The sequence below is a fragment of the Pengzhenrongella frigida genome (assembly GCF_004168625.1).
In the GTDB taxonomy this organism is placed as follows: Bacteria; Actinomycetota; Actinomycetes; order Actinomycetales; family Cellulomonadaceae; genus Pengzhenrongella; species Pengzhenrongella frigida.
On sequence record NZ_SDWW01000005.1, the window covers coordinates 57,095 to 113,520 of the forward strand.

54 protein-coding genes (2 of these 54 running past the window's edge) are annotated in these 56,426 nt (G+C 72.6%); 40 read left to right on the top strand and 14 right to left on the bottom strand.

Annotation, left to right across the window (positions count from 1 at the left end):
* Positions 1-190, bottom strand: partial view of a type III secretion system chaperone family protein gene (locus EUA98_RS03045; RefSeq protein WP_130101193.1) — the beginning only. The gene continues 416 nt to the left of window position 1, outside the view; only the first 190 of its 606 coding nucleotides appear in the window; it begins with the start codon at positions 188-190; its stop codon lies off the left edge, out of view.
* Positions 191-256: 66 nt separating this feature from the next.
* On the opposite strand from EUA98_RS03045, the gene EUA98_RS03050 reads away from it, so the two are divergent.
* The 4 genes from EUA98_RS03050 to EUA98_RS03065 are packed head-to-tail and all read left to right on the top strand — an operon-like array spanning position 257 to position 3,238.
* Positions 257-1,006: a class III extradiol ring-cleavage dioxygenase family protein gene (locus tag EUA98_RS03050; protein ID WP_130101194.1), complete on the top strand. Its 750-nt coding sequence runs from the start codon at positions 257-259 to the stop codon at positions 1,004-1,006.
* Complete coding sequence (gene miaA, locus EUA98_RS03055; protein ID WP_130101195.1) at positions 1,003-1,971, top strand: tRNA (adenosine(37)-N6)-dimethylallyltransferase MiaA; 969 nt, start codon at positions 1,003-1,005, stop codon at positions 1,969-1,971. Before EUA98_RS03050 ends, miaA begins: the two co-directional genes overlap by 4 nt.
* On the top strand, positions 1,968-2,933 hold the full coding sequence (gene dapF, locus EUA98_RS03060; protein WP_130101196.1) for a diaminopimelate epimerase: 966 nt from the start codon (positions 1,968-1,970) through the stop codon (positions 2,931-2,933). Before miaA ends, dapF begins: the two co-directional genes overlap by 4 nt.
* Positions 2,924-3,238 (top strand): TlpA family protein disulfide reductase, encoded by a 315-nt coding sequence (locus tag EUA98_RS03065; protein WP_130101197.1) that lies wholly within the window; start codon positions 2,924-2,926, stop codon positions 3,236-3,238. Before dapF ends, EUA98_RS03065 begins: the two co-directional genes overlap by 10 nt.
* A 1-nt stretch (position 3,239) precedes the next feature.
* Here EUA98_RS03065 and EUA98_RS03070 read toward each other — a convergent pair whose 3' ends face one another.
* Positions 3,240-3,863, bottom strand: coding sequence for a class I SAM-dependent methyltransferase (locus EUA98_RS03070; RefSeq protein ID WP_130101198.1), 624 nt, complete (start codon positions 3,861-3,863; stop codon positions 3,240-3,242).
* Between the two features lie 98 nt (positions 3,864-3,961).
* On the opposite strand from EUA98_RS03070, the gene hflX reads away from it, so the two are divergent.
* From hflX to EUA98_RS03085, 3 genes are all read left to right on the top strand, one after another.
* A complete protein-coding gene (gene hflX, locus EUA98_RS03075; RefSeq protein ID WP_130101199.1) occupies positions 3,962-5,482 on the top strand; it encodes a GTPase HflX in 1,521 nt (506 codons plus the stop codon).
* A 78-nt stretch (positions 5,483-5,560) separates the two neighbouring features.
* Positions 5,561-7,711 carry an ATP-dependent DNA helicase gene (locus tag EUA98_RS03080; protein ID WP_242511237.1) on the top strand — a complete coding sequence of 717 codons (2,151 nt, stop codon included), beginning with the start codon at positions 5,561-5,563 and terminating at the stop codon, positions 7,709-7,711.
* 24 nt (positions 7,712-7,735) lie between these two features.
* Positions 7,736-8,740, top strand: coding sequence for an L-lactate dehydrogenase (locus EUA98_RS03085; RefSeq protein WP_130101200.1), 1,005 nt, complete (start codon positions 7,736-7,738; stop codon positions 8,738-8,740).
* A 30-nt stretch (positions 8,741-8,770) separates the two neighbouring features.
* Here the strand turns inward: EUA98_RS03085 and EUA98_RS03090 are convergent, their stop codons facing one another.
* Entirely contained in the window at positions 8,771-8,974 is a 204-nt protein-coding gene (locus tag EUA98_RS03090) for a Rho termination factor N-terminal domain-containing protein (RefSeq protein WP_242511238.1), read from the bottom strand.
* A gap of 11 nt (positions 8,975-8,985) precedes the next feature.
* A complete protein-coding gene (lexA, locus tag EUA98_RS03095) occupies positions 8,986-9,699 on the bottom strand; it encodes a transcriptional repressor LexA (RefSeq protein WP_242511249.1) in 714 nt (237 codons plus the stop codon).
* A 311-nt stretch (positions 9,700-10,010) separates the two neighbouring features.
* Here lexA and EUA98_RS03100 point away from each other — a divergent pair, with 311 nt between their 5' ends.
* Together EUA98_RS03100 and nrdR are read left to right on the top strand one after the other, a co-directional pair.
* On the top strand, positions 10,011-10,343 hold the full coding sequence (locus EUA98_RS03100; protein WP_130101203.1) for a LysM peptidoglycan-binding domain-containing protein: 333 nt from the start codon (positions 10,011-10,013) through the stop codon (positions 10,341-10,343).
* 217 nt (positions 10,344-10,560) lie between these two features.
* A complete protein-coding gene (gene nrdR / locus EUA98_RS03105) occupies positions 10,561-11,091 on the top strand; it encodes a transcriptional regulator NrdR (protein WP_130101204.1) in 531 nt (176 codons plus the stop codon).
* 98 nt (positions 11,092-11,189) lie between these two features.
* On the opposite strand, the gene EUA98_RS03110 is transcribed toward nrdR, so the two are convergent.
* The 3 genes from EUA98_RS03110 to mgrA all read right to left on the bottom strand — a co-directional run bounded on the left by EUA98_RS03110 (position 11,190) and on the right by mgrA (position 14,350).
* A complete protein-coding gene (locus EUA98_RS03110; protein WP_130101205.1) occupies positions 11,190-11,426 on the bottom strand; it encodes a hypothetical protein in 237 nt (78 codons plus the stop codon).
* Between the two features lie 70 nt (positions 11,427-11,496).
* The gene (locus EUA98_RS03115; protein WP_130101206.1) at positions 11,497-13,215 is read right to left on the bottom strand and encodes an AMP-binding protein; all 1,719 of its coding nucleotides are present in this window, start codon (positions 13,213-13,215) and stop codon (positions 11,497-11,499) included.
* Between the two features lie 85 nt (positions 13,216-13,300).
* Positions 13,301-14,350 (bottom strand): L-glyceraldehyde 3-phosphate reductase, encoded by a 1,050-nt coding sequence (gene mgrA / locus EUA98_RS03120; protein ID WP_130101207.1) that lies wholly within the window; start codon positions 14,348-14,350, stop codon positions 13,301-13,303.
* A 62-nt stretch (positions 14,351-14,412) separates the two neighbouring features.
* On the opposite strand from mgrA, the gene EUA98_RS03125 reads away from it, so the two are divergent.
* Both EUA98_RS03125 and EUA98_RS03130 read left to right on the top strand, forming a co-directional pair.
* On the top strand, positions 14,413-15,171 hold the full coding sequence (locus EUA98_RS03125; RefSeq protein ID WP_165372697.1) for an HAD-IA family hydrolase: 759 nt from the start codon (positions 14,413-14,415) through the stop codon (positions 15,169-15,171).
* A 74-nt stretch (positions 15,172-15,245) separates the two neighbouring features.
* Positions 15,246-15,449, top strand: a complete 204-nt coding sequence (locus EUA98_RS03130) for a DUF5302 domain-containing protein (protein ID WP_130101209.1) — start codon at positions 15,246-15,248, stop codon at positions 15,447-15,449.
* 98 nt (positions 15,450-15,547) lie between these two features.
* Here EUA98_RS03130 and serA read toward each other — a convergent pair whose 3' ends face one another.
* A complete protein-coding gene (gene serA / locus EUA98_RS03135; RefSeq protein WP_130101210.1) occupies positions 15,548-16,747 on the bottom strand; it encodes a phosphoglycerate dehydrogenase in 1,200 nt (399 codons plus the stop codon).
* An 84-nt stretch (positions 16,748-16,831) separates the two neighbouring features.
* On the bottom strand, positions 16,832-19,111 hold the full coding sequence (locus tag EUA98_RS03140) for an AAA family ATPase (protein WP_130101211.1): 2,280 nt from the start codon (positions 19,109-19,111) through the stop codon (positions 16,832-16,834).
* Positions 19,112-19,361: 250 nt separating this feature from the next.
* Here EUA98_RS03140 and EUA98_RS03145 point away from each other — a divergent pair, with 250 nt between their 5' ends.
* From EUA98_RS03145 to EUA98_RS03155, 3 genes are all read left to right on the top strand, one after another.
* Positions 19,362-20,303: a proteasome assembly chaperone family protein gene (locus tag EUA98_RS03145; RefSeq protein WP_130101212.1), complete on the top strand. Its 942-nt coding sequence runs from the start codon at positions 19,362-19,364 to the stop codon at positions 20,301-20,303.
* A 67-nt stretch (positions 20,304-20,370) separates the two neighbouring features.
* Complete coding sequence (locus EUA98_RS03150) at positions 20,371-21,729, top strand: MFS transporter (RefSeq protein WP_130101213.1); 1,359 nt, start codon at positions 20,371-20,373, stop codon at positions 21,727-21,729.
* 114 nt (positions 21,730-21,843) lie between these two features.
* Positions 21,844-22,047 (top strand): cold-shock protein, encoded by a 204-nt coding sequence (locus EUA98_RS03155; protein WP_130101214.1) that lies wholly within the window; start codon positions 21,844-21,846, stop codon positions 22,045-22,047.
* 67 nt (positions 22,048-22,114) lie between these two features.
* Here the strand turns inward: EUA98_RS03155 and EUA98_RS03160 are convergent, their stop codons facing one another.
* Positions 22,115-22,888 (bottom strand): spermidine synthase, encoded by a 774-nt coding sequence (locus EUA98_RS03160; RefSeq protein ID WP_242511239.1) that lies wholly within the window; start codon positions 22,886-22,888, stop codon positions 22,115-22,117.
* 201 nt (positions 22,889-23,089) lie between these two features.
* Here EUA98_RS03160 and EUA98_RS03165 point away from each other — a divergent pair, with 201 nt between their 5' ends.
* From EUA98_RS03165 to EUA98_RS03175, 3 genes are read left to right on the top strand one after another with little or no spacing between them, the layout of a single operon-like run.
* Positions 23,090-23,536 carry an SAV_6107 family HEPN domain-containing protein gene (locus EUA98_RS03165; protein ID WP_130101215.1) on the top strand — a complete coding sequence of 149 codons (447 nt, stop codon included), beginning with the start codon at positions 23,090-23,092 and terminating at the stop codon, positions 23,534-23,536.
* 28 nt (positions 23,537-23,564) lie between these two features.
* Positions 23,565-24,878, top strand: a complete 1,314-nt coding sequence (locus tag EUA98_RS03170) for a DNA polymerase IV (RefSeq protein WP_130101216.1) — start codon at positions 23,565-23,567, stop codon at positions 24,876-24,878.
* 12 nt (positions 24,879-24,890) lie between these two features.
* Positions 24,891-25,283, top strand: a complete 393-nt coding sequence (locus EUA98_RS03175; RefSeq protein ID WP_130101217.1) for an SCO2097 family morphological protein — start codon at positions 24,891-24,893, stop codon at positions 25,281-25,283.
* Between the two features lie 206 nt (positions 25,284-25,489).
* Here the strand turns inward: EUA98_RS03175 and EUA98_RS03180 are convergent, their stop codons facing one another.
* Genes EUA98_RS03180 through EUA98_RS03190 form a run of 3 tightly spaced genes read right to left on the bottom strand, consistent with a single transcriptional unit; the run spans position 25,490 to position 30,005 of the window.
* Positions 25,490-27,679 (bottom strand): transglutaminase TgpA family protein, encoded by a 2,190-nt coding sequence (locus EUA98_RS03180; protein ID WP_130101218.1) that lies wholly within the window; start codon positions 27,677-27,679, stop codon positions 25,490-25,492.
* Positions 27,676-28,974: a DUF58 domain-containing protein gene (locus tag EUA98_RS03185; RefSeq protein ID WP_242511240.1), complete on the bottom strand. Its 1,299-nt coding sequence runs from the start codon at positions 28,972-28,974 to the stop codon at positions 27,676-27,678. The genes EUA98_RS03180 and EUA98_RS03185 overlap by 4 nt, the downstream gene beginning before the upstream one ends.
* Positions 28,975-29,003: 29 nt before the next feature.
* Positions 29,004-30,005 (bottom strand): AAA family ATPase, encoded by a 1,002-nt coding sequence (locus EUA98_RS03190; protein ID WP_130101219.1) that lies wholly within the window; start codon positions 30,003-30,005, stop codon positions 29,004-29,006.
* A 418-nt stretch (positions 30,006-30,423) separates the two neighbouring features.
* On the opposite strand from EUA98_RS03190, the gene mraZ reads away from it, so the two are divergent.
* The 22 genes from mraZ (at position 30,424) to EUA98_RS03305 (ending at position 55,253) form a co-directional block, all read left to right on the top strand.
* Positions 30,424-30,888 carry a division/cell wall cluster transcriptional repressor MraZ gene (mraZ, locus tag EUA98_RS03195; RefSeq protein ID WP_130101220.1) on the top strand — a complete coding sequence of 155 codons (465 nt, stop codon included), beginning with the start codon at positions 30,424-30,426 and terminating at the stop codon, positions 30,886-30,888.
* 211 nt (positions 30,889-31,099) lie between these two features.
* Entirely contained in the window at positions 31,100-32,095 is a 996-nt protein-coding gene (gene rsmH / locus EUA98_RS03200; RefSeq protein ID WP_130101221.1) for a 16S rRNA (cytosine(1402)-N(4))-methyltransferase RsmH, read from the top strand.
* The gene (gene ftsL / locus EUA98_RS03205) at positions 32,092-32,517 is read left to right on the top strand and encodes a cell division protein FtsL (RefSeq protein ID WP_130101222.1); all 426 of its coding nucleotides are present in this window, start codon (positions 32,092-32,094) and stop codon (positions 32,515-32,517) included. Before rsmH ends, ftsL begins: the two co-directional genes overlap by 4 nt.
* Positions 32,514-34,463 (top strand): peptidoglycan D,D-transpeptidase FtsI family protein, encoded by a 1,950-nt coding sequence (locus EUA98_RS03210; protein WP_130101223.1) that lies wholly within the window; start codon positions 32,514-32,516, stop codon positions 34,461-34,463. Before ftsL ends, EUA98_RS03210 begins: the two co-directional genes overlap by 4 nt.
* Positions 34,464-34,507: 44 nt before the next feature.
* The gene (locus EUA98_RS03215) at positions 34,508-36,106 is read left to right on the top strand and encodes a UDP-N-acetylmuramoyl-L-alanyl-D-glutamate--2,6-diaminopimelate ligase (RefSeq protein ID WP_130101224.1); all 1,599 of its coding nucleotides are present in this window, start codon (positions 34,508-34,510) and stop codon (positions 36,104-36,106) included.
* On the top strand, positions 36,103-37,566 hold the full coding sequence (locus EUA98_RS03220) for a UDP-N-acetylmuramoyl-tripeptide--D-alanyl-D-alanine ligase (protein ID WP_130101225.1): 1,464 nt from the start codon (positions 36,103-36,105) through the stop codon (positions 37,564-37,566). The genes EUA98_RS03215 and EUA98_RS03220 overlap by 4 nt, the downstream gene beginning before the upstream one ends.
* The gene (gene mraY, locus EUA98_RS03225; RefSeq protein ID WP_130101226.1) at positions 37,563-38,645 is read left to right on the top strand and encodes a phospho-N-acetylmuramoyl-pentapeptide-transferase; all 1,083 of its coding nucleotides are present in this window, start codon (positions 37,563-37,565) and stop codon (positions 38,643-38,645) included. Before EUA98_RS03220 ends, mraY begins: the two co-directional genes overlap by 4 nt.
* Positions 38,645-40,114 carry a UDP-N-acetylmuramoyl-L-alanine--D-glutamate ligase gene (murD, locus tag EUA98_RS03230; RefSeq protein ID WP_130101227.1) on the top strand — a complete coding sequence of 490 codons (1,470 nt, stop codon included), beginning with the start codon at positions 38,645-38,647 and terminating at the stop codon, positions 40,112-40,114. Before mraY ends, murD begins: the two co-directional genes overlap by 1 nt.
* 13 nt (positions 40,115-40,127) lie before the next feature.
* Positions 40,128-41,465: a putative lipid II flippase FtsW gene (gene ftsW / locus EUA98_RS03235; RefSeq protein WP_130101228.1), complete on the top strand. Its 1,338-nt coding sequence runs from the start codon at positions 40,128-40,130 to the stop codon at positions 41,463-41,465.
* Complete coding sequence (gene murG / locus EUA98_RS03240) at positions 41,462-42,610, top strand: undecaprenyldiphospho-muramoylpentapeptide beta-N-acetylglucosaminyltransferase (RefSeq protein WP_130101229.1); 1,149 nt, start codon at positions 41,462-41,464, stop codon at positions 42,608-42,610. Before ftsW ends, murG begins: the two co-directional genes overlap by 4 nt.
* On the top strand, positions 42,607-44,115 hold the full coding sequence (gene murC / locus EUA98_RS03245) for a UDP-N-acetylmuramate--L-alanine ligase (RefSeq protein ID WP_130101230.1): 1,509 nt from the start codon (positions 42,607-42,609) through the stop codon (positions 44,113-44,115). The genes murG and murC overlap by 4 nt, the downstream gene beginning before the upstream one ends.
* A 251-nt stretch (positions 44,116-44,366) precedes the next feature.
* On the top strand, positions 44,367-45,194 hold the full coding sequence (locus EUA98_RS03255) for a cell division protein FtsQ/DivIB (protein ID WP_130101232.1): 828 nt from the start codon (positions 44,367-44,369) through the stop codon (positions 45,192-45,194).
* A 191-nt stretch (positions 45,195-45,385) separates the two neighbouring features.
* Complete coding sequence (ftsZ, locus tag EUA98_RS03260) at positions 45,386-46,633, top strand: cell division protein FtsZ (RefSeq protein WP_130101233.1); 1,248 nt, start codon at positions 45,386-45,388, stop codon at positions 46,631-46,633.
* 14 nt (positions 46,634-46,647) lie between these two features.
* Positions 46,648-47,457 carry a purine nucleoside phosphorylase YfiH/LACC1 family protein gene (locus EUA98_RS03265; RefSeq protein WP_242511241.1) on the top strand — a complete coding sequence of 270 codons (810 nt, stop codon included), beginning with the start codon at positions 46,648-46,650 and terminating at the stop codon, positions 47,455-47,457.
* Between the two features lie 56 nt (positions 47,458-47,513).
* A complete protein-coding gene (locus EUA98_RS03270) occupies positions 47,514-47,987 on the top strand; it encodes a cell division protein SepF (RefSeq protein WP_130101234.1) in 474 nt (157 codons plus the stop codon).
* A gap of 3 nt (positions 47,988-47,990) precedes the next feature.
* On the top strand, positions 47,991-48,275 hold the full coding sequence (locus EUA98_RS03275; RefSeq protein ID WP_130101235.1) for a YggT family protein: 285 nt from the start codon (positions 47,991-47,993) through the stop codon (positions 48,273-48,275).
* A 104-nt stretch (positions 48,276-48,379) separates the two neighbouring features.
* A complete protein-coding gene (locus tag EUA98_RS03280) occupies positions 48,380-49,042 on the top strand; it encodes a DivIVA domain-containing protein (protein WP_130101236.1) in 663 nt (220 codons plus the stop codon).
* Between the two features lie 118 nt (positions 49,043-49,160).
* Complete coding sequence (locus tag EUA98_RS03285) at positions 49,161-49,619, top strand: TraR/DksA family transcriptional regulator (protein WP_130101237.1); 459 nt, start codon at positions 49,161-49,163, stop codon at positions 49,617-49,619.
* 34 nt (positions 49,620-49,653) lie between these two features.
* Positions 49,654-50,286: a signal peptidase II gene (locus EUA98_RS03290; RefSeq protein ID WP_130101238.1), complete on the top strand. Its 633-nt coding sequence runs from the start codon at positions 49,654-49,656 to the stop codon at positions 50,284-50,286.
* Positions 50,279-51,247 carry an RluA family pseudouridine synthase gene (locus EUA98_RS03295; protein ID WP_130101239.1) on the top strand — a complete coding sequence of 323 codons (969 nt, stop codon included), beginning with the start codon at positions 50,279-50,281 and terminating at the stop codon, positions 51,245-51,247. The genes EUA98_RS03290 and EUA98_RS03295 overlap by 8 nt, the downstream gene beginning before the upstream one ends.
* A gap of 71 nt (positions 51,248-51,318) precedes the next feature.
* Entirely contained in the window at positions 51,319-54,858 is a 3,540-nt protein-coding gene (gene dnaE / locus EUA98_RS03300; protein WP_130101240.1) for a DNA polymerase III subunit alpha, read from the top strand.
* Complete coding sequence (locus tag EUA98_RS03305; RefSeq protein WP_130101241.1) at positions 54,855-55,253, top strand: pyridoxamine 5'-phosphate oxidase family protein; 399 nt, start codon at positions 54,855-54,857, stop codon at positions 55,251-55,253. The genes dnaE and EUA98_RS03305 overlap by 4 nt, the downstream gene beginning before the upstream one ends.
* Positions 55,254-55,287: 34 nt before the next feature.
* Here EUA98_RS03305 and EUA98_RS03310 read toward each other — a convergent pair whose 3' ends face one another.
* Entirely contained in the window at positions 55,288-55,521 is a 234-nt protein-coding gene (locus EUA98_RS03310; protein ID WP_130101242.1) for an RNA-binding S4 domain-containing protein, read from the bottom strand.
* 88 nt (positions 55,522-55,609) lie between these two features.
* On the opposite strand from EUA98_RS03310, the gene hisD reads away from it, so the two are divergent.
* A protein-coding gene (gene hisD, locus EUA98_RS03315) for a histidinol dehydrogenase (protein WP_130101243.1) crosses the window boundary here: on the top strand, positions 55,610-56,426 show its 5' portion. It continues 506 nt past the right edge of the window; 817 of the gene's 1,323 nt are visible here — the first part of the coding sequence; the start codon lies at positions 55,610-55,612; its stop codon lies beyond the right edge, outside the window.

Below are 56,426 nucleotides of genomic sequence, written 5' to 3' on the forward strand. Positions count from 1 at the left end.
ACAGCGGGGTGGGGACGTCGTCCAGGAGGGGGGTGCCACCGAGCTCGCGCAGGATCAGGTCCTCGACCTGGGCGTGCAGGTCGGTGTCCGACAGCTCCGGCCGGGCCGGGTCGATCGGCTCGTCGGCGGGCTCGGGCTTGCGCCCGGGCCAGTGCCGACCGCTCCCGCGACCACCTCGGAACAAGCCCATGACGGCACCCTACCTGCGCCGGTCCGGAGGTGGCCGGTCGTGTTGGTGACCGGTTACGGTCGGGGCGTGCTCGCCATCGCTGCTCTTGTCCCCGACACCGCCCTGCTCGTCCCGGGGGCCGCCGGGCGCGCGTCCGTGCTCCCCGAGGTCCGCCGCGCCGCCGTCGACGCGGCGGGGGAGCTGGTCAGGGCTCGCCCGGACCGCGTGGTGGTGGTGTCGCCGGGTCCCGCGGACCGTCGCCTCGCTGCCCCCCTTCGCCCGAGCCTGGCCGCCGCCGGGATCGACGACGCGACCCTCGGCTGGTCGATACCCGACGCGGGCGCGGGTGCGGGCGAGATCGTCGTGCCGGCCATCGGCGCCGGGGTCGCGCTGCTGCTGCTGGCGCACGCCGGGTGGACCGGGCCGGTGACCGTGGCGGAGGTCGCGTCGTCGAGCACCGACCCGACGCGGGCCGCGGCCCTGCGCGCGCTCGGCGCGGAGCTCGTCGCCGGCCCGGACCGCACCGCACTGCTGGTGGCCGGCTCACTGGGCGCCCGACATGGGCCGCACGCCCCCGCCGCCGAGGACGATCGTGCCGCGCCGTTCGACACCGCGACGCTCGCGGACCTCGCGCTCGGGGACCCGCTCGCGCGCCAGCGGCTGGCGCAGATCCCGGCCGAGCTCGCGGCCGAGCTCCTGGTGTCGGGGTGGGCGCCCCTGCAGGTGCTGGTCGGCGCCGCCGGGGACGCGGCGCCGTACGCGGCCGAGGTGCGCCACGCCTCCGCCCCGCTGGGGGTCACCTACGCCGTGGCCGTGTGGCGGGGGGTGCAGCCGTGACCGCCGTCGCGGGCACGCTCGCGGTCGCCGTCGTCGGCCCGACGGCGACCGGGAAGTCCGACCTCGGTCTGGCGCTGGCCGAGCGCCTCGGCGGCGAGATCGTCAACGCCGACGCGATGCAGCTGTACCGCGGGATGGACATCGGCACCGCGAAGCTCACCGAGGCCGAGCGCCGCGGCGTGGCCCATCACCAGCTCGACGTGCTCGACGTCGGCGAAGACGCCTCGGTCGCGCGCTACCAGCTCGAGGCCCGGCGCGACCTGGCCGAGATCGCTGCCCGGGGGGCCCGGGGCGTCGTCGTCGGCGGATCGGGGCTGTACGTCCGCGCGCTGCTGGACAAGCTCGAGTTCCCGGGGACCGACGCCGCGATCCGGGCCCGGTTGGAGGAGCGGGCCGAGCAGCACGGCCCGCGTCTGCTGCACGACGAGCTCGCGCGCCTGGACCCGGCCGCCGCGATCGCCATCGGGCCGGCGAACACGCGCCGGATCGTGCGCGCGCTCGAGGTCATCGAGATCACCGGGCAGCCCTACACCGCCAACCTCCCCGAGCAGGTCTATGTCGTCCCGGCCGTGCAGATCGGTCTCGACTGCGATCGGGCGGTGCTGGACGAACGGGTCGAGCGCCGGGTGGAGCGCATGTGGGAGAAGGGGCTGGTCGAGGAGGTGCTCGGCCTGCTGCTGCACGGGATGGGGCGGACCGCGGCCCGCGCCGTGGGGTACGCCGAGGTGATCGCGATGATCCGCGGGGAGGGGGACGAGGCAGCCGCTCGCGCGGCCGTCGTGGCCAACACGCGGCGGCTCGCGCGCAAGCAGATGACCTGGTTCGGCCGGGACCCGCGCGTGCACTGGCTCGACTCGCGCGACCCGGACCTGGTCGAGCGCGCCCTCGAGGTCGTCGCGGCTGCCGACCAGGGGTCGAGCGGGGACGAAGCTGCCGGTGGAGCGCGCCGTACGCTGGGCGCATGACCAGCCCCGCGACCCTGACGAACGGGCTCCGTTTCACCAAGGGGCACGGCACCGAGAACGACTTCGTGCTGCTCGACGACCGGGCCGGGCTGCTCGACCTGACCCCCGCGCTCGTGCGTGCGCTCGCGGACCGGCGGGCCGGCGTCGGCGGTGACGGCGTCATCCGCGTCGCCCCGACCGCGTCCCTGCCGGAAGGGGCCGCGATCCTCGCGGTCGACCCGAGCGCGGTCTGGTTCATGGACTACCGCAACGCCGACGGTTCGGTCGCCGAGATGTGCGGCAACGGGGTGCGCGTGTTCGCGGCCTACCTCGAGCGGCTCGGGCTCGCCGTCGTCCCCGAGGGGCAGCTCGGCTCCGGCGCCACCCTCGCGGTCGGCACCCGCGCCGGCGTGCGCCGTGTGCGGCGCGAGCCGAACGGCTGGTACGCCGTCGACATGGGGCCCTGGCACCTGTCCGGCGGCGCGGAGGCGGCGCTGGCCGGCACCGATGTCGCGGTCGCGGTCGCGGGCCTCGACTCGGTGCGCCCCGCGCTGCGGGTCGACGTGGGCAACCCGCACGTCGTGCTCGCCCTGGCCGATGCCGGTGAGCTGGAGGGGGCCGATCTCACCCGGGCGCCCGAGGTCCGCCCGGTGCCCGACGGCGGAACCAACGTCGAGCTGGTCGTGCCGCTCGGCGAGGAGCTGGCCGACGACGGCGCGGTGGTCGGCCGGGTGCGGATGCGCGTCCACGAGCGGGGGGTGGGGGAGACCCGGTCGTGCGGCACTGGGGCCTGCGCGGCCGCGCTCGCGGTCCGGACCTGGGCCGGCGACGGCGCGCCCGACGTCTGGCTGGTCGAGGTCCCGGGCGGAACTGTCCGGGTGCGCCTGCTGGCCTCCGGTCACGTCGAGCTGGCGGGTCCGGCCGCTCTGGTCGCCGACGGCGAGATCGACCTCGACGCCCTCACAGTCGGCGCGTGCTCCTGACGCCGGCCGACCTCGACGTGCCGCTCGGGGCGCGAGCGACAGTGATCCAGTTCGCGAGCACGTTCTGTGCGCCGTGCCGTGCCACCCGACGGATCCTCGACCGGGTGGTCCAGACCACGACGGGGGTCGTCCACGTGGAGCTCGACATCGCGGACCACCATGCGCTCGGCGAGCGGCTCGGGATCGTGCACACCCCGACGGTGCTGATCTTGGACGCGGACGGGGTGGAACGTGCCCGCGCGACCGGCGCCCCGACGCTCGCGCAGGCGCGGGCGGCGATCGACGCGGTGGCCCGGCGGACCTAGGTCAGGCGCTGCTCGCCTCGACCCGCAGCACGCGGAATCCCTTGACGCTGGCCGACCTGGTCACGGTCGCCGCCGCACCGAGCTGGTCGGCGAGCCACGCCTGCAGCGAGTCGGCACCGAGGTTGCGCTGCACGACGAGGTGCGCGCTCATGCCCGGGACCAGCCGCGGGAGCCAGTGCAGGAGCATCGCGTGCAGCGCCTCCTTGCCCACCCGGATGGGCGGGTTGGACCAGATCGCGGCCAGCATGACGTCGTCGGGCACCTCGTCGGGCGTGACCGCGGTGATGTTGTCGAGCCCGAGGCGCTCGGCGTTGCGACGGACCAGGTCGAGGGCGCGTTCGTTGACGTCGACGGCCCACACGCGAGCGTGCGGTGAGCGCAGCGCGAGGGTCAGTGCGATCGGACCCCAGCCGCACCCGAGGTCGAGCAGGTCGCCGCTCGGGGGCGGCGCCGGCACGGAGGCCAGGAGAGCACGGGTGCCCTGGTCGAGCCGGAACGAGGAGAACACGCCGCCCGCGGTCTCGACGGTGACCTCGCGCTCGGCGAGCCACACGGTGATCTCGCGCCGTTCGGCCGGGGACGCCGGCTGGGCGGTGAAGTAGTGGTCCCCGGCAGCCTCGTCCATGGGCGGAACCCTACGCGGGTCACGCCCGTAGAGAATCGGCTCGTCGATCCGCGCCTCGGCATGACACGCTGGGCGGCAGGCTAAGAAAGAGGTAGCACGTGACCCACCCCGAGACCGGTCCCACGCCCGACGCTGCGCTTCCCCCGACCCGTGCCCCGCAGGACGTCGCGGGCGACGTGGTCGCCCGGGTCCTCGCCCGGGCCGGCACGGCGCTCGACGCCGGGGGCACGGTGCACTCGTCCTACGACGGCCAGCAGTTCGACCTCGAGGCGCGCACGTCGCTGCGTCGGGTCGGTGGCCTGTCGACCGAGCTCGAGGACGTCACCGAGGTCGAGTACCGCCAGCTGCGGCTCGAGAAGGTCGTGCTGGTCGGCATCTGGGGCCAGGGCACCGTGCGTGACGCGGAGGTCTCCCTCGCCGAGCTCGCGGCGCTCGCCGAGACCGCCGGCTCGGAGGTGCTCGACGGGATGCTGCAGCGTCGGGCCAACCCTGACCCGGGGACCTACCTCGGCAAGGGCAAGGCCGACGAGCTCGCGGGCATCGTGGCCGCGACCGGCGCCGACACCGTGATCGTCGACGGCGAGCTCGCACCCTCCCAGCGCCGCTCGCTCGAGGACATCGTCAAGGTCAAGGTCGTCGACCGCACCGCCCTGATCCTGGACATCTTCGCCCAGCACGCCAAGTCGCGGGAGGGCAAGGCGCAGGTCGAGCTCGCCCAGCTCGAGTACCTCCTGCCGCGCCTGCGTGGCTGGGGTGAGTCGATGTCCCGGCAGGCGGGTGGTCGGGTCGCCGCCGGTGCCGGGATCGGCTCGCGCGGACCCGGTGAGACGAAGATGGAGATCGACCGGCGCCGCATCCGCACCCGGATGGCCAAGCTGCGACGCGAGATCGCCGCGATGGAGCCCGGCCGAGCGACGAAGCGGTCGTCCCGGAAGCGCAACGCCATCCCCTCCGTGGCCATCATCGGGTACACCAACGCGGGCAAGTCCTCGCTGCTCAACCGCCTCACCGGCGCCGGGGTCCTGGTGGAGAACGCGCTGTTCGCCACGCTCGACCCGACCGTACGCCGCGCGGAGACCGCCGACGGGCGGGTGTACACGCTGACCGACACCGTCGGCTTCGTCCGCTCGCTGCCGCACCAGCTGGTCGAGGCGTTCCGGTCCACGCTCGAGGAGGTGGCGGACGCCGACCTCGTGCTGCACATCGTCGACGCCTCGCACCCCGACCCGGAGGGTCAGATCTCGGCGGTCCGGCACGTCCTGGCCGACATCCCGGGGGCGTTCGACGTCCCCGAGGTCATCATCCTCAACAAGGCCGACATCGCCGAGGCCGACGTCATCGCCCGCCTGCGCTCGCAGGAGGTGCACTCGATCGTCGTGTCCGCGCACACGGGGCAGGGCATCGACGAGCTGCTGGCGCTGATCGCCGACCAGCTGCCGCGCCCCGGGGTGGAGGTCGACCTCGTCATCCCGTACGACCGCGGCGATCTGGTGAGCCGGGTGCACCGTGAGGGCAACATCCAGGCCGAGGAGCACACGGGGGCGGGCACGGCGCTGCGGGCCCGGGTCGACGAGGCGCTCGCGCGCGAGCTCACCGAGGCTGCCGTCCCGACGGTCTGAGGCCGCGGGGACGCGCCTGTCCACACCCCGGGTCCGGCAGCGGCGGGACCCGCCGGTCGCCCGCACTAGGCTGACGCGGTGCCAGAACCGATCCCGCCAGCTGCGACCGGGGCACCGATCGACGAGCTGCTCGACCTGGCCGTGGCCGGCCTGGGGGGCAAGCGCCGCGAGGGCCAGCACGCGATGGCCCGGGCCGTCGCCGTGGCGATCGACGCCGGGGAGCACCTGCTCGTCCAGGCCGGCACGGGCACCGGCAAGTCGCTCGGCTACCTCGTCCCGGCCGTGCACCACGCCGTCAGCGAGGACGAGCGGGTGATCGTGTCCACCGCGACGCTCGCGCTCCAGCGCCAGATCATCACGCACGACCTGCCGCTGGTGGTGACCGCGGTCGGACCGCGGCTGCCGCGGCTCCCGCGGGTGGCGGTCCTCAAGGGCTGGCACAACTACCTGTGCCTGCAGAAGGTCGCCGGCGGGTTCCCGGCGGACGAGCCCGGCACCCTGTTCGACCTGCCGGGAGACCACGCCGGGGCCGCCGAGCATCCCGCCCCGGACGACGACCCGGCTGCGGCGCCCGGCCGGTCCGGAGCCGCCGGGCGCGCGGCGAACCTCGGCGCGCAGGTCGTACGGGCACGTGAGTGGGCGCAGGAGACCGAGTCGGGCGACCGGGACGACCTCGTCCCCGGCGTCAGCGACCGGGCCTGGCGGCTGGTGTCGGTGACGTCGATGGAGTGCCTCGGGCCCAAGTGCCCGAAGATCACCGAGTGCTTCCCGAACCGCGCGCGCACGCTGGCCAAGGAGTCCGACATCGTGGTGACGAACCACGCGATGCTCGGGATCGCCGCGTCCGGGTCACCCGGGGTGCTGCCCGAGCACGAGGTGCTCGTGGTGGACGAGGCCCACGAGCTGACCGATCGGGTCACCGCCCAGGCGACCGCCGACCTGTCCGTCGCGACGATCGAGCATGCCGCCCGGTTGGCCCGCCGACACGGCGGTGTCGCCACGACCGACCTCGACGCCGCCAGCATCGCGTTCGGCTCGGTGATCGCCGAGCTCCCCGAGGGGCGCTTCCGGGACGGCCTGCCCTCGGCCGCCGAAACGGCCGTGGCGGCCGTACGGGACGCGTCCCGCGGGCTCCTCAGCGCCCTCAAGCCGGTCGGCGCCCCGCCGCAGGCCGCGGCCGACGGCGGGCTGAAGATGGCGGCGTCGGCCATGACGACCCTGTTCGAGACGGCCGAGCGGATGGCGGCGGGGCCGCGGGCGGGCAGCGACGTGCTGTGGTGCTCGCGGGACGACGACGGCGGCTCCGGCCGGCGGGGGAGCGGAATGTCCCGCCTGCATGCGGCCCCGCTCGCCGTCAACGGGCTGATCCGGACCCACCTGCTCGCGGGGCGCTCCGGCGTGCTGACCTCGGCGACGCTGGCGCTCGGCGGCTCGTTCGTCCCGCTCGCCCGGTCGCTCGGGCTCGATCCCGCCGCCGAGCGGACCGGTGACGGGGTCGTTCCGCCGTCCACCACGATTCAGTCCACCAAGGTGCCGGCCGGCGGCGAGGACGCCCCGACCCCGTGGCGCTCCCTGGACGTCGGCAGCCCGTTCGACTACCCGCGCCAGGCGATCCTCTACATCGCCAAGCGGTTGCCGGCACCGGGGCGCGAGGCCGCCACCGATGCGCAGCTCGACGAGATCGCCACCCTGATCACGGCCGCGGGCGGCCGCACGCTCGGGCTGTTCTCGTCCCGGCGAGCGGCGACCGCCGTCGCCGAGGCGATGCGCGAGCGGCTCGACTTCCCGGTGCTCGCGCAGGGGGACGACCAGCTCCCCACGCTCGTGCGGGCGTTCGCCGACGACCCCGCGACCTGCCTGTTCGGCACGCTGTCGTTGTGGCAGGGCGTCGACGTCCCCGGTCCGTCGTGCCAGCTCGTGCTCATCGACCGGATCCCGTTCCCGCGCCCCGACGACCCGGTGCGGTCCGCCCGGTCGGACGCCGTCGAGGCGGCCGGTGGCAACGGCTTCATGCAGGTCTCCGCGACCCACGCAGCCCTCCTGCTCGCCCAGGGCGCCGGTCGCCTCATCCGAGGCACGGCCGACCGGGGGGTGGTGGCGGTGCTGGACCCCCGGCTGGCCACGGCCCGCTACGGCGAGTTCCTGGCGCGCTCCCTGCCCGACTTCTGGCGGACGACCGACCGAGCGGTCGCGGTCGCGGCGCTCGAACGGCTCGCCGCACTAGCCTGAACCCCTACGCATCTGGAGGACCTTGTGAGTGAGACCTACGACAGTGACGACGTCGGCCGGGGCACCGGACCCACTCCTGATCGGCGGACCACGAAGCTCGCCGTGGTCGGCGCGGGGGCGGTCGGCGCGACGGTGGCGTATGCGGCGCTGATGCGGGGAGCTGCCCGGACGGTCGCGCTGTACGACATCGACAAGGCGAAGGTCGAGGCCGAGGCCGCCGACCTGGGCCACGGGATCCAGTTCATGCCGATGGCCGAGGTGGTCGGCTCGAACGACATCGCGGTCTGCGCGGACGCGGACGTCGTCGTGGTCACGGCCGGGGCCAAGCAGAAGCCGGGACAGACTCGGCTCGACCTGGCCGAGGCCACCATCGCGCTCACGCGCATGATCCTTCCGCCGCTGGTCGAGCAGGCCCCCAACGCCATCTTCGTGATGATCACCAACCCGGTCGACATCGTCACCTATGCGGCCCTGAAGATCTCCGGGCTGCCGCGGGCGCAGCTGTTCGGGTCCGGCACGGTGCTCGACTCGTCCCGGCTGCGCTACCTGATCTCGCAGCACACGGGCGTCGCCGTGCAGAACGTGCACGCCTACATGGTGGGTGAGCACGGGGACAGCGAGTTCCCGCTGTGGGCCTCGGCCTCCATCGGCGGGGTCCCGCTGCCGGACTGGCGCGGGACCCGCAGCTCGGGGCCGCTCACGCCGGAGATCCGCGAGGGCATCGCGCGGGAGGTCATCGAGTCGGCGTACAAGATCATCGCCGGCAAGGGGGCGACGAACTACGCCGTCGCCCTGGCTGCCTCCCGCATCATCGAGGCGATCCTCAAGGACGAGCGCCGGGTCCTGCCCGTCTCGAGCCTGCTCGACGACTACTACGGCATCAGCGACATCTGCCTGTCGGTGCCGACCGTGCTGGGGCGCACCGGAGCCGAGCGCGAGCTCGAGGTCCCGATGTCCTCGGACGAGATGGCCAAGCTGCACCGCTCGGCCGAGGCCCTCAAGGCGGTTGCCCGCCGGTTCGGGTTCTAGCGCCTGGCTTCGACGGGCTGACCCCGCTGACTAGCCCTGCGCTCTGAGGGCCCGGATCAGCTCGTCCTTGCGCATCCGGGACCGGCCTTCGATGCCGGTCTCGGATGCGCGCTCGCGCAGGCTCGCCATCGTCCAGTCCTCGAGTGGCCCCGCGTCCGCCCGGTCGGCCTGCGGTGCGGCCCGCAGCGCTGCGGCGAGGCGCTCGCCGTGCGCTGCGGGGCCGGGGTCGCGCATCCGTCCTGGCATCAGAGCTTGCGCAGCACGCTCACGACGCGACCGAGGATCTGCGCCTCGTCACCGTCGATCGGGGAATACGCGGGGTTGTGCGGCAGCAGCCAGACGTGGCCGTCCGTGCGCTTGAAGGTCTTCACCGTCGCCTCGTCGTCGATCATCGCCGCGACGATCTCGCCGTTCTCCGCCACCGGCTGGCGGCGTACGACCACCCAGTCGCCGTCGCAGATCGCGGCCTCGATCATCGAGTCGCCGGCCACCCGGAGCAGGAACAGGTCGCCGTCGCCGACCAGCTGGCGCGGCAGCGGGAACACGTCTTCGACGATCTGCTCGGCGAGGATCGGGCCACCGGCCGCGATCCGTCCGACCACCGGCACGTACGAGGGCGTGGGTGAACCGTCCTGGGCGGCGAGGTGCTCCTCGCCGAACGCCTCCGCGGGCCTGGCTGCGGGCGACTGCCACGCCTGGATCGGGCGGGAGTCGTCCGGGTGCATGACCTCGATCGCCCGGGGGCGGTTCGGGTCGCGCCGCAGGTAGCCCTTGCGCTCGAGCGCGGTCAGCTGGTGCTTGACGCTCGACGGGCTGGTCAGCCCGACCGCCTCGCCGATCTCGCGCATGGTCGGTGGGTAGCCGCGCTTGGCCACCGACGACCGGATCGTCTCGAGGACGAGTCGCTGCCGCGCGGTCAGGCCGTCGCCGTCCGGCGCACCGTCGGGCAGGGCGTGCACCGACGCGAGCGTGGCGTCGCTCGCGGGCGATGCGGGTGGCACCTGCCCGCCGCCGGGGGTCTTCGCGTCTCTGGCCACGGTTCTCCTCCTTCTGGTCGAGTCCACCTCTGACCGGGCGTGTGGGTGGCTCGTGGTGCGCTTGCTTCCGTAGCCACAGCCTAGAAGAACCAGGCCGTGCTTTCAAACATTTGTTCGAGCGTGTCTCGACAAGTGTCGGTGCTACGTGCTAAACATCGTACAGACGTTCGACGCACAGGTGTTCGATCCGGGCCCGGGGAGGCGCGGGTCTGGGGTTTTGAGAGGAGCAGGACATGAGCACAGCACTGAGCTACCCGACGGGGTTCGCCGCGGGGGACTCCCTCACACTGACGACCCGGGGGCGCCGCGTGCTCGGTGCTGTCGCGATCGTGCTCGCGTCCGCCGTCGTCCTGATCGGCGGCCGGGCCGTCGCCAGCGCCCCGACCGAGGCCGTTGCGGTCGACACCTACACGGTTGCGGCCGGGGAGAGCCTGTGGGCGATCGCCGCCGACTTCACCGCCCCTCACGAGGACGTCCGCGACACCGTCGGGGACCTCGTCGCCCTCAACGGTCTCGCCGGCGCGGGCCTGCGCGCGGGGCAGCAGATCCTGGTCCCCGCCTCCTGACCCGCGCGAAGCACGCTCGCTCGTGCGAAGCCCTGCTCGCCCTTCCCGGCCCGCTCCGAGGGACCGCTCCTCGTCGCCACCTTGCGTCCCGGCGCGACGACCTCTAGGTTTTGGCGCAGATGTGGCCGAGAGTCACTCGTGGCCGAGCGTCGCCGAGCCCCCAGGCAGTACCCGGGACGGGCGTCTTGGCCAGGTAACCGAAACCGGGAGGCGTGCCGTGCACTGTCCGTTCTGCCACCACTCCGACTCGCGCGTGGTGGACTCGCGGACGTCGGACGACGGCACCTCCATCCGTCGTCGTCGGCAGTGCCCGCAGTGCAACCGCCGTTTCACCACCGTCGAGACCGCGAGCCTGTCCGTCGTCAAGCGTTCCGGGGCCACCGAGCCGTTCAGCCGCGAGAAGATCGTCAACGGCGTGCGCAAGGCCTGCCAGGGGCGGCCGGTGAGCGAGGACGACCTCGCCCTGCTGGCCCAGCGCGTGGAGGAGAACATCCGCAGCGCGGGCAGTGCCGAGCTCGACGCGTACGAGATCGGCCTGACGATCCTCGGCCCGCTCCGGGACCTGGACGAGGTCGCCTACCTGCGGTTCGCGAGCGTCTACCAGGGGTTCGATTCGCTGGAGGACTTCGAAGCCGCGATCACGCTGCTGCGGGCCGAGCACGAGGAAGCCGCACGTGCGGCTGAGGGTGCCCCGGCCGAGTCGGAGCTCGACGTGCTCGACGGAGAGTCGACGCCGGCCGCCCCGTAGCTTCGGACGAGGTCAGCGCCGATCTCGGATCAGGGTGGATCTCGAGTCAGCACTGACCGCGGGGCCGCGACGACGCGCGGCCCACGATCAAGCCGTGTTCAGAGCCGTTCGAGCTTGGCGCTGTCGAGGGCGACGCGGCGGCGGTCACCCGCGCCGAAGTCGACGATGACGGCACGATCTCCGTCAAGGGCGACGACTCGACCGAGGCCGTGTCGCTCGTGCGAGACGCGGGCCCCGACGGGGATCGGCTTGATTGCCGCAGCTGCCGCCTCTCGGGCGGCATTGAACGGACTGTTGGGCAGGTGCCGGCGGCGACCGGTGGGCTGGGAGGACATTACTACCATCATCCTCCTGTTCGGGCGCCCGCGGAACCAGCGACGCGACGAGGGATCAGTTTGGCCCGATTCACGCGTTCACCTGCCCGCGGTTGGCGAGAACGCCCTCGCGGACGACCCGGCGCAAGACCTTGCCGATCGGCGATCGGGGGAGCTCGTCGAGGATGACGAGCTCGCGCGGGATGGCGTACCGGGCCAGGTGCTGCTCGCACCAGGCTCGGACCGCTGCGAGGTCGACGCCCGCGGCGGCATCCGTGGCCGACAGGACGACGGCGGCGACCACGCGCTCGCCCTGCTCGCCCGCAGGCACCCCGACGATGGCGACGTCCTCGACCCCGGGCATGCCGCGCAGAAGCTCCTCGACCTGCGACGGGTAGACCTTGAAGCCGCCGGTGATGATCATCTCCTTGGTGCGGTCGACGAGGGTGAGCGAGCAGGCCTCGTCGGCCACGACGACGTCGCCGGTGCGAAGCCACCCGTCAGCAAGCAGGACCGCAGCGGTCTCGTCAGGGCGGCCCCAGTAGCCGGCGAACACCTGCGGCCCGCGCAGGAGCAGCTCACCGCGTTCGCCGGGTCCGACGTCGTGGGTCGGGTCGTCGACGTCGACGATCCGGATCTCGGTGCTGGGGAACGGCAGGCCGAGCGTGCCCGGGGCGCGGTCCACGCTGCAGGGGTTGCCGACGGCCAGCGGGGAGGTCTCGGTCATGCCGTACCCCTCGATCAGGAGGCCACCGGTCTGCTCCTCCCAGCGCGCCGCGGTCTCGGCTGAGATCGGCATCGCGCCGGCGAACGCGATCCGGACCGTGCTCAGGTCGGCGCCGCGCTCGGTGGCCATGGCGGCGATGCGGTCGAACATCGGAGCGACGCCCGCCATGAAGGTCGCGGGGAGCCGCTTCTGCGCCGTCAGGACCGCCGACGGGGCGAACTTGGGGAACGCCACCATCGTCGCGCCGATCCGCACGCTGAAGGTCAGGCACAGGGTGAGTCCGAACGCGTGGAAGAACGGCAGGATCCCGTAGACCGTCTCGGCTCCGGGGCGCAGGTTGGTCCACGCGTCCGCCTGGACGGCGTTGGCCACGAGGTTGCGGTGGGTGAGGATCGCGCCCTTGGGGGTGCCGGTGGTGCCACCGGTGTACTGCAGGAGGGCGATGTCGCTGGACGCCGGCTGCGGGTGGTCGGCGGCGACCGGCTTCGCGCGGCGCATGAGCGTGTGCCAGTCGAGCGTGCCGGCCGGGACCGGCCCCTGGAGCTGGGTGCGGAGCGTCTTGGCCTTCTGCACGGGCAGGCGCAGCAGGAACTGCTTGGCGAACGGCATGTCGGCGGCGAGGTCGACGACGGCGATCGCCCGCACGGCGGTGCGCTCCTGCACCGAGACGACCGACGGTGCGGTCTTCTGCCAGCAGATGACGACGACCGCACCCGAGTCGATCAGCTGGTGGGTGAGCTCGTCCGCGCTGTACACCGGGTTGTGCTCGACGACGATGGCGCCCAGGCGCAGCACCGCGTAGAACGCGACCACGTGGGACGTGCAGTTGGGCAGGGCGATCGCGACGCGGTCCCCGGGGACCACCCCCAGGTCGCGCAGCGCGCCGGCCGCGCGGTCGACGTCCCGGGCCAGCGCCCGGTAGGTGAGTCCACGGCCGAGGAAGTCGATCGCGATCCGGTCACCGAACCGCTCTGCGGCGCGGGTCAGGGCCGCGCCGAGGGCCTCGTCGGGCACCTCCACGTCCGCCGGTACGTCGGGGGTGTAGGAGGCCAGCCACGGGCGGTCCGCAAGAGGAAAGTTCACCGCACCAGCCTAACCTACGGACCCGTAAGTTACTAGGACGTAACTTACGATTCTCGGCCGTGATTCTGCGGCCCGTGAACCGGTCCTACAGGTCGCTCGACCGCGCGGCCCAGAGGTTCACCCCGGCATCGACGGCGTGCTCGTCGATCCGGGCCAGCTCGTCGGAGTCGAAGTCGAGCCGTTCGAGGGCGACGAGGTTCTCGTCGAGCTGCGCGACGCTGCTCGCGCCGAGCAGTGCGGACGTGATCCGCGGGTCCCGCAGCGCCCAGGAGATCGCCAGCTGCGCGAGCGACTGCCCGCGGCTGGCGGCGATCTCGGCGAGGGCCTCGATGTGGCCGAGATTCTCGGCGGTGAGGAAGCCCTGGCTGAGCGACCCGCCCCGGGCCGCGCGCGAGTCGGCGGGCACCCCGCCCAGGTACTTCGACGTCAGCATGCCCTGGGCGAGGGGGGAGAACACGATCGTGCCGAGGCCCGCCTCGCCGAGCACGTCGAGGAGCGAGCGGCCGCCCGCCTCGGCGTCCGGGTGCTCCACCCAGCGGTTGAGCATCGAGTAGGACGGCTGGTGGATGGTGAGGGTCAGGCCGATCTCCCGGGCCACCTCGAGCGCCTCGAGCGTGCGGTGCGCGTTGTACGACGAGATCCCGGCGTAGAGCGCTCGTCCGGAGTCGACGGCGGTCTTGAGGGCACCCAGCGTCTCGGCCAGCGGGGTGGTGGGGTCGAACCGGTGGCTGTAGAAGATGTCGACGTAGTCGAGCCCCATGCGCTTGAGCGACTGGTCCAGCGAGGCGAGCAGGTACTTGCGCGAGCCGCCCACGCCGTACGGACCCGGCCACATGTCGTAGCCGGCCTTGGTCGAGATCACGAGCTCGTCGCGGTACGGCGACAGGTCGCTGCGCAGGATCCGGCCGAAGTTGTCCTCGGTGGATCCGGGCGGCGGGCCGTAGTTGTTGGCGAGGTCGAGGTGGGTGATCCCGCGGTCGAACGCGTGCAGGATGATCTCGCGCTGGCGGTCGAGCCCGTTCGCGGCACCGAAGTTCTGCCACAGCCCGAGCGAGATCGACGGGAGGTCCAGCCCGCTGCTACCGGTACGGCGGTAGGGGAGCGAGGCATATCGGTCGGCGTCGGCGAAGTACATGCCGCCGACCGTACGCCAGGTGGGCGCGGGAGCCGCTCCCGGGCGCCATTACGCTGGTCGACGTGCCGAAGCCAGTGATCGTCGACGTCGCGCCGCTCGCCGCCGCTCGCCCCGTTCTCTCGGGCGACCTCGCCGGAGCGGCTCAGGCCGCCGCAGCGATCGGTCCCTTCGACACCGTCCTGTTCGATCTCGACGGAACGTTGACCGACCCCGAGGTCGGGATCACCAGCTCCTACCGCTACGCGCTCGCGGCCGTGGGACACCCGACGCATCCGGACACCGACATCTCCTGGGTGATCGGACCGCCCCTGGCCGAGAACCTCACGCTGCTGGGCGTGCCCGACGCGGATCTGACCGTGGCCATGGACGCCTACCGTCGCCGCCATCTGGACGTCGGCCTGTACGAGGCCGAGCTCGTCCCCGGCATCATCGAGCTGCTCCGCGCGCTCGACTCCGCCGGCGTGCGACTCGGGCTCGCGACGGCCAAGCCCGTCCTGGAGGGCACGCTGACCCTCGAGCACTTCGGGCTCGCCGACTACTTCACGGTCATCGGCGGCAACACCGACGACGGCACCCGGAGCAAGGCCGACGTCGTGGCCGAGGCCCTGCGTCTGCTCGGCGGTCCGGAGCCGGCGCGCGTGGCGATGGTGGGGGACCGGCGCCACGACATCGAGGGTGCCGCTCAGAACGGGGTGACGTCCGTCGGCGTAGCGTGGGGCTTCGCGGTCGACGGCGAGCTGCTCGCCGCGGGCGCGGACCACGTCGTCGAGTCGGTCGCCGAGCTCGCGTCGCTGCTCTGGGGCACCACCGCACGTCACTGACCACCGGCACCGACCAGGTGCAGGGAAATGGCCGCACCACCGCGGTCGGCACGACTCAAGAAGGAGGCACCGGGATGTCGCAGCAAGAACACGAGGACGCCGCAACGGACGGTGGCGTGAGCGAGGACGCCAAGGCGAAGTTCCGCGAGGCGCTCGACCGGAAGAAGGCCGGGCAGCACAAGACGGCCGACGGCCAGAGCAACACGGGCAACGTGCACGGTTCGGAGACCTCCGGGCCGGCGCAGCGCACCTTCCGCCGTCGGGCCGGATCGGCCTGATCGGCTCGTGATCGTCGTCGCTCCGGTGCCTCGCAGGACGCGCCGGAGCGGCGACGATCAGTTGTGCGGCGACGCTCAGCTCGGCGGCACCGTGGCCGTCAGGACAGCAGGCGCAGACGGACCGTCTGGGACATCTGCGTGAGCTCCTCGACGGCGTCGGAGGTGATCTCCGCACTGACGTCGGTGACCACGTACCCGAGCTCCCCGCGGGTGGCGAGCATCTGACCTTCGATGTTGACCCCGTGGCTCGCGAGCACCGCGTTCACCGCGGCGAGCACACCGGGTGTGTTGCGGTGCAGGTGGGCGAGCCGGTGGATGCCCGTGGTCTGCTCGAGCGCGAGGTTGGGGACGTTGACGCTGAGGGTCGTCGTCCCGGTCGCGACGTAGTCACGCAGCTTGTTCGACGTGAACTGACCGATGGCCGCCTGCGCCTCTTCGGTCGATCCGCCGGTGTGCGGCGTGAGGATGACGTTCGGCAGGCCACGGAGCTCGGACTCGAACGCGTCGCCTCGGCGCTTGGGCTCCACCGGGAAGACGTCGACGGCGGCGCCGGACACGTGCCCGGACTGGATCGACTCCGCCAGGGCGGCATAGTCGACGACGAAGCCGCGCGAGAGGTTGAGGAACACGGCGCCGGGCCGCATCTGGGCGAACTGCTTGGCGCCGAACAGGCCCGCGTTGCCGTCCCGGCCGTCGACGTGCAAAGTCACGATGTCCGCCGCGGCGAGCAGCTCGTCGAGCGTCTCCATCCGCTGGGCGTTGCCCAGGGCGAGCTTCTCGGCGGTGTCGAAGAACACGACCGACATGCCGAGGTTCTCGGCGAGCACGGACAGCTGGGTGCCGATGTTCCCGTAGCCGATGATCCCGAGCGTGCGCCCGCGGATCTCGTGCGCTCCCTCGGAGGTCTTGTCCCAGACGCCGGCGTGCATCGACTTGTCGAGCACCGTCAGGCGGCGGGTCAGCGCGATCATGTCGGCGAGCGCCACCTCGACGACCGACCGGGTGTTGGAGAACGGCGCGTTGAACGCGGCCACACCCCGCTTGGCGGCCGCCGCGAGGTTGATCTGGTTCGTGCCGATGCAGTAGGCGCCGACGGCGATCAGATCGGGCGAGCAGGCGAGGACCTTCTCCGTCACATGGGTCTTCGATCGGATCCCCAGGAGCTGCACGCCCTGGAGGGCGTCGATGAGCTCGGACTCGTCGAGCGCACCGGTGCGCGTGATCACCTCGATGCCCTGTGCGGCCAGGATCGACTTGGCGAACGGGTGGAGGTTTTCGAGGAGCAGGGCGCGTAGCACGACCCCATGGTGCCCCCGCGGGCGCGCTCCGCCAAGTGAGTCCCGGCCCTCGGACCGTTCGGGGACGTCCCGGCGGTCCGTGAGTCAGAACAACCGGTCGCCGGTGGAGGGGGTGTGAAAGCCGTCCGGCAGCTCGGCGTGGTGCACGACCCGCAGCTGCCGGGTCGGGCGCGTCATCGCGACATAGAGGTCGCCCGCGCTCGCGGCACCCACCTCGGAGGGCTCCACCAGCACGACGACGTCGAACTCGAGCCCCTTGGCCTCGCGCGGCGTGAGCAGGATGAGCGGAGCGTCGAGCACCGTCGCGCCGGAGCCCAGGTGCTCGTCCAGGCCGGCGGTGCGCAGCGCGTCGCGGACCGTCGAGATGCGCGCGCCGGGCGCGATGATCGCCACCCGGCCGCCCTCCGCGCCGGTGGCGAGTGTGGCGAGCGCCACATCGGCGCTCGCGGCCACGCGACCGGCGAGCCCGGCGTCGTCGGGCACCGCCTCGACCACCAGGGCGTCGTCGACCTCGCGGGCCGACGTCAGGGAGCTCACCGGCAGGTGGGCCGCGCGGGCCACGCGTTGCGCTGCCTCGGCGACCGCGGCCGGGGTGCGGTAGTTGACCGTGAGCTCGGTCAGTCGCCAGGCACCGCGCAGCAGCGGTTCGAGCATGCCGGCCCAGGAGCGCGCGCCGGTCTGGGTCGAGGTCTGGGCGACGTCGCCGACGATGGTCATGGACCGGGTCGGGACCCGGCGCAGCAGCATCCGCCACGCCATGGCCGACAGCTCCTGGGCCTCGTCGACCACCACGTGCGCGTAGGTCCAGCTCCGGTCGGCCGCCGCGCGTTCCGCGGTGGTCAGGCGCGGACCGGTGTTGGCGAACCGATCGGCGAGCAGCTCGGCGGAGACCAGGCCCTCGTTGCCCGAGGAGGCCAGGACCCGACGGGCGTAGTCGAGCTCGGCCGTGCGGTTCGTCGCATCGAGCCGCGCCTGGACCCGGGCGGCCTGGTCGTCCTCGCCGAGCAGCTCGGCGGCCTCGTCGAGCAGCGGCACGTCGGCCGGGGTCCACGGGGAACCCGCCGGGCGGGCGAGCAGCGCCCGCTCGGCGGCGCTCAGGCCGGGGGCCGCCGCGGCGAGCCGGGCCGGTTTGGCGAAGAGGTCCTCGATCAGCTTCTGCGGGGTCAGCGGCATCCAGGCCAGGTTCAGGGCGATCCGGATCCCGCGGTCGGAGCGGAGCTCCTCCAGCACGTCGCCCCGCTCGTCGGCGGCCAGCGGGTACCCGAGCTGGGTGACGTACTGCTCGGCGAGCCGCGAGAGCATGTCACGCACGAAGGTGACCCGCGCGAGGTTGTGCGGGCGGTGGTTGCGACGGGCCCGGACGATCGCCTCGGTGACGTCGTGCGGGGTGATCACGACGGTGTTCCCGTCGACCTTGAACTCCTCGGGCCCGGCCGGGACCCGCTGGCGCTGGCGGACCGCGCGGGCGACCACCTGCGCGAACCCGGCCCGCCCCTTGATCTCGGCGACGGTCTCGGACTCGACCCCGGTCGCCTCCAGGCGCGGGTACAGCTCGGCGATCGTCGTGGTGACCACGCCGGTCTCGCCGAGCGAGGGCAGCACCTGGTCGATGTACCGCAGGAAGACGCGGCTCGGTCCGATCAGCAGCACGCCGGAACGCTCGAGCAGGCGGCGGTGCGAGTAGAGCAGGTAGGCGGCCCGGTGCAGCGCCACGGCCGTCTTGCCCGTGCCGGGCCCCCCCTGCACGACCAGGGCGCCGGCCAGATCGGCGCGGATGATCGCATCCTGCTCGGCCTGGATCGTGGCGACGATGTCGCCCATCCGGCCCGTCCGCCCGGCAGCCAGCGCCGCGAGCAACGCACCCTCGCCGGTGAGCCCGGACAGGTGGTCACCGGTCTCGTCGGAGCCGGGTGCACCGATCGCGTCCAGGTCAAGGACCTCGTCCTCGATCCCGGTGACCGCACGTCCGCGGGTGATCAGGTGGCGGCGCCGGACGATGCCGTCGGCGTGGGCCGCCGTCGCCCGGTAGAAGGCCTGGGCTGCGGGCGCACGCCAGTCGGTCAGCAGCGAGGAGTGGTCGGCGTCGGTGAGCCCGATCCGCCCGATGTAGCGCTGCTCGCCGTCGGTCAGGTCGAGCCGCCCGAACGCGAGGCGGTCCTCGACCGCCTCGAGCTGGGCGATCCGGTCCTCGTAGAGGGTCGCGAAGGCGTCCCGCTCGCTCCGGTTCTGCGGGGAGCCCGACGGGCCCTCGCGCCGCACCTCGCGCAGCCTCTCCCGGGTCTGGGCGCGCAGTGCGTCGAGTCGGTCGTACAGCCGGTCGACGGTGTCCTGCTCGCCGCGCAGCTCGGACTCTCGTCCCGCCATTGCTACTGCTCCTGCCCACCTGCGTTCGCGGCCGCTTTCGACCGTCCGCCCACCTGGGCGGCGTCCATTATCCGCTCTCGACGGGGCCGCGCGCACGCCAACCGATCCGTCGACCGTAGGATCTGGTTCGCAGCGCAGGTGCGGGAAGGATCCGATCCCGGGTGGCGTTACCCCAAGGTCCGCCGGTTGTGCGCACGCCCTCGGGCGTCGCGGTCGGCTGTTGGTGGCCGTCGGAACGGAAAGAGGGACCATGCTGGATCCGAGCGAGATCTACGACGTCGAACCCGACGCCGCCGAACTGCTGAGCGCCGCCGCGACCGGGCTGACGCATGCCGGCCCGATCCTGGTGCACGCGGTGCGCGGTTTCGTGGACGCGGGCAGTGCGGGGCAGCTGGCGGCCTCGCACCTCGCGTCCGAGCTGTCCACCACGAGGCTGGCGACGTTCGACGTCGACCAGCTCCTCGACTACCGCTCGCGTCGTCCGACGATGACCTTCGACTCCACGACGTGGAGCGCCTACGCCGAGCCCGAGCTGGTCCTCGACCTGGTCCGGGATGCTGCCGGGGTCCCGTTCCTGCTGCTGCACGGCCTGGAGCCCGACATCCAGTGGGAGCGGTACGCGGCATCCGTCCGTCAGCTGATCGAGCGCTTCGACGTGCCCCTCACCGTCGGGATCCATGGCATCCCGATGGGGGTGCCGCACACGCGACCGCTCTCGGTGACCGCGCACGGGACCCGGGCCGAGCTCATCGTGGACCACACCTCGTGGTTCGGGTCCGTGCAGGTCCCGGCGAGCGCGAGCGCACTGCTCGAGTTCCGGCTCGGGCAGTCCGGTCATGACGCGATGGGTTTCGCGGTGCACGTGCCGCACTATCTCGCGCAGTCCCCGTTCCCCCAGGCGAGCATCACCGCGCTCGAGAACCTGCAGACCGCGACCGGGCTCGACCTGCGCGTGTCCGCTCTGACCGAGGCTGCACGCGAGGCCACGGCCGAGATCGAGCGTCAGGTGGAGGCCTCTCCGGAGGTGAGTGCGGTCGTCCACGCGCTCGAGGAGCAGTACGACAGCTTCGCCCGGTCGATCGGGCGCACCAACCTGCTCGCCGACACGTCCGAGATCCCCACGGCGGACGAGCTCGGTGCGGAGTTCGAGCGGTTCCTGGCCCAGCAGGGTCCGGACGGCACCACGCACTGACGGTCCGGGCCGGCCGCGCTGACGGCTCCCCGACATCTCGGCGCGGATCGCGCGGGAGAATGGGGCCGTGCCAGATCCCGCTGTGACCGCCGAACGCGTGGGGCCCGCCCCGCGTTCGCCCGCAACCGGCCGGCGGGCGCCGTGGCGTGCGTACCTGGTCTGGGGTACGGCGGTCCTGGCGTACATGGTGGCGATCCTGGACCGGTCCTCGCTCGGGGTGGCGGGACTCGAGGCCGGTGAACGGTTCGGGGCGAGCGCCTCGGTGCTGTCCCTGTTCGTCGTGGTTCAGCTCGTCGTGTACGCCGGGCTCCAGCTGCCGGTCGGCCTCATGCTCGATCGCGTGGGGCCGCGGCGGCTGATCGCGACCGGTGCCGTGCTGATGGCGATCGGACAGCTCACGATGGCGCTCGTGACCACGATCGGCCCGGCGCTCGGTGCGCGCGCGCTCGTCGGCGCGGGCGACGCCCTCACGTTCGTCTCGGTGCTTCGCCTCGTGCCGTCCTGGTTCCCGCCCCGGCAGGTGCCGCTCCTCACGCAGCTCACCGGGATCCTGGGGCAGTTCGGGCAGGTGGCCGCGGCCGTGCCGCTCGTGCTGCTCCTGCACGGTCCGGGGTGGCCGAGCGCGTTCGGGTCGGCCGCGGTGCTCGGCCTGGTGATGGTGATCATCGTGCTCGTCGTCGTGCGGGATGCGCCCGCCGCCGGTCGCCGGCGCCCGGCCGCGCTCCCCGCACGCGCCTCGCTCGCGCCGCGACCCTCGGCGCTGCGGGCGACGCTCTCCGAGCCCGGGACGTGGCTCGGCTACTGGACACACTTCGTCGCGCAGTTCTCGAACATCGTGATCGTCCTGCTCTGGGGATTCCCGTTCCTCGTCGAGGGGCAGGGACGTACGACGGCGGAGGCGAGCGCGCTGTTCACGATCAACGTCGTGAGCGCGATCGTCGCCGGACCGCTGATCGGCGAGTTCACCGCGCGCTGGCCGGCGCGTCGGATGCACCTCGTGCTCGGGGTCGCGTTCGCGATCGCGGCGGCCTGGCTCGCCGTCCTCGTGCCGTCGGGTCCGCGACCGCTGTGGGTCCTGACGGTGTTCATGGTGGTCGTCGCCGTCGGCGGCCCGACCTCGTTGGTCGGCTTCGACTTCGCGCGCAGCCACAACCCGCCCGAGCGGCTCGGGACGGCAACCGGGCTGATCAACGCCGGCGGGTTCGTGGCCGCGCTGGGCACCATGCTCGGGATCGGCCTCGTGCTCGACGCCGTCGGCGCCGATCCGGGTGGTGCGTACTCCCTCGACGCCTACCGGCTCGCGCTGTCGGTCGTGGCGATCCCCTGGGGTATCGGTGTGGTCGGGCTGAGCCTCGGCGCGCGATCGGACCGCAAGCACCGGGCCGCGCGGGCGCATGCGGCGCAGGCGGCTGAATCCATGGCGTGACGAGGGCCGTCGTGAGACGATCTGCCGGTCGGAGTCGCTTCGGGCTCCGGCGCAAACGGGGTCGGGCAGCGGGCCCGGTCTTCGAAGCCTCAGATGGACAGAAGGACACAGAACATGGCACAGGGTGCTGTCAAGTGGTTCAACGCTGAGAAGGGCTTCGGGTTCATCGCGCAGGATGGCGAGGGTCCCGATGTCTTCGTGCACTACTCCGCGATCGAGAGCCAGGGTTACCGCTCGCTCGACGAGGGCCAGCGCGTCGAGTTCGAGATCACTCAGGGACCGAAGGGCCCGCAGGCAGAGCAGGTTCGCCCGCTCTGACCACACACCACCAACCGACGAGGCCCCATCCGCAACCGGGTGGGGCCTCGTCGGGTGTACGGCGGGATCAGGTCGGCGGGGCCGGGGCATCGGATCGGGGCACGGCGTGCCCGACGAACGTGGCGAGCTCCTTGCCGTAGAGCAGTCGCGTGGGGGCAGGCAACGACCGCACGGCCCGGGCCAGGTCTGCCGAGCCGAGCAGTCCCGTCCGGTCGCAGCCCGCGAGCACGAGGTTGCCGTACCGCCGTCCCTTCAGCTGGCCCGGCTCGGCGATCGCCGCGACGTCGGTGAACGTCGCACGCAGGGTGGCGATCTCCGCACGCGCCCCGTCGAGGGGCGGACGGTCGGCGCAGTTGGCGAGGTAGATCCCGCCCGGGCGCAGCACTCGTGCCACGTCCTGGGTGAACTCGAGGGTCGTCACGTGGTCGGGGGTGGCCGAACCGGCGAACACGTCACGGATGATCACGTCCGCGCTCGAGGACGGGAGCCCGGCGAGCTCGGCCCGCGCGTCCCCGGTCCGCAGCTTCAGCAGCGGCGCGCGGGGGAGGTCGAACCAGGTCCGGACCAGCTCGACCAGGGCCGCGTCGAGCTCGATCGCGAGCTGGTGCGAGCCGGGCCGCGCCGCCTGCACGTACCGCGCCATGGTGCAGCCGGCCGCACCGAGGTGGACCACCCGCAGAGGTTCCCCGGGTGTGCCGTGCCGGTCGATGACGGCGGCCATCTGCTGCATGTACTCGAAGTCGAGCCGGGTGGGGTCCGCCAGGTCGAGGTGCGAGCTCGGCACCCCGTTGAGCACGACGGTGACGCCGGTCGGGTCGTCCCGGTTCCGGTGCAGCTCCACGGTCCCGGTCGTGACCTCGACGGGCCCCTCGGGCAGCTCCGGGGCGGATGTCAGTGCCCGGTGGGACGCTGGTCTCGCTCGACGGCTTGAGGAACCGCTGCGATCGCCCACGTCCCCACGGTAAGGGGTCTGGGGTCCGGGGTCGGACAGGCCTTGACGAACTCGAACACCTGTTCGACACTAGGAGGAGGAGGTACTGCCATGAACCGCATCGTCCACACCGCGCCGCTCCCCGCCACCGCCGTCGACCTGATGACCCGTGCCGACGCCGAGCTGCTGGCCGCGCAGTTCTCCTCCGAGGCGGGTGAGCGGTTCGTGCACGCGCACCTCGCCGGGCTGCGGGCCGCATCTGCAGTGCTCGCGGTGCGCGGACGGCCGACCGGTCGACGTGCGGCCCGCACCGTGTGGGAGATGCTCACGGCGGTCGCCCCCGAGCTCGAGGACTGGTCCGCGTACTTCGCTGCCGGTGCCGCCGGGCGGCGGGCGGTCGAGGCAGGTCGAGCGGACGCGGTCGACGGGGCCCGGGCGGAAGCGGTGCTGTGCGCCGCGGAGGACTTCCTCGATGAGGTCCGCGCCCTGCTCGAGGCGATCCCGGCGACCGGTGACGAGGGTGGTCGTCAGCGGCTGCTCGCGGTGCAGGCCTCATGACCGGGCACGGCGTCCTGACCGGGCACCGATGAGTCGCACCGCCCGGTCGCCGCTCGTCAAGCGGGACTGGGGTGCGACCGAGGACGGCTGCTCGATCCTGCACGTCGACATGGATGCGTTCTTCGCCTCCGTCGAACTGGCGCGTCGACCGCACCTGAGGGGTCGGCCCGTGATCGTCGGCGGGTCCGAACGCGCCGTCGTGCTTGCGGCCACCTATGAGGCCCGCGCATTCGGCGTGCACTCCGCGATGCCGATGCAGATCGCCAGGCGGATGTGTCCGCAGGCCGTGGTCGTGCCCCCGGACATGGCCGCCTACCGCGAGGTCTCGACGGCGGTGATGGAGGTCCTGAGCGAGGTCACCACGCTCGTGGAGCAGGTCAGCGTGGATGAGGCGTTCCTGGACGTCTCGGGTGCGCGCCGCCGGCTCGGCCCGCCGACGGCGATCGCCGCGGGGATTCGCGAACGGATCCGCGCGACCCACGGCATCACGTGCTCCGTCGGCATCGCCGGCACGAAGTTCGTGGCCAAGCTCGCCTCCGAGCACGCCAAGCCCGACGGTGTGCTGCTCATTCCGCGCGCGGCGACCGTCGAGTTCCTGCGGGCGCTCCCGGTGGGCGCGCTGTGGGGGGTCGGCGAACGGACCGAGGCCGCGCTCGCGCGGTGGGGTCTGCGCACGGTCGCCGAGCTGGCCGACAGCGACGTCTCCACGGTGCAGCGCGCGGTCGGCAAGGTCGCGGGCGCGCACCTGCACGACCTCGCGTGGGGGCGCGATCCACGTCCGGTGTCACCCGGACGGATCGAGAAGAGCATCGGCGCGGAGGTCACGTTCCCGGTCGACGTGGCCGACCTCGCGGTCGTCCAGACGCAGGTGCTCGCGCTCGCGGACCGGTGTGCCTCCCGGCTGCGGTCCGAGGGGATGGTCAGTCGCACGGTGAGCATCAAGGTGCGGACATCCGACTTTCGCACCCTGACCCGATCGCGCACCCTGCCGACGCCGACGGACGTGGGCCGCGAGATCTTCCTCGTGACCCGCGAGCTCCTTGCCGGGGTCGACCTGGAGGGGCTTCCCGTGCGGTTGGTCGGGGTGCGCACCGAGGGCCTCTCACCCGCGCACGCGACGCCGCAGCAACCGACCTTGGAGGAGGCGACCGCCGAGTCCGGACACGGTCGCCGCGACGCGGAGCGCGCGATGGACCTCGTCCGGGACCGGTTCGGGACCGGATCGATCCATGCCGCGTCATCGACCGCCCCGAAACCGGTCATTTTGGAGGGTCATCGCCCCATCAACTATCGCCGCAGCGAAACGGGACCTATCCTGGATGTGACAAGTCCCAGCGGGTAATGCGGAGGTAAAATGCCTCTCTCCGAGTACGAGCAACGTGTACTGGAGCAGATGGAGCGACAGCTCACATCTGACGACCCCCGGCTCGCGAGCACCTTGCAGTCCCGTGGTTCCCGCGGGATCGCTCGGTGGGTCATCGCTGGCGCGGGTTTTACTGTGGGTCTTTTGGTGCTCGTGGCGGGGGCGGCGTTCTCGCAGCTGTGGCTCGGGGTCATCGGATTCCTGCTCATGTTTGCCGCGGGCGTCTTCGCGTTCGCGCTCCCGCGGCAGTCGGGACCGATCGGGGTGGTCGACGCCAAGGGTGGCGTGGCGCCCCGAAGTGCAGCCAAGCCCAAGAAGGCCGCCGGTGGGTTCATGCACCGGTTCGAGGAGCGATGGGACCGTCGCCGCGACGAAGGTCGCTAGGTCGCCGTCGTGAGGTCGCCGTCGCTCGGCAGCCTGTGAGGCAGTCCTGAGTCGGAGGTAGTCCTTGAGTCGGCGGGATCGGTCGTGACCCGGGCTGACATTGTGGTCAGGTCGAGTCATGGTCAGGTCACGTCCTGGTCAGTTCACGTCACGTCCTGGTCAGTCACGTCACGTTGAGGTCTCGTCGTGGTCAGTTCAAGTCGTGGTCAAGCCGACGGGACCGTGACCGTGACCGGGTGGGTCAGTTCGTGCAGGACGATCGTGACGCGGGCGTCGAGCTCTCCGTGGTCCCACGGCGAGGGAGACGGCGCATAGCGATCGTCTTCGACGGCACGGGCGAGCTCGCGCAACGCGGCCTGCGACTCGGGGCGCATCGGGCCGCCGGTCCGCCGGGCGAGCTCCGCGGACACGAGCTCGACGACCTGCCGCGGCGTGCGCGAATCGCTCCAGGTGATGCCGGCCGCGCCGAGGCGGGAGCGCAGGCGTTCCCAGGCGATCTCTGAGCCCAGCCCGGTGGTGGCCTGCGACCGGCGTCGTCGGACGAGCCAGGCGATCAGCCCGCCCACCAGGATCGTTGCGATGGTCCCGGCGCCGATCGCGATCCGCCGGTCGGCGTCGTCCGCCCGCACGACCGCCCCCGTCGACGGAGCCGTGGTGGGAGTGGTGGTCGGTGCGGCTCCGGCGCCGGTGGGGTTCTGCTCCGGGATGGGCGCATTGTTGGTGCCCGCGAACGGGTCGGCCCAGCGCGGGGGAGCGCCCGACTGGACGGCGGGGGTCGGTTCGAACCGGACCCAGCCGGCTCCGGGGAAGTAGAGCTCGGGCCACGCGTGCGAGTCCCGCCCGGTGACCACCTGTTCGCCGTCGACTCCCAGGGAGCCGGGCAGGAACCCCACGGCCAGCCGTGCGGGGATGCCCAGCGTGCGCGCCATCACCGTCATCGCGGTGGCGGACTGGACGCAGTAGCCGGTCTTGCTGCCGAGGAAGTCCCAGACCGCGTCGTCGCTGCGTCCGGCGGGCACCTGCGTCGAGTAGGTGAACTCCTGGGTGTTGCGCAGGTAGGTCTGGAGTGCGAGCGCCTGGTCGTACCGGTTCGTCGCCGCGTCCACGACCTCGGCCGTGGCGGCCGCGATGTCGTCGGCGTGGGACGTCGACGGGACCACGAGGTACTGGTCGAGGTCGGACGGGTAGTTCGTGGGCGTCCTGCGCAGGCTGTCGGCGGACAGGGAGAGGATCTCGACCCGGATCGAGTACTCCATGCCTGGCCGAGTGGTCCCCCCGCGGAGCACCTCGTCGCGTTCGGCGTCGTAGGTGAACTCGTCGTCGGCCTCCACCGTGCGGGGCATCACCGGAACCGGCAGGTGCTTCTCGCGCAGGCCGGCGATCCGCACGCTCACCTCCGACACCGTGGGTGCTGCCTCGTCCGGAGGGCGGTTCGCCAGGTCGCGTGCCGGCCAGAGCAGGGTGCTGTCCGGTTCGACGGACGACGGCCGATCGTCGCGCAGCCAGTTCTCGCCGTCGAAGTCGCGCAGGGTGAACACGCGGAGCGGACCGATGGCGGCCGGCTCGGCGAGGTAGGTCAGCTCGACCTCGTTCGACCGCGCGCCCAGGCTCTCGCGCAGGTCGAGGTCCTGCGCGAGGCGCAGCGACCCGACCGAGACGGAGCCGAGGTCCGGCAGCCGGACGCTGGCCCAGCCGGGTGCGAGGGCCACGAAGGGGCCGGCAACGATCGCGGCGACGGCCACCGTCGCCGCGCCGGCGACGGCCGCGCCCGTGCGGCGACTCGCGTCCCGGCGCCCTCGTGAGCCGCGGGTCCCGGGCGGGGGCGCTGCCGTCAGTGCGAGCAGCACGACATAGGCGAGGGCGGTGCCCACGAAGGCCCAGGCGCTGGTGGCGCGGTCGAGGGCGATCCCGGGGAGCCACAGTGCGAGCAGGACGAGCCCGGACCAGGCGGGAGCGGCGAGCCCGAGCGCCACGAGGTCCACGAGGAGCAGGACGAGCAGCGCGCCACCCACCACGATGAGCTCGAGCTGGGCGGTCGCGTCGACCGGTGGCTGGGACGCGTCGATGTAGGTGAGCCCGGCTCGGATCGCGTCGCCCAGGCGTGCCAGCGAGGCGGTGGTGGGCAACGCCTGGAAGCGACCGGGGGGGCTCGCATAGGCGGCGAGGACGCCGAACATCGTCGCGACGAGCCCCACCACGGTGGGCGCCCACCGCCCCCGGGTCACGGCGCGGACCCCGGCGAGGAGAGCCGCCAGGACGGCGACGGCGAGAGCGGCGACCGGGAGCCATCGCCCGGGGGCGATCAGCTGCTCGAGCGAGTAGAGACTCCCGAGCACGGCGAGCCCGCAGAGCCCGCTCGCGACCCAGCTGCGCAGTCCCCGCGGGATGTCGGTCATCGCTCGGTCCCGAGCAGGCGGCGCCAGCAGGTGTCAAGGTCTTCGCCCGGGGTGGCGGAGCAGGCTCGCCACCCCGCCCGACGCAGGTCAGCGAGGGTGCGCTCGGCGTCGCGACGCTCGGGGCCTGCCGTGGCCGGGATCCGCACGATCGCGAGGGCGTCGCAGACATCGCTCACGCGGGCGAGGGCGTCCCGGTCTGCCGCGGACAGCGCGCCGACGACGGCGAGGACGAGGGGGGAGCCGCCGCCGGGTGCCGTCAGCTCGTGGGCGGCGGCCCGGAGATCCTCGGACGCGGCGGCCGCCGTCGGCGCCGGCTCGAGGTCGACGGTCAGGTCGAGCAGCTCGACCCGGGCCGCGCCGGCCGAGCCGTCGCGCAGGTGGTGCAGGCGCAGGGCCGAGGTGATGCCGGCCGCGTCCTCGCTCGCGCGCCCACCGAGCAGGCGGACCGGGTGGCCGGCCCCGAGCAGCGCGATCCCGATCGATGCCGCCAGGGAGACCGTCCACTCGATGCCCGTGCGGTCCGCCGGCAGGTCGACGAGCACGCTCGCGGGACGCAGCCCGGCACGTTCGTCGCTGCGAACCAGCAGCTCGCCCCGCCGGGCGGAGCTGGCCCAGTGGACCCGGCGCAGGTCGTCGCCGACGCGGTAGTCGCGCAGCGCGGCGTCGTCGCTCGACGGTGTGCGTGCGCCGATCGCGACCCGTTCGGGCTCGCCGACCAGCGAACCCCGGGGTATCGGCAGCTCGACGACCTCCGGCCAGACCGCGACCTCGGCCTGCTCGCCCAGCGTCGCGCGGGTGCGCAGCACACCGAACGGGTCCGTCCGGCGCACCACGAGCGGCCCGAGCGGCCATCGTCCGCGGCGGGTCGGCGCGATGGGGTAGGTGAGCGTGATCTGCCCGGCGGCCCGAACGACGCTGGCCCGCAGCGTCAGCCCGCCCGACAGCTGGGTGGCCGCCTGCTCCCCGAGCTGCAGCTCGGCGAGCCGGGCGCGACCCGAGGCGTCGGACGCCCGGATCTCGACGCGCGCCGTGGCCGGGGACCGCACGGAGACCGGGTTGGGGTGGGCGGTGCGGATCACGCGCAACGGGTGCCGACCGCCGGTCGGGTCGATGGCCAGCAGCCAGCCGGCGCCGATCGCGACGACCAGGGGGCCGATCAGGCCGAGCCGCGCCAGGTCGGTCGAGCCGATGCCGATGCCGAGCGCGGTCAGGACTGTGCCGCCGACGGCGAGGCCCCAGCCGCGGGCCGTCGGGCGCAGCCACGGGATCCGGGGGATCCGTCGTCGCGCGCTCACCTCTCGTCCACCCTCGCTCGCGGTGCGGGTCAACCCGTCGCCCGGCGGCCGCGGGTGCTCGCCTCGACGGGGGGCAGCGCGGTGCGCGCGACGACGGCCCGCAGGACATCGACCGTCGTGCGACCCGCGAGCCGCGACTCGGTGCTCGGGAGCAGCCGGTGCGCGAGGACCGGCTCGGCGAGGGCCTGGACGTCGTCGGGCAGGACATGGTCGCGCCCCTCCATGGCGGCGAGGGCCTTGGCTGCACGCAGCAGCTGGATGGCGGCGCGGGGGGAGGCGCCTAACCGGAGGCCGGTGTCGTCCCGGGTCGCGCTCACGAGATCGACGATGTACCGCTTGACCGCCGGTGAGGCGTAGAGGCGTCGGGCGGTCGCGATCAGGCGGGCGACGTGCGCCGCGTCGGTGGCGGGGTGCAGCTCGGTGAGGGGGTCGGCGACCTCCTGGCGGTCGAGCATGTCCAGCTCCGCCTCCCGGTCCGGGTAGCCGACGGTGAGTCGCGCCATGAACCGGTCCCGCTGCGCCTCGGGCAGCGGGTACGTGCCCTCCATCTCGATCGGGTTCTGCGTCGCGATCACGAGGAACGGGCGGGGCAGCGGGTAGGTCACGCCATCGATGGTCGCCTGCGCCTCCTGCATGCACTCGAGGAGCGCGGACTGGGTCTTCGGCGAGGCGCGGTTGATCTCGTCGCCGATCACGATGTTGGCGAAGACCGGGCCGGGTCGGAACTCGAACTCGTGGGTCTGGGCCCGGAAGATGTTGACCCCGGTGAGGTCGCTGGGCAGCAGGTCCGGGGTGAACTGGATCCGTCCGACCGTGCAGTCGATGCTGCGCGCGAGGGCCTTGGCGAGCGTCGTCTTGCCGACCCCGGGCACATCCTCCAGCAGGAGGTGTCCCTCACCGAGCAGGACGGCGACGGTGAGCCGGACCAGCTCGGAGCGACCACTGATCACTCGTTCGATCCCGGCACGGACCCGTTCGGCGGTCTCCACGAGCTCGTCGAGCTCGGTGGTGGACGGTACGGCCTGAAGCATGTCGACTCCTTCGGCGGACTGAGTCGAGCCTAGGGGACCGCGGACGGCTGAGCGACGGGTTGAGCCGGGGCTCGCGCGGGCCACCACGTCGTTCCACCATTCGGCTCCCCACTTCCCTCCACCACCTGTGTCCACGACGTCGCTCCACGCCCGGTGCAGGCGGGGATCAGGCTCCACCGGGCGGGTGCGGAGCGGCGTTCGGGTGCATGCCGGCGGCAGCTTTTGGGTCAGGGGGTCCCTTTGGCTCGATCTCGGGAAATTGGGGGGCCAATTTCCCTCCACTTTCCTCTACCGCTGCCACCTGCGACGACGTGCGTCCTCCTGGGTGAATGACACTCGGGAACCGTTGACGGTGGAGGGAAGTGGAGTACTGTGGGGCCACTTGGTGAGGGATGGACAGTGAAGGGGGTCGGCTTCGATGAGCGACTTCCTCGGCGGTGGGCAACCCACGTTCTTGGGCACGTACACCCCGCGGCTGGACGACAAGGGCCGCCTGATCCTTCCGGCCAAGTTCCGGGGTCAGCTCGCCCCGGGGTTCGTGATGACCCGCGGGCAGGAGCACTGCCTGTACGTGCTGCCGTTCGAGGAGTTCCGTCGGATGCACGACACGATCGGACAGTCGTCCGTGACGGACAGGGAGGCGCGGAACTACTCGCGCGTGTTCCTGTCCGGGGCGACCGATGAGCTCCCCGACAAGCAGGGCCGGATCTCGATCCCGGCTCCGCTGCGGACCTACGCCGGCCTCGATCGCGATGTGGCCGTGATCGGCGTCGGGCGCCGGGTGGAGATCTGGGACCTCGTGGCCTGGGAGACCTACCTGGCCGCCGAGGAAGGAAACTACGCGGACGCCGCCGAGGGGGTGTCGACCAACCGCACTCTCTAGACCTGCTCGTGGCGCCGGTGGCGCCGCACGGTGAGATCTCCTCCCGCCCGCTCTGGCGCACTTCCCCGGTGCCAGAAGGTCGGTGGGGGATCTGGTCGTACGGCTCCGACTCCGCACTCGAACGACGCACCACCGCTCGCCCCAGCTCCACCCCGCACCAGCCCAGCCAACCCGTTCCAGCCCTGCCCAGACCAGCCCCGAAGGAGGACCGATGACCGAGCCGCGCGACACCGCTGACCGGCACACCCCGGTCATGCTCGCGCGCTGCGTCGAGCTCCTCGCGCCGGCGCTCGAGGTGCCGGGTGCCGTCATGGTCGACTCGACCCTCGGGATGGGTGGGCACACCGAGGCGATCCTGACGGCGTTCAGCGGCGTGCGGGTGATCGGGCTCGACCGGGACCGGCAGGCCCTGGAGCTGGCCAGCCGTCGGCTGGCCTCGTTCGGCGATCGGTTCACGCCCGTGCACGCGATCTACGACGAGATCGGCGACGTCGTGCGCCGCCAGCTCGGTCTGCCGTCGGTCCAGGCCGTCCTCATGGACCTCGGCGTGTCGTCGCTGCAGCTGGACGAGGCCGAGCGGGGGTTCTCCTACGCCCACGATGCGCCGCTCGACATGCGCATGGACCCGACCACCGGTCTGACGGCGGCGGACGTGCTCAACACCTACGACGAGGCCGACCTCGTCCGGATCCTGCGGGAGTACGGCGAGGAGCGGTTCGCCCAGCGCATCGCGCGGAACGTCGTGGCCGCGCGAGCGCGCGCCCCGATCGCCCGCACGGGCGAGCTCGTCTCCCTGCTGCGGGCCAGCATCCCCGCGGTGACCCGCAAGACCGGCGGGCATCCCGGCAAGCGGACCTTCCAGGCGCTGCGCATCGAGGTCAACGGCGAGCTGGAGTCCCTCGAGCGGGCGCTGCCGGAGTCGATCGAGGTGCTCGCCGTGGGCGGCCGGATCGTGGTCGAGGCGTACCACTCGCTCGAAGACCGGCTCGTCAAGCGCGCGTTCGCGGCCGGAGCCCAGTCGAGCGCCCCGCTCGGGCTCCCCGTGGAGCCGGAGACGCACAAGCCGTACCTCCGGCTCGTCACGCGCGGGGCCGAGGAGGCCTCGGAGCAGGAGCGGGAGTCGAACCCGCGGTCCCAGTCCGTCCGCCTCCGAGCCGCCGAGCGGCTCCGTCCCACACCCGCTCACCTTCTGGGGAGGTCCTCATGAGTGCCCTGCCGCAGTCCTACACCCCCGGCCAGCAGGCGTTCGAGCCGGCCTCCGTACCCGATCGCGCGCGCACCGAGGTGCCCCGGCTCCGGCTCGTCCGGGCCCCCCAGCACGCCCGCACGCGGGTGCCGTTCGTGCTGTTCTGCATCGCGATCCTGCTGGCGGCACTCCTCGGAGCGCTCGTGCTGAACACCTCGATGGCGCGCGGCGCGTACGTGGCCCACGACCTCCAGATCAGCCTCGCGCAGGAGGCGCGCACCGAGCAGGAGCTGTCGTCGCAGCTCCTCGCACACATGGCGCCCGGCGCGCTCGCCGCCTCGGCGCGGGAGCTGGGCATGGTCCCGGCGCCCGAGCTCGCCTTCCTCCGACTGTCCGACGGCGCGGTGCTGGGCTCCCCGACGCCCGCCGGGGCCGGGGGATGACCCGCACGACTCCACCGGGTGCCGGCAAGCCGGCACCGCGCTCCGGCGCGCCGCGCGCGGGCCAGCCCCGGGCGAGTCAGCCGCGGGCCGGCCAGCCGCGGGTGCTGAAGCCGAGCACGTCCCGGGTGGTCGCCGGCCGCGCGCCCGCATCCGCGCGCCCCGCCCTCCGCGTGCCGCGCCCGCCGCGGGCGCCCTCGAGCCGCCCGGCCCAGCCCGAGCGACGGCACAACGTGCTCCTCGGGCTCGTCCTCGTGGTCCTCGTGGTGTTCGCCGGCCGGCTCGTCTACGTGCAGGGTCTGCGCGGCGAGGCCGTGGCCGCCGAGGCGCTGAGCGAGCGCATGTCCACCGCGCGGCTGCCCGCCGCCCGCGGATCGATCACGGACGCGGACGGGGTCGTGCTCGCGGTCTCGGTCGAGCGGTACACGATCTGGGTCGACCAGGCGCAGATCGCGCAGTGGAAGCGGACCTCGGACGGTTCGGTGCAGGCCGCGGGCGCGGCCGACGCCGCCGTCGAGCTCGCCGAGCCGCTCGGGATGGACCCGGCCGAGCTGGGGGCGCTGCTCAACGGCACGAAGGCGTACGTGGTGATCAAGAAGGATGTGCTGCCCGAGGTCTGGCGCGCCGTGCGCGAGCTCGGGATCGCGGGGGTGAACGGCGACCGCGTCCCGCAGCGGATCTATCCGGCCGCCAACGTCGGCGGGAACATCATCGGCTTCGTGAACGGCGACGGGGTCGGCCAGGAGGGCCTCGAGAATTCGCTCGACGACGTGCTCACCGGGACCGACGGGCGGTACACCTACGAGCGCGGGCTCGGCGGGCAGGAGATCCCCGGCGGCAAGCGCGAAGAGGTGCCCGCCGTGCCCGGCCAGGACGTCCAGCTGACGATCCTGCGGGACCTGCAGTGGAAGGCCCAGGACGAGCTGGACAAGGCCGTCGCCGCCACGGGGTCCGACTCGGCGAGCCTGGTCGCGATGGACGTGCAGACCGGCGCGATCCTCGCCCTGGCGGACTCGGGCACCGTCGACCCCAACAACCCGGGGACGACGAGCGCCGAGGCCCGGGGCTCGCGCGCGCTGCGCAACGTCTTCGAGCCCGGGTCGACCGCGAAGGTCATCACGATGGCGGCCGCGATCGAGACCGGCATCACCGGACCGCTCGACCACTGGGAGGTCCCGTACCGGTACACGACGGCGAACAACCAGACCTTCAAGGACTCGCACGAGCACGACCTGCTCCACCTCACCACGACGGGCGTGCTCGCGCAGTCGTCGAACACCGGCACGGTGATGATCGGGGAGAAGCTCCCGCAGCAGGTCCGCTACGACTACCTGGCCAAGTTCGGCTTCGGGGCCAAGACCGGCCTCGAGCTCGTCGGCGAGTCGGCCGGGATCCTGCACCCGTCCGACGCCTGGGACGGCCGCACGAAGTACGCGGTGCTCTTCGGCCAGGGCGTGTCCGTCAACGCCGTGCAGGCGACCCAGGTCTTCGCCACCATCGCGAACGGCGGGGTGCGCATGCCGGCCCACGTCCTCAAGGGCACCACGGCGCTGGACGGCACTTACGTGCCCGCCGAGACCCCGGTCGGCACGCAGGTCGTCTCGGCCGAGACCGCGGCCACCGTGCTCAAGATGATGGAGAGCGCCGTCGACGAGGGCACCGGCTCCGCCGCGGCGATCCCGGGGTACCGCGTGGCGGGAAAGACCGGCACCGCGCAGTCCTGGGGCGCGGGCGGCACGACCGGCATCACGGCCTCGTTCATCGGGGTCGCGCCCGCCGACAACCCCCGCATCGCGGTCAGCGTCATCATGAACAACCCGCGCACGTCGGAGTGGGGCGGGACGGTCGCCGCACCGGTGTTCAGCGAGGTTGCCGGGTACGCGCTGCAGATGCTCAAGGTGCCGCCGAGCGGCTCCGTTCCGGACCTCTTCGCCACCACCTACGAGTGAGCGGCCAACCCGGGCCCGGCGGAGTCCACGGTAGATTCACCCCCATGACACCCCCCTTGGGTCGGATGCGCCCACTGCATCCAGCAACCCACGGGATCGACGACCTCACGAGCCGGTTCGGCCTCGAGATCGCCCCGAGCGCCGGTGCTCCCACCACTGCCGGCGTCGCACTCACGGGTGTGACGGTGGCCAGCTCGGCAACCGAGCCGGGTGACCTGTTCGTCGCCCTGCAGGGCCTCAAGGCCCACGGCGCGACGTACGCGGCCCAGGCCGTCGCGGCCGGCGCCGTCGCGGTGCTGACCGACGCCGTCGGCGCTGCCGCGTGCGCCGCGATCCGACCCGCGCTCGGTGTGCCGGTCCTCGTGGCAGCCGATCCGCGGGCCCTGCTCGGCGACATCGCCGCCTGGGTCTTCGGTGCTCCGGCGCAGGGCCTGGTCACCGTCGGGGTGACCGGGACGAACGGCAAGACGACGACCACCTACTTCGTCGACGCGGCGCTGCGCCGCCTGCACCCGACCACCGCAGTGCTCGGCACCGTCGAGCTTCGCATCGGTGACGACGCGGTCGAGAGTCCGCGGACCACCGTCGAGGCGCCGGCGCTGCACGCGCTGCTGGCCCTGGCCCGCGAGCGGGGCGCGACGGCGGCGAGCCTCGAGGCCTCGAGCCACGCGCTCGCGCTCGGCCGGGTGCACGGGCTCACCTTCGACGTCGTCGGCTTCACCAACCTGCAGCGCGACCACCTCGACTTCCACGGCACCATGGAGGGCTACTTCGCGGACAAGGCTCGCCTTTTCGCGCCCGAGCAGGCACGCCGCGGCGTCGTCGTGGTCGACGACGCCTGGGGGCGCCGCCTGGTCGCCGAGGCTCGCATCCCGGTCGAGTCCGTCGCGACCCACGTCGGAGCGCCCGAGGGGGCCACCGCCGACTGGGCCGTCGTCGATGCGACCATCGGCCTGGACGGCGTCGGCTCGACGTTCACCCTGCGCGGGCCCGACGGCGAGTCGCACGCCTGCTTCAGCCCGCTGCCGGGCCTGGTCAACGTGTCGAACGCGGCGCTCGCGATCGTGCTCGCCTACCGCGCGGGGGTCCCGTTCGACGAGGCCGTCGCCGGCGTCGGCTCGGCGCACGCGATCCCCGGCCGGATGGAGCGCGTGATCGAGCGCACCGGCGGCTGGCCGCTCGCCCTGGTCGACTACGCGCACACGCCCGACGCGCTCGAGCTCGCCCTCCAGGCCGTGCGGCCCATCACCCCGGGCCGGTTGTTCATCGTCTTCGGGTCCGACGGCGACCGGGACATGGGCAAGCGCCCGATCATGGGGGCGACCGCCGCGCGGCTCGCGGACGTGCTCATCGTCACCGACGAGAACCCGCGGTCCGAGGTGCCGGCGCAGATCCGTGCCGAGATCCTCGCGGGGGCCCGGGAGCAGCGGCCGTCGGGGACCGACATCCTCGAGGCGACCTCGCGCGCCGAGGCGATCCGCACCGCACTGAGACTGGCTGACGACGGGGACACGATCATCATCACGGGCAAGGGCCACGAGCCGACCCAGGAGATCGCCGGGGTGTTCCACCGGTACAACGACCGCGACGTGCTCCAGGCGGCAGTGCGCGACGCCCTGGCGGCAGCCGAGGCGGTCGAGTGATCGCCCTGACCGCGGCCGAGGTGGCCGCCGCGACCGGCGGACGGCTGTTCCCGCCGACGCTCGACGGCTCGCTGATGGTGCACGGTCCGGTCGTGGTGGACTCCCGCCAGGTCGCCACCGGATCGCTGTTCGTCGCGCTGCCCGGGGAGCACTCCGACGGCCACGACCACGCCGCCGCCGCGATCACGCGCGGCGCGACGTTGGTGCTCGCGGTCCGCGAGCTCACCGGCCCGGACGGCCCCGTGCCGAGCGTCGTCGTGCCCGACGTCGAACGTGCGCTCGGCGACCTGGCCGCCGCCGTCCTGCTCCGGCTGCGGACCGACGACGAGCCCGGCGCGACCCACCTGAGCGTGGTGGGCGTGACCGGCTCGGTCGGCAAGACGACCACGAAGGATCTGCTCGCGCAGGTGCTGCTCCCGTCGGGGCCGACGATCACCCCCGTCGCGTCCTTCAACAACGAGATCGGCCTGCCGCTGACGGTCCTGCGCGCGGACGAGAGCACCCGGTTCCTGGTCCTCGAGATGGGCGCCAGCGGGATGGGGCACCTGACCTACCTCACCGGCATCGCGCCACCCGACATCGCCGTCGTGCTCGCCGTGGGCAGCGCGCACGTCGGGGAGTTCGGCGGGATCGAGGCCGTGGGCCGCGCCAAGGCCGAGATCATCGCGGGGCTCGCACCGGGCGGCGTCGCGGTCCTCAACGCCGACGACCCGCGGGTCGTCGCGATGGCGGTCGCCGCACCCGGTGACGTCGACACGTTCGGCTCCTCGACCGGCGCCGACGTGCGAGCCTCCGCGGTCACGCTCGACCGGGCCGGCCGCGCGTCGTTCACGCTGACCGCGGGCGACGCCGCGGCGCCCGTCGAGCTCCGGCTCGTCGGCGAGCACCACGTCTCCAACGCGCTCGCCGCGGCCACCGTCGCGCTGCGGCTCGGGCTCGACCTCGACGAGGTGGCCAAGCGGCTGTCGGTCGCCGACGCGCTCAGCCCGCACCGCATGCACGTCGTCGACCGCGCCGACGGCGTGACCGTGATCGACGACTCCTACAACGCCAACCCCGACTCCATGCGGGCCGCCCTCAAGGCGCTCGCCACCGTCGCCGGTCGCGACCGACGATCGATCGCCGTCCTGGGCGCGATGCTGGAGCTGGGCGACACCTCCCGGGCGGCGCACGAGGCGATCGGTCTCATGGTCGTGCGGCTGAACGTCTCGCTCACGGTCGTCGTCGGCGCCGGCGCGAAGGCGATCGCGGACGGCGCGCTGCTCGAGGGGTCCTGGGGCGACGAGGTCGCCTTCGCCGACGACGTGGCCGCCGCCGGGGACTTCCTGGAGACCGAGCTGATCCCGGGTGACGTCGTGCTCGTGAAGGCCTCCTACAGCTCGGGCCTGTGGCAGCTCGGCGACCGCCTGACCGCCCCGGACGCACCGCTCGCCACGGCGGCGGGGGAGACCCTCCGATGAGGGCGGTACTGATCTCGGGCGGATTCTCGCTCGTGCTGGCGCTGCTCGGCACCCCGCTGTTCATCCGGTACCTCGTGCGCAAGCAGTACGGCCAGTTCATCCGGCAGGACGGCCCGACCGCGCACTTCACCAAGCGCGGCACGCCCACGATGGGCGGCGTCGTCATCATCGCGGCCACGGTGCTCGGCTGGGCCGGCGGCAGCCTGGTGACCGGCAAGGTCCCGAGCGCCTCCGCGCTGCTGGTGCTGTTCCTCATGGTCGGGCTCGGCGTCGTCGGGTTCCTGGACGACTTCATCAAGATCTCCCGGCAGCGCAGCCTCGGCCTGAGCGCCCGCTGGAAGATCGCTGGTCAGGGACTCGTCGGGATCGTGTTCGCGGTCGCGGCGCTGCAGTTCCCGAACGAGAACTTCCGCACGCCGGCGTCCATGCGCATCTCCTTCATCCGGGACACCGGGCTCGACCTCGCGTTCGCGGGCGCGACCATCGGGCTCATCCTGTTCGTGCTCTGGGCCAACTTCCTCATCACGGCCTGGTCGAACGCGGTCAACCTCACCGACGGGCTCGACGGCCTGGCCACCGGTGTCTCGCTCGTCGTGTTCGGGGCCTACGTGATCGTCTGCGTGTGGCAGTCGAACCAGACCTGCCAGTCGATCCTGACCGCCGGGCCGCGCTGCTACGAGACGCGCGACCCGCTCGACCTCGCCATGGTCGCGGCGGCGATCACCGGGGCCTGCTTCGGGTTCCTGTGGTGGAACGCGAGCCCGGCCAAGATCTTCATGGGAGACACCGGTTCGCTCGCCCTCGGTGGGGCGTTCGCGGGGCTGTCGATCCTGTCCCGGACCGAGATCCTCGCGGCCATCCTGGGTGGCCTGTTCGTCGTCATCGTCATGTCGGACGTCATCCAGATCGGGTTCTTCAAGATGACCGGGAAACGGGTCTTCAAGATGGCCCCCCTGCATCATCATTTCGAGCTCTCCGGGTGGGGCGAGGTCACGATCGTGATCCGGTTCTGGATCATCTCCGGGCTGTTCGTCGCGGCCGGCGTCGGCGTCTTCTACGGCGAGTGGGTCGCCGGATAGTGCGCGACACCGACCCGTTCGCCGACACCGACGACCTGACCGGCACCCGGGTGGTGGTGGCCGGGCTCGGGCTCTCGGGCCGTGCAGCCGTGGCCGCCCTGGTCGAGCGTGGGGCGGTCGTGGCGACCGTCGACGCGCGGGCGGCCGACGCCGATGCTGCCGACGCCGCCCAGTTCGTCTCGTCGGGCGGGCTGGGTCGTACCGACCTCGTCGTCGCCTCGCCCGGCTGGGCTCCGTCGAACCCGTTGCTCGCCGCTGCGCTCGAACGTGGCGTGCCGGTGTGGAGCGAGGTCGAGCTCGCCTGGCGCTTGCGGGCACAGCGGTCCGGGGGCGCCGGACCGGCGCCCTGGCTCGCGGTCACCGGGACGAACGGCAAGACGACGTGCGTGGGGATGCTGGAGTCGATCCTGCGGGCGGGCGGCGAGAACGCGCTGGCCGTCGGGAACGTGGGCGTGCCCGCGGTGCGCGCCGTCGGTGATCCGAGCCTCGACGTCGTCGCCATCGAGCTGTCGAGCTTCCAGCTGCACTTCACCCGCACGATGTCGACGCAGGCCGCCGCGGTGCTCAACGTGGCTCCCGACCACCTCGACTGGCACGGCTCGTTCGAGGCGTACGCGCAGGACAAGGGGCGCGTCTACGCCCGGACCCAGGTCGCGTGCGTGTACAACGCGGCCGACCCGCTCACCGAGCGCCTCGTCCGGGACGCGGACGTCGTCGACGGCGCGCTGGCCGTCGGCTTCACCCTCGGGGCGCCCGGAGTCGGTCAGATCGGGCTCGTCGAGGACGTGCTCGTGGATCGTGCGTTCGCTCGCGCCCGGCACACCCATGCCGCCGAGCTCGGCACGCTCGACGACCTCGCGCACCTCGGCGGGGCCGACGTCGACGACCCGCGCGGTGGTTCGGTGCCCTCCCACGTCGTGGCCGATGCCCTCGCCGCCGCGGCGCTCGCGCTCGCGCACGGCGTCGCCCCGTCCGCCGTCCGGGCGGGGCTGCGGGCCTTCGCCCCCGGCTCCCACCGGATCCAGACCGTGGCGAAGGTGGCCGGCGTCGCCTACGTGGACGACTCCAAGGCCACCAACGCGCACGCCGCGGCGGCGTCCCTGGCGGCCTACGCCCCGGGAACCGTCGTGTGGGTCGCGGGCGGCCTCGCCAAGGGGACCACCTTCGACGACCTCGTGCGCAGCCGCCGGGACCGCCTGCGCGCCGCCGTCCTGATCGGGGTCGACACCGAGCCGCTGCGCGGGGCGCTCGCCCGACACGCGCCCGAGGTTCCCGTGGTCGTGATCGATCCCGGGGAGACTGGGGCCGTGATGTCTCGCGCCGTGGTCGCGGCCCACCGGTTCGCCCGGGTGGGCGACACGGTGCTGCTCGCACCGGCGTGCGCCTCGATGGATCAGTTCACCTCGTACGCCGAGCGGGGGGACGCGTTCGCCGCGGCCGCCCGGGCGCTCGAGGTGCACCGATCGTGATGCGGGGGCAGGGATGACGCAGACCGCCGGCTTCTCGCGGGCCGCTCCGTCGCGCGCGCAGCGCACCCCCGGTACCCGTGCCCCGGCCCAGCGTGCGAGGTCCGCCCGCGAGCTCGGCTCGCGGCTCGGGCAGTGGAACAGCGTCGTGACGAGCTACTACGTGCTCACCGGGGCGACGACGATCCTCGTGGTCCTCGGCCTGGTGATGGTGCTGTCGAGCTCGAGCGTCGAGTCGCTCGCCGACGGCAAGTCCGCGTACGCCGAGTTCGCCAAGCAGGCCCGGTTCGCGCTGCTCGGGCTGCCGGTGCTGTGGCTCGCATCCCGGCTCCCGGTGCCGTTCTACAAGAAGGTGGCGTGGCCGGTGCTCGGTGCGGCGGCCGTCCTCCAGCTGCTCGTGTTCACGCCCCTCGGCATGGAGGCCGGGGGAAACCGTGGGTGGTTGGCCATCGGCTCGATCGTCATCCAGCCGGCCGAGGCCGCCAAGGTCGCGCTGGCGCTCTGGCTCGGGGTGGTGCTCGCGCGCAAGCAGCCGCTCCTGCACGAGTGGAAGCACGCGATCATCCCGGTGTTCCCGGTTGCCGGCGCGATCGTCGGCCTCGTGCTGCTCGGCAAGGACCTCGGGACCGCGCTCGTCTTCATCCTGCTCGTCGCCGGCGCGATGTACATCGGGGGAGTGCCGATGCGGATCTTCGGCGTGGCCGGGGCGCTGGCCGCCGTCGTGGTCGCATTCCTGTCCACGACCAGCAACCGGACCGCCAAGATCTCGTGCTGGCTGAGCAACACCTGCGACCCCACCGACGGGGGCTACCAGACGCTGCACGGCACCTGGGGCCTGGCCACCGGCGGCTGGTGGGGCCTGGGGCTCGGGCAGAGCCGCGAGAAGTGGTCCTACCTTCCCGAGGCGCACAACGACTTCATCTTCGCGATCATCGGTGAGGAGCTGGGCCTGGTCGGCACGCTGCTCGTGCTCGTGCTCTTCGCGCTGCTCGCCCTCGCCATGTCCCGGGTGATCCGCCGCCACCCGGACCCGTTCGTGAAGATCACCACGGCCGGGATCGCGTTCTGGCTCATCGGCCAGGCGCTGCTCAACATCGCCGTCGTCATCGGCCTCGCCCCGGTGATCGGTGTCCCGCTCCCACTCGTCTCCGCTGGAGGATCCGCCCTCATCATGTCCATGGCAGCAATCGGCATCGTCATCTCGTTCGCGCGCTCGGAGCCGGGGGCGACGGAGGCGCTGGCGGCGCGACCCGGGGTGGTGCGCCGTTCGCTGGCCGTGATCGGCCGGGCGCGGCCACCGGCCGGCGCCGGGACGCGGCCGGGCACGGTGCGGCCCGGGTCGTCGCGGCGATGACCGCTGCGTCGACGACATCCCTGGGTTCGGTGCTGCTCGCCGGGGGCGGGACCGCAGGTCACGTCAACCCGCTGCTCGCGGTCGCTGAAGAGCTGCAGCGCCGGGACGGCACCACCCGCCTGACCGTGCTCGGCACCGCGACCGGGCTCGAGGCCGAGCTGGTCCCGGCCCGAGGCCTGCCGCTGGCGCTGGTCCCGCGGGTGCCGCTGCCGCGACGCCCGACGCTCGACTGGTTCCGCCTGCCCGGTCGCCTGCGGGCCGCGGTGCGCGCAGCCGGTACCGCGATCGACGACTGCGGTGCGCAGGTCGTCGTCGGGTTCGGCGGCTATGTCTCGACCCCCGCCTACCTCGCGGCCCGGCGCCGCGGGATCCCCGTCGTCGTGCACGAGGCCAACGCCCGCCCCGGCCTGGCCAACCGGCTCGGTGCCCGCTGGGCCGCGCAGGTCGGGGTGACCTTTCCGGACACCCACCTCCCGCACGCCCAGGTCGTCGGCATGCCGCTGCGCGCCGCGGTGGCCGATCTGGTCGGCCGGCTCACGGACGATCTCGCGACGACCCGCACGCAGGCGCTGGACACCCTCGGGCTCGCCCCGGGTCGGCCGGTCGTGCTCGTCACGGGCGGCAGCCTCGGCGCCGCCCACCTCAACGCCACCGTCGCGGCGGTGGGTGGCGAGCTCATCGCGGCCGGCGTCCAGGTGCTGCACCTGACCGGCGCGGGCAAGGGGCAGGCGGTGCGCGACGTCGTCGCACGCGTGCCCGCGGAGCTCCGGGAGCACTACCACGTGCGCGAGTACCTGGCCGAGATGGAGCACGCCTACGCCGTCGCCGAGGTGGTCGTGTGCCGGTCCGGCGCGGCGACCGTGAGCGAGCTCGCGGCGCTGGGCCTGCCCGCCGTGTACGTCCCGCTCCCGATCGGCAACGGTGAGCAGCGCCTCAACGCCGGACCCGTCGTGGCCGCCGGTGGCGGTCTGCTCGTGGACGACGCCGACCTCACGCCCACCTGGCTGCGCACGCACCTGCTCCCGCTCGTCCAGGACGCGGGCGCCCTCACGGCCATGGGCCGCGCCGCGGCGTCGGTCGGGGTGCGCGACGGAGCCGCCCGGGTCGCCGACCTGGTCGAGCGCGCCGCGGGGGTGGCGCGATGAACGTGCCGCTGACCGATTTCGGGCGGACCCATCTCATCGGCGTCGGCGGCGCCGGGATGTCGGCGATCGCGGCGCTGCTGGTCGCCCGCGGGCTCGACGTGACCGGGTCGGACGCCCGGGAGGGCGCTGCGCTGGCCGGCCTGCGCGCCGCCGGCGTGACGGTCTGGGTCGGCCATGACGCCGCGCACGTCGACGGCGCAAGCACGGTCGTCGTGTCGACGGCGGTGCGCGAGTCCAACCCCGAGCTCACCGCGGCCCGCGCCCGCGGCCTGCGCGTCCTGCACCGCTCGCAGGCCCTCGCCGCGCTGATGGCAGGTCGCCGATCGATCGCCGTGGCCGGTGCGCACGGCAAGACGACCACCTCCGCGATGACCGCGGTCGCGCTGGCCGCGGCCGGGCTCGACCCGTCGTTCGCGATCGGCGGCACGGTCCTGTACGAGCTGCCCGCGGGGGCGTCCGCGACCGGCAACGCCGCGCCGGCCGGACCGCTCGGCGGCGCCCACGACGGGCGTGGCGAGGTGTTCGTGGCCGAGGCCGACGAGTCGGACGGCTCGTTCCTCGCCTACGCCCCCACGATCGCGGTCGTGACGAACGTCGAGCCCGACCACCTGGACCACTACGGCACCCGGGCGGCCTTCGAGCGGGCGTTCGAGGAGTTCGCCGCCAGGATCGTCGACGGCGGCTGCCTGGTCGCCTGCGCGGACGATGCCGGCGCGGGCCGGCTCGTCGGTGCCGCCCGCGCCCCGCTCGCGGCGCGCGGTGCTCAGGTGCTCACCTACGGCGAGGACCCCGGCGCCGACGTCGTCGTCAGTGACTACCGGTCCACGGCCGGCGCGGGGTCCACGTGCGTGCTGCGCACGGCCCACCCGCTCCTGCGGGGCCCGGGCTCGGGTCTCGGCGCCGACGTCGTGCTCGAGGTGCGGCTGACGCTCGCCGTGCCCGGCCGGCACAACGCGCTCGACGCCGCCGCCGCCTGGACCGCCGTCCGGCTCGTCGGGGTCGATCCCGACGCCGCGGCCGCCGGGCTCGCGGCCTTCCGGGGGACCGGACGACGGTTCGAGGACCGGGGCAGCGCGGCCGGGGTCCGCGTCGTCGACGACTACGCCCACCACCCCACCGAGGTGGCCGCCCTGCTCGCCGCGGCGCGCCCGGTGGCCGCCGGTGGCCGGGTGCTCGCTCTGTTCCAGCCCCACCTCTACTCCCGCACGCGTGCGTTCGCGGCCGAGTTCGCCGCGGCCCTCGACCTGGCCGACGTCGTCGTGCTCACCGACATCTACGGCGCGCGCGAGGACCCGGACCCCGCGGTCACCAGCGCGCTGATCACGGCGCAGGTCCCGACCCGGGGCAAGGCCACGTTCGTCCCCGACCGGATCGCCGCCGCGCGGACGATCGCCGAGCGGGCCCGACCGGGCGACCTGATCCTCACCGTCGGGGCCGGCGACGTGACCGAGCTCGCTCAGGTGGTGCTCGACACGCTGACCGCCGCGGAAGGCTCGACGCGGTGACGCCGAGCCGCCCGGGACGGCCGGTGCCGGTTCGCCGGAAGCCCACGACGCCCGGGACGCCCAAACCCGCGGCGAGGAAGCCCGCAGCACCGAGACCCGCAGCACCGAGACCAGCAGCGGGGAAGCCCGCAGCGGGGAAGCCCGCAGCGCCGAAACCCGCAGCGCCGAAACCCGCAGTGCCGAAACCCGCAGCGCCGAAGCCCGCTGCATCCACGCCTCCCGCGCCCGGTGCTCGGCTGCCGACCAGCAACGTGACCACCTACACCGCGGGCCGGCGGGCCCTCGGGGTGCTGGTGCGACCGTCGGTGGTCTCGACCGGGTCCGCGGTCCGGTTCGCCGAACGGCTCGCTGCCCGGCGGCGGCTGGTCCGCAAGAAGGCCATCCTCGCCGGCGCGGCGGTCGTGGCCGCGCTGGGTACCGCCTGGTTGGTGCTGCTCTCACCGGTGTTCGCGCTCGACCCGGGCCAGGTCACCATCACCGGTGCCGGGACCGTGGTCGCGATCGACGACGTCAGCACCGTCGTGGACCGGGTCGCCGGCATCCCGCTGCCGCGGCTGGACGCGATCGGGCTGCGCGACCGCGTGCTGGACGTCCCCGGGGTCCGTGAGGCGAAGGTCACCCGGTCCTGGCCGCGCGGGCTGGCGATCGCGCTCGTGTCGCGGGAGCCGGTCGCCGCGGTGCCGCAACCGGTCGCGGCGACCGGCCCCGGGTCGGGCGACCCGGCCGGCTTCACCCTGCTCGACACCGAGGGCTACCAGGTCGGTTGGGCAGCCGCCGCACCCGAGGGGCTTCCGGTCGTCTCCGTGCCGATCGACGGTGAGAACGAGCGCACGCTCGCGGCGGTGCTGACCGTGCTCAACGCGCTGCCCGCGCCGCTGCGCGCCGAGGTCGCCACCGTCCAGGCGGCGAGCCAGGACACGGTCCAGATGGGGCTGCGCGACGGTGCCACGGTGACGTGGGGGAGTGCCAGCCAGGCCTCGCTCAAGGTGGCCGTGCTGCAGGCCCTGCGGGCCGCCCCCGCGACGGCCGGTGCGAGCGCGTTCGACGTCTCGGCACCGACCCTGCCGATCACCCGTTGACGCGCCGAAGCACCCCCGAATGGCGTGCCGCCACAAGATGTGACCGACACGCGCGGCGCGGTCGTTGATAGTGGGCCGCTGCGCCCTTAGCGTCACGCTCCAGAACTACTTGACATAACTCTAACCTTCTACCTCAAGGTGAAGGTTGTCACTCGCAGCAGGACGACGTACGCAGAACGAGAGGGAATGACGTGGCAGCTCCGCAGAACTACCTGGCGGTCATCAAGGTGGTCGGTATCGGGGGCGGTGGCGTCAACGCCGTCAACCGGATGATCGAGGTCGGGCTCAAGGGTGTCGAGTTCATCGCGATCAACACCGACGCGCAGGCCCTCCTCATGTCCGACGCCGACGTCAAGCTCGACGTGGGCCGCGAGCTCACGCGGGGCCTGGGCGCCGGTGCGGACCCGGAGGTCGGCAAGAAGGCCGCCGAGGACCACGCCGAGGAGATCGAGGACGTCCTGCGGGGCGCCGACATGGTCTTCGTGACCGCCGGCGAGGGTGGTGGCACCGGGACCGGTGGCGCCCCCGTGGTGGCCCGGATCGCCCGCGCCCTCGGTGCGCTGACGATCGGTGTCGTCACGCGCCCGTTCACCTTCGAGGGTCGCCGTCGCTCGGTCCAGGCGGACACCGGCATCGACGGTCTGCGGGCCGAGGTCGACACGCTCATCGTCATCCCGAACGACCGGCTGCTGTCCATCTCGGACCGCTCGGTCTCCGTGCTCGACGCGTTCCACTCGGCCGACCAGGTGCTGCTCTCGGGCGTGCAGGGCATCACCGACCTGATCACCACCCCCGGTCTGATCAACCTCGACTTCGCGGACGTGAAGTCGGTCATGCAGGGCGCCGGGAGCGCCCTGATGGGGATCGGTTCGGCGCGCGGGGACGACCGGGCCGTGCAGGCCGCCGAGCTGGCGATCTCGTCGCCGCTGCTCGAGGCGAGCATCGACGGTGCGCACGGCGTGCTGCTCAGCATCCAGGGCGGCAGCGACCTCGGCCTGTTCGAGATCAACGAAGCCGCCCGTCTGGTCCAGGAGGCCGCCCACCCGGAGGCGAACATCATCTTCGGTGCCGTCATCGACGACGCCCTCGGTGACGAGGTGCGGGTGACGGTCATCGCCGCCGGCTTCGACAGCGGCTCGCCGCACCAGCGTCGCGACGCGCGCGCGCTCGGCCAGGTCTCCGGCTCGAGCCGGCCGACGTCGGCTGTCGCGTCCGAGGACGTCCCGACCGTGGCGCAGCACCGCGCCGCGCACCCGGCCCCGACGACCAACGGCGTGCCGAGCCAGTCGCCCGCACCGTCGGCGCCCGTTCCCGCGTTCCTCGCGTCCACCCCGGACGGCGGCCGGTCGGCCGAGGCGCTCGAGGTGCCGAAGATCTTCGGCGAGGACGCGGTCCGTCGCGCCGACGACGAGCTCGACATCCCGGACTTCCTCAAGTAGTCCGGGACCCGTTCGTGCCGGTCCACCCGGCGGACCCGGAGCGTGCGGCGCTCCCCCTGGTCGAGGTCGACCTCGGGGAGGGCGTGCGCGCCGGGTTCACGATGCGCGACGGCGGCGTCAGCGTGGGCACCTACGCGTCGCTCAACCTCGGCCTGCACGTGGCCGACGACCCCGCGCACGTGGTGGTCAACCGTCGGCTCCTCGAGGAGTGGGCCGGCGGCACGGTGGCGTTCGCCACCCAGCGCCACGGGGTGGAGGTGGCCGTCGTCGACCCGGTGGTCGGCACGGATCCCGCCCCGACCTCGGTGGGGGAGTTCGACGCCCTGGTCTCGGCCACGGGGGCGGGGGTCGCCATCCTCGTCGCCGACTGCGTGCCGGTGCTGATCGCCGATCCGGTGGCGGGCGTGGTCGGGGCGGTGCACGCCGGGCGGGCCGGCCTGGCTGCCGGCGTCGTCCAGGAGGCCGTCGCCGCCATGGTGAGGCTCGGCGCCCGGCCCGACCGGATGCGGGCGGCGATCGGACCGTCGGTCTGCGGCGAGTGCTACGAGGTCCCCGCCGAGCTGCGGGCCGAGGTGAGCGCCGTCGTGCCCGCAGCCTGGGCGCGGACGTCGTGGGGCACGCCGTCGCTCGACCTGCCGGCTGGGGTCGCCGCGACGTTGGCGGTGGCGGGCGTCAGGTCCGTCGAGCGAGTCGCGATCTGTACCCTGACGGACGAGCGGTTCTACTCCCACCGCGCTCAGCGTGACGGCGGTGCGACGGGGCGGTTCGCCGGGGTGATCCGACGTACACCCCCGGATCCCGGGCGTGTCGGCGGCGATCGATGATCCGCCCTTGCTAGCGTGAACGCGCAGGATGATGAGTGCACGAGAGGAAAAGGGCGATGGCCGGAGCGCTACGCAAGACAATGCTGTACCTCGGTCTCGCTGACGAACGCGGAGACCAGGCGATCGATGACATCGAGGAGTACGAGGAGCTGGAGACGACCGTGCCGCACGAGTACGAGGCTCAGGTGACGCCGATCAGGTCGGCCGTCCCACGCTCCGCTGTTGCGGTCGCGCCGGCCGGTGAGCTGCGACGGATCACGACCGTGCATCCGCGCTCCTACAACGACGCCCGCAAGATCGGTGAGGCGTTCCGTGACGGGACCCCCGTCATCATCAACCTCTCCGACATGGACGACTCCGACGCCAAGCGGCTCGTCGACTTCTCCGCCGGTCTGATCTTCGGGCTGCACGGGGCGATCGAGCGGGTCACCAGCAAGGTCTTCCTGCTCTCGCCGGCCCACGTCGAGGTGACGGCAGAAGAACAGGCGGTCCCGGGCGAGGTCCGGGCCGGGTTCTACAACCAGAGCTGACTAGTGCGCATCTTCGCCGACCTCGCCTATCTGGTTGTTCTGGTCTTCTTCCTGCTGCTCCTGGTCCGCCTCGTGCTCGACTGGGTCCAGGTGCTCGCGCGAGATTGGCGTCCGCGCGGGATCGCCGTCATCATTGCCGAGGCGACCTATACGGTGACCGACCCGCCGTTGCGCGCGCTGCGTCGATTGATACCCCCGCTGACCCTCGGGTCGGTTCGACTGGACCTGGGATTCCTGGTTCTCATGCTGGCCTGCTCGATCTTGCTCAATGTCCTCGCGCGCGTCTGAGGCCAACGCCCTACTCAAACTCCGCTAACGTGAGCGCTGGTGGTCGGTGGGCTACCGACTGACCAGCGCTCAACTGAGCGGCACGATATGCAGAGGTGACACCGATGGCAATGCTGACCGCAGACGACGTCCTGAACAAGAAGTTTCAGGCGACAAAGTTCCGCGAGGGCTACGACCAGGACGAAGTCGACGACTTTCTCGACGACGTCGTGAACACGCTTCGCGCGGTTCAGGGCGAGAACGACGAGCTGAAGGCCAAGCTCGCCGCCGCCGAGTCGCGGATCGCCGAGCTGAGCCGTGCCGGCGCGAAGGGTGCGCCCGTCCTGGCCAAGCCCGTCGAGGACGCTCCGGCGCCCGTCGTGGCCGCTCCGGCGCCCGTCGTGGCTGCCGCTGTCGCACCGCCCGTCGCCGTCACCGCCCGTGCGAGCGAGCCGGAGTCCGCCACCGGCATGCTCGCCCTGGCGCAGAAGCTGCACGACGACTACGTGCGCAGCGGCCAGGAAGAGGGCGACCGGATCATCACGGAAGCCAAGACCCAGGGCAGCCGGATCGTGCGTGAGGCCGAGCAGACGTCCCACCAGACGCTGACGCAGCTCGAGAAGGAGCGCAGTCTCCTCGAACGCAAGATCGACGAGCTACGGGTCTTCGAGCGCGACTACCGCACGCGCCTGAAGAGCTACCTCGAGAACCTGCTCGGCGACCTCGACAACCGGGGCAGCGCGTTGCCGCCCCAGGGCGGGCAGAACGCCGGCGCCGGGAGCCTCTAGCCCGATCGAGTCACACAGCAGCACAACCCACACACCACGTCCGGATTGTCGGGCGTGGTGTGTTGTGCGTCGGGGCGCAGCCGTCTAGTGTCCTGGATCACGACAAAGGGGGACGACCGTGGCAATCCACGAAGCCATCAGCACCGAGGCGGCCAGCGACCTGCCCGACCTCACGAAGGCCGTGCGCACGTTCCCTGTCTGGGAGGGCGAGCGGCCGTGGACCGTCCGTGAGGTGCGCGAGGTCGCGGCCGAGCTGTCGGGCGAGATCGTCCGGCTCAGCTCCGAGCTCTCGGCCGCCGACGCGGAGCTCTCCGACCTGCTGCGCAACTCCGGCGACGGTGCCGGGGACGACCAGGCCGACTCCGGCTCGAGTGCGCTCGAGCGGGAGCAGGAGCTCACGCTCGTGAACAACACCCGCGACATGCTCGTGCAGGCCAACCGGGCGCTGGCCCGGATCGCGGCCGGCACGTTCGGCACCTGCGACTCCTGCGGCAAGGCGATCGGCAAGGCCCGCGTCCAGGCGTTCCCGCGAGCGATCCTGTGCGTGGAGTGCAAGCACCGCGAAGAGCGGCGCTGAGACAACTGCTCCGCCCGTGGGACACTTCTCGGCGATGTCCCACACCCCTGATGTGTCGCCCCTGCCCGAGCCGCTGGCCGGCCTCTCCGTCGACCCCCCCGGTGGGAGCGGATCTCCGTCGGTGGCGCCCCGACGCCGCCGGCAGCTGCTGATCCTGCTCACCGCCCTGGCGGTGGGGGTGCTGGCGGTCGACCAGGTCACCAAGATCTGGGCGGAGGGCACGCTCGTGATCGGCGAGCGGACCCCGCTCGTCGGCGATCTGCTGGGCCTGAGCCTGATCCACAACCCGGGCGCCGCGCTGTCGATCGCCACGGGCATGACCTGGGTGCTCACGCTCGTCGCGACGGCCGTCGTGGTGGTGGTCGTGCGCGCGTCGCGGCGGATCGGCTCGATGACGTGGGCGATCGCCTTCGGCCTTCTGCTCGGCGGCGCGCTGGGCAACCTGGCCGACCGGTTTCTGCGGGAGCCGGGCTTCGCCCGCGGGCACGTCGTGGACTTCATCGCGTACGGCAACGTCTTCGTCGGGAACGTCGCGGACATCGCGATCGTCGCGGCGGCCGGGCTGATCATCGTGGCCTCGCTGCGCGGCATCGGCCTGGACGGAAGTCGTGAGACCCGGGCACAGCCCGACCAAGAACCCACTGAAGCGGAGTCCGAGCGTGGCTGAGCTACGAGCATTGCCGGTGCCGGACGGGCTCGCGGGGGAGCGGGTCGATGCCGGGCTCGCCCGGTTGCTCGGCCTGTCCCGGACCCGGGCCGCCGAGCTCGCCGCCGGCGGCGGCGTCCGGCTCGACGGGCGCACCATGGGCAAGTCCGACCGGCTCGTGCCGGGGGCCTGGCTCGAGGTCGACCTGCCCGACGCGCCAGGCGCGGACGCCGCGACGATCGCCATCGTCGCCGAGCCCGTGCCGGGGATGAAGATCGTGTACGACGACGACGACGTCGTGGTCGTCGACAAGCCCGTCGGGGTCGCGGCGCACCCGTCGCCCGGGTGGACCGGACCGACGGTCGTCGGCGCCCTGATCGCGGCCGGCTACCGGATCTCGACGTCGGGGGCGGCCGAACGGCAGGGCATCGTGCACCGGCTCGACGTCGGGACCTCCGGGCTGATGGTGGTCGCGAAGAGCGAGCACGCGTACACGGTGCTCAAGCGCGCGTTCAAGGAGCGCACGGTCGAGAAGATCTACCACGCGCTCGTGCAGGGGCACCCGGAGCCGACGACCGGGACCATCGACGCCCCGATCGGGCGCCACCCCACCGCGGACTACCGGTTCGCGGTCATCGCGGACGGCAAGCCGTCGATCACGCACTACGAGGTCCTCGAGATGTTCCCCGCGGCCTCGCTGGTCGAGGTGCACCTCGAGACGGGGCGCACGCACCAGATCCGCGTCCACTTCGCGGCGCTGCGCCACCCGTGCGTGGGCGACATCACGTACGGCGCGGACCCGACCCTCGCCAAGCGCACCGGCCTGCACCGGCAGTGGCTGCACGCGGTCAAGCTGGGCTTCGACCACCCCGCGACCGGGGAGCGGCTCGTGGTCACGAGCGAGTACCCGGACGACCTCACGGCCGGGCTGGACCGGATGCGCGAGCCGTACCGCGCCACCGATCGGGCCGCCGACCGCTGATCGTCGTCGGGGGCCACCGCACGTGCGTGGGTGGCGGTGGCCTGTCGGAGGGCTGACCTAGAATCCACCCCATGCCGTCTTCCTCGTCCTCGGACTTTGTGAACCTGCACGTCCACACCGAGTACTCCATGCTCGACGGCGCCGCCCGTCTCGACGACCTGTTCACGGAGGTCAAGCGCCTCGGGCAGAAGTCCATCGCCATCACGGATCACGGGTTCCTGTTCGGTGCGTTCGACTTCTGGTCGAAGGCGAAGGCGCACGGGATCCGGCCGGTCATCGGCGTCGAGGCGTACCTGACGCCCGGCACGAGCCGGCTCGACCGCACCCGCGTGAAGTGGGGCGAGGCGCACCAGTCCCGCGACGACGTCTCGGGTGGTGGCGCGTACACGCACCTGACGCTCTGGGCCAAGAACACCGCCGGGATGCACAACATGTTCCGGATGTCCTCGCTGGCCTCGCTCGAGGGGCAGCTGTACAAGCCCCGCATGGACCGTGACCTGCTGCAGCGCTACGGCAACGGCCTCATCGCGACCACCGGGTGCCCTTCGGGCGAGGTGCAGACCCGGCTGCGGCTCGGCCAGTTCGACGAGGCGGTGCGCGCGGCGGGGGAGTTCCAGGACATCTTCGGCAAGGAGAACTACTACGTCGAGCTGATGAACCACGGGCTCGACATCGAGCAGCGGGTCGCCAAGGACCTGCTGCTCGTCGCTGAGGCGATCGGCGCGCCGCTGGTGGCGACGAACGACTCGCACTACACGACCAAGGAAGACCACAGCGCGCACGAGGTGCTGCTGTGCGTGCAGTCCGGGTCGACGCTCGCGGACCCCAAGCGCTTCAAGTTCGACGCCGCGGACTTCTACATCAAGAGCGGCGAGGAGATGCGGCGCACCTGGGCCGAGCTTCCGCAGGCGTGCGACAACACGCTGCTCATCGCCGAGCAGTGCGAGGTGACGTTCAACACCGACGTCAACTACATGCCGAACTTCCCGACCCCCCCGGGGGAGAACGAGGACTCGTGGTTCATCAAGGCCGTCGACGTCGGGCTGCACAACCGCTACCCGACCGGGATCCCGGACGACGTTCGCAAGCAGGCGGACTACGAGTCCGGGGTCATCACCGACCTCGGCTTCTCCGGGTACTTCCTCGTCGTCGCGGACTTCATCAACTGGGCCAAGGCGCAGGGGATCCGGGTCGGCCCGGGGCGCGGGTCGGCGGCCGGGTCGATGGCGTCCTACGCGATGGGCATCACCGAGCTCGACCCGCTCGTGCACGGCCTGATCTTCGAGCGGTTCCTCAACCCCGAGCGCATCTCCTGGCCCGACGTCGACGTCGACTTCGACGAGCGCCGGCGGGGTGAGGTGATCCGGTACGTCTCGGAGAAGTACGGCGAGGAGAAGGTCGCCCAGATCGTCACCTTCGGGACGATCAAGGCCAAGCAGGCGCTCAAGGACGCCTCGCGCGTGCTCGGTTTCCCCTACGCGATGGGGGACAAGCTCACCAAGGCCATGCCGCCCGGCGTCATGGGCAAGGACATCCCGCTGTCGGGCATCTACGACCCCAAGCACCCGCGGTACGCCGAGGCGGACGGGTTCCGCCAGGTCGTGGCGAGCGACCCCGACGCGCAGCGCGTGGTGGAGACCGCCCGCGGCCTGGAGAACCTCAAGCGCCAGTGGGGGGTCCACGCCGCCGGCGTCATCATGTCCAGCGAGCCCCTGATCGACATCGTGCCGATCATGCGCCGCGAGCAGGACGGCGCGATCATCACCCAGTTCGACCAGCCGACGTCCGAGGCGCTCGGGCTGATCAAGATGGACTTCCTGGGCCTGCGCAACCTCACGATCCTGGACGACGCGCTCGAGAACATCGTCGCGAACGGCAAGCCGGCCATCCGGGTCGAGGACCTTCCGCTGGACGACCCGGCGACCTACGCGCTCCTGGGACGCGGGGACACCCTGGGCGTGTTCCAGCTCGACGGCGGGCCGATGCGCGCCCTGCTGCGGCAGATGCACCCCGACAGCTTCGAGGACATCTCGGCCGTCATCGCGCTGTACCGGCCCGGTCCGATGGGCATGCAGTCGCACACCAACTACGCGCTGCGCAAGAACGGCCTGCAGGAGGTCGTGCCGATCCACCCCGAGCTGGTGGAGGCTCTCGAAGACGTCGTCGGGATCACCCACGGGCTGATCGTCTACCAGGAGCAGGTGCAGAAGGCTGCGCAAAAGCTGGCCGGCTACACCCTCGGCCAGGCCGACCTGCTGCGCCGCGCGATGGGCAAGAAGAAGCAGTCGATCCTGGACAAGGAGTTCGTCCCGTTCCAGGCCGGGATGCGGGAGCGCGGGTACTCCGACGCCGCCGTCAAGGCCGTCTGGGACGTCCTGGTGCCGTTCGCCGGGTACGCCTTCAACAAGGCGCACTCGGCCGCCTACGGGGTGGTGTCGTACTGGACGGGCTATCTCAAGGCCAACTACCCGTCCGAGTACATGGCCGCGCTGCTGACCTCGGTGAAGGACGACAAGGACAAGTCCGCGCTCTACCTCGGCGAGTGCCGGCACATGGGCAACTTCGTGCTGCCCCCGGACGTGAACTTCTCCTCGGCCAACTTCACCGCCGTCGGCACCGACATCCGGTTCGGGCTCACGGCGGTGCGCAACGTCGGCGCCAACGTGGTGGACGCCATCGTTGCGGCCCGCGAGGCCAAGGGCGCGTTCGAGTCGTTCACCGACTTCCTCGACAAGGTCCCGGCCGTCGTGTGCAACAAGCGCACGATCGAGTCGCTCATCAAGGCCGGTGCGTTCGACTCGCTCGGCCACACCCGTCGCGCGCTGCTGCTGGTGCACGAGCAGGCGGTCGAATCCGTGATCGGGGTCAAGCGCAAGGAGGCCGAGGGCCAGTTCGACCTGTTCGCGGACTTCGGCGGCGACGGCGACGACGACGGGCTCTCGTTCAGCGTCGAGGTGCCCGACATCCCCGACTGGGACAAGAAGCAGCTGCTCGCGTTCGAGCGCGAGATGCTCGGCCTGTACGTCTCGGACCACCCGCTGTCCGGGCTCGAGCACGTGCTGTCGTCGGCCGCCGACACCTCGATCGCGCACCTGCTCGCCGACGAGGCCCGTCCCGACGGCTCGACGGTCGTGATCGCCGGTCTCATCACGTCCATGCAGCGCAAGATGTCCAAGCAGGGCAACCCCTGGGCCGCCGTCACCGTGGAAGACATGGAGGCCTCCGTCGAGATCATGTTCTTCGGGGAGACCTACCTCGCGTACTCGACCGTGCTGGCCGAGGACCAGGTCGTGGTGATCCGCGGCCGGGTCCGCCGGCGGGACGACACGATGCAGCTCCAGGCCATGGAGGTGTCCCTGCCCGACATCTCGGCGGTCGCCGACACCCCCGTGACGGTCTCGATGTCGGTGACGCGCTGCACGCCGCCCGTGGTCGAGCGGCTGCGGGAGGTCCTCGCGAGCCACCCGGGGGTCATCGAGGTCCACCTTCGCCTCACCAGCCCCGGTCGGGCGACGATCATGCGCCTCGAGGAGAGCCTGCGCGTGGAGCGCTCCCCGGCGCTGTTCGGCGACCTCAAGGCGCTGCTCGGCCCGACCTGTCTCGCGTCGTGATCGCGCTCACGCCCGACCAGCTGGAGTTCGTCACGGTGCGGCACCTGGCGACCCTCACCACGGTGCGCCCGGACGGCACCCCGCACGTCGTGCCGGTGGCGTTCACCTGGGACGCCGACGCCGCTCGGGCCCGGATCACCACGCGGGTGACGTCCCACAAGGCGCGCACGGTCGAGCGGGGTGGCCCCGACGGCGCGCCGCTCCGGGCGGCGCTGTGCCAGTTCGAGGGCCAACGCTGGCTGACCTTGGAGGGGACGGTCACGCTGTCCCGTGATCCGGAGCTGATCGCGGTGGCCGTCGCGCGGTACGCGGACCGGTACCGACAGCTCGGTGAGCAGCCGGCGCGGGTCGTGCTGCACCTCGCGGTGGACAGGGTCATGGGAACCGTCCGCTGAGCAGCACCAGGGGCTAGGCGGGCCGGCCCCAGGGTCAGGCGACCGACGCGCGGGCCGACCCGGTCGGGGTGTCGAGCTGGACGATGTCGCCGCGGTGCAGCTGACGGCCCCGGCGCGCCTCGGCCTCGCCGTTGACCGTGACCTCGTTGTCCACCAGGAGCTCGCGCGCATGCGCGCCGGACTCGGCGAGCCCCGCCAGCTTGAGGAACTGGCCGAGCCGGATGATGTCGCCGGTGATCTGGACCGGGGTGATCGAAGCGTCGTTCATGGGTCCATCATCCCTCGCGCACCGACCTGTCCGTCCCTCGTCGGTCGCTCTCGACCGCCGTCGGCCGCTGTCGACCTAGAATTGCCCCGTGATTACCCGCCTCGACCTGCGTGGTCGCACCTTGTCCAACCGCGAGCTCGTCGCTGCCCTGCCGCGCGCCGCGGTGGACGTCGACGCGGCCACCCATCTGGTGACCCCGATCCTCGATGCCGTCCGGACGCAGGGCGCCGCTGCGCTGCGCGACCTCGCCGAACGGTTCGACGGGGTGCGGCCCGTCCACCTGCGGGTGCCGCCCGAGGCCCTCGCCGGGGTGCTGGCCGGGCTCGCGCCCGAGGTCCGCGCCGCTCTCGAGGAGGCCATCCGGCGGGTGCGCGCGGTGCACGTCGCCCAGCGACCCGCGGACTTCCGGGTCGAGCTCGCCCCGGGTGCGGTCGTCCGTCAGCGCTGGGTCGCCGTCGGTCGGGTCGGGCTGTACGTCCCGGGCGGGCTCGCGGTCTACCCGTCGTCGGTCGTGATGAACGTCGTCGCCGCCCAGGAGGCGGGGGTGCCGTCGCTCGCTGTCGCCTCACCGCCGCAGCGGGAGAACGGCGGCCTGCCGAACGCCACGGTGCTGGCCGCCTGCGCGCTGCTCGGGGTCGACGAGGTCTACGCCGTCGGCGGTGCTCAGGCGATCGCGATGTTCGCCTACGGCGCCGTCGGCTCGGAGCCGATCGACGGTGCGTGGCTGTGCGAGCCGGTCGACGTCATCACCGGCCCCGGGAACGTCTACGTCGCCGCCGCGAAGCGGCTGGTGCGCGGGATCGTCGGGATCGACTCCGAGGCGGGCCCGACCGAGATCGCGATCCTGGCCGACGCCGGCGCCGACCCGGTGCACGTCGCCGCGGACCTGGTCAGCCAGGCCGAGC

Excerpts from the sequence above, each read along its gene's own strand:
- EUA98_RS03140 (WP_130101211.1), bottom strand. The coding sequence starts at position 19,111 with ATGGCGGGACGAGAGTCCGAGCTGCGCGGCGAGCAGGACACCGTCGAC.
- mraY (WP_130101226.1), top strand. The coding sequence starts at position 37,563 with ATGAGGGCGGTACTGATCTCGGGCGGATTCTCGCTCGTGCTGGCGCTG.
- EUA98_RS03130 (WP_130101209.1), top strand. The coding sequence starts at position 15,246 with ATGTCGCAGCAAGAACACGAGGACGCCGCAACGGACGGTGGCGTGAGC.
- EUA98_RS03100 (WP_130101203.1), top strand. The coding sequence starts at position 10,011 with ATGAGCACAGCACTGAGCTACCCGACGGGGTTCGCCGCGGGGGACTCC.
- EUA98_RS03280 (WP_130101236.1), top strand. The coding sequence starts at position 48,380 with ATGGCAATGCTGACCGCAGACGACGTCCTGAACAAGAAGTTTCAGGCG.
- rsmH (WP_130101221.1), top strand. The coding sequence starts at position 31,100 with ATGACCGAGCCGCGCGACACCGCTGACCGGCACACCCCGGTCATGCTC.
- dnaE (WP_130101240.1), top strand. The coding sequence starts at position 51,319 with ATGCCGTCTTCCTCGTCCTCGGACTTTGTGAACCTGCACGTCCACACC.
- EUA98_RS03145 (WP_130101212.1), top strand. The coding sequence starts at position 19,362 with ATGCTGGATCCGAGCGAGATCTACGACGTCGAACCCGACGCCGCCGAA.
- EUA98_RS03190 (WP_130101219.1), bottom strand. The coding sequence starts at position 30,005 with ATGCTTCAGGCCGTACCGTCCACCACCGAGCTCGACGAGCTCGTGGAG.
- mgrA (WP_130101207.1), bottom strand. The coding sequence starts at position 14,350 with ATGTACTTCGCCGACGCCGACCGATATGCCTCGCTCCCCTACCGCCGT.
- EUA98_RS03165 (WP_130101215.1), top strand. The coding sequence starts at position 23,090 with ATGAACCGCATCGTCCACACCGCGCCGCTCCCCGCCACCGCCGTCGAC.
- EUA98_RS03310 (WP_130101242.1), bottom strand. The coding sequence starts at position 55,521 with ATGAACGACGCTTCGATCACCCCGGTCCAGATCACCGGCGACATCATC.
- dapF (WP_130101196.1), top strand. The coding sequence starts at position 1,968 with ATGACCAGCCCCGCGACCCTGACGAACGGGCTCCGTTTCACCAAGGGG.
- ftsW (WP_130101228.1), top strand. The coding sequence starts at position 40,128 with ATGACGCAGACCGCCGGCTTCTCGCGGGCCGCTCCGTCGCGCGCGCAG.
- murC (WP_130101230.1), top strand. The coding sequence starts at position 42,607 with ATGAACGTGCCGCTGACCGATTTCGGGCGGACCCATCTCATCGGCGTC.
- EUA98_RS03270 (WP_130101234.1), top strand. The coding sequence starts at position 47,514 with ATGGCCGGAGCGCTACGCAAGACAATGCTGTACCTCGGTCTCGCTGAC.
- mraZ (WP_130101220.1), top strand. The coding sequence starts at position 30,424 with ATGAGCGACTTCCTCGGCGGTGGGCAACCCACGTTCTTGGGCACGTAC.
- murG (WP_130101229.1), top strand. The coding sequence starts at position 41,462 with ATGACCGCTGCGTCGACGACATCCCTGGGTTCGGTGCTGCTCGCCGGG.
- EUA98_RS03180 (WP_130101218.1), bottom strand. The coding sequence starts at position 27,679 with ATGACCGACATCCCGCGGGGACTGCGCAGCTGGGTCGCGAGCGGGCTC.
- EUA98_RS03070 (WP_130101198.1), bottom strand. The coding sequence starts at position 3,863 with ATGGACGAGGCTGCCGGGGACCACTACTTCACCGCCCAGCCGGCGTCC.
- EUA98_RS03110 (WP_130101205.1), bottom strand. The coding sequence starts at position 11,426 with ATGTCCTCCCAGCCCACCGGTCGCCGCCGGCACCTGCCCAACAGTCCG.
- ftsL (WP_130101222.1), top strand. The coding sequence starts at position 32,092 with ATGAGTGCCCTGCCGCAGTCCTACACCCCCGGCCAGCAGGCGTTCGAG.
- EUA98_RS03170 (WP_130101216.1), top strand. The coding sequence starts at position 23,565 with ATGAGTCGCACCGCCCGGTCGCCGCTCGTCAAGCGGGACTGGGGTGCG.
- EUA98_RS03155 (WP_130101214.1), top strand. The coding sequence starts at position 21,844 with ATGGCACAGGGTGCTGTCAAGTGGTTCAACGCTGAGAAGGGCTTCGGG.
- EUA98_RS03210 (WP_130101223.1), top strand. The coding sequence starts at position 32,514 with ATGACCCGCACGACTCCACCGGGTGCCGGCAAGCCGGCACCGCGCTCC.
- EUA98_RS03175 (WP_130101217.1), top strand. The coding sequence starts at position 24,891 with ATGCCTCTCTCCGAGTACGAGCAACGTGTACTGGAGCAGATGGAGCGA.
- EUA98_RS03090 (WP_242511238.1), bottom strand. The coding sequence starts at position 8,974 with ATGCGCGACCCCGGCCCCGCAGCGCACGGCGAGCGCCTCGCCGCAGCG.
- EUA98_RS03290 (WP_130101238.1), top strand. The coding sequence starts at position 49,654 with ATGTCCCACACCCCTGATGTGTCGCCCCTGCCCGAGCCGCTGGCCGGC.
- EUA98_RS03215 (WP_130101224.1), top strand. The coding sequence starts at position 34,508 with ATGACACCCCCCTTGGGTCGGATGCGCCCACTGCATCCAGCAACCCAC.